The 57,671-nt window shown below is 40.8% G+C and carries 57 protein-coding genes, 1 tRNA gene and 1 pseudogene (2 of these 59 cut by a window edge); 36 read left to right on the top strand and 23 right to left on the bottom strand.

Features of this window, described 5'->3' with window-relative positions:
• The 3 genes in view from ABDV70_RS09200 to ptsP are tightly spaced (at most 4 nt apart) and all read right to left on the bottom strand, a layout consistent with a single transcriptional unit that may run on beyond the window.
• A protein-coding gene (locus ABDV70_RS09200; RefSeq protein WP_343597270.1) for a fructose-specific PTS transporter subunit EIIC crosses the window boundary here: on the bottom strand, positions 1–1,665 show its 5' portion. The gene continues 45 nt to the left of window position 1, outside the view; 1,665 of the gene's 1,710 nt are visible here — the first part of the coding sequence; it begins with the start codon at positions 1,663–1,665; the stop codon falls past the left edge of the window.
• A gap of 4 nt (positions 1,666–1,669) precedes the next feature.
• Positions 1,670–2,605, bottom strand: coding sequence for a 1-phosphofructokinase (gene pfkB / locus ABDV70_RS09195; protein WP_343597227.1), 936 nt, complete (start codon positions 2,603–2,605; stop codon positions 1,670–1,672).
• Positions 2,606–2,608: 3 nt separating this feature from the next.
• Positions 2,609–5,455, bottom strand: a complete 2,847-nt coding sequence (gene ptsP, locus ABDV70_RS09190) for a phosphoenolpyruvate--protein phosphotransferase (RefSeq protein ID WP_343597225.1) — start codon at positions 5,453–5,455, stop codon at positions 2,609–2,611.
• A 302-nt stretch (positions 5,456–5,757) separates the two neighbouring features.
• Here ptsP and ybaK point away from each other — a divergent pair, with 302 nt between their 5' ends.
• Positions 5,758–6,225, top strand: a complete 468-nt coding sequence (gene ybaK, locus ABDV70_RS09185) for a Cys-tRNA(Pro) deacylase (protein ID WP_343597223.1) — start codon at positions 5,758–5,760, stop codon at positions 6,223–6,225.
• Positions 6,226–6,268: 43 nt separating this feature from the next.
• Here the strand turns inward: ybaK and ABDV70_RS09180 are convergent, their stop codons facing one another.
• Positions 6,269–7,903, bottom strand: a complete 1,635-nt coding sequence (locus ABDV70_RS09180; RefSeq protein ID WP_343597221.1) for an inorganic phosphate transporter — start codon at positions 7,901–7,903, stop codon at positions 6,269–6,271.
• A gap of 839 nt (positions 7,904–8,742) precedes the next feature.
• Here ABDV70_RS09180 and ABDV70_RS09175 point away from each other — a divergent pair.
• Positions 8,743–9,693 (top strand): hypothetical protein, encoded by a 951-nt coding sequence (locus tag ABDV70_RS09175; protein WP_343597219.1) that lies wholly within the window; start codon positions 8,743–8,745, stop codon positions 9,691–9,693.
• A 312-nt stretch (positions 9,694–10,005) separates the two neighbouring features.
• Here ABDV70_RS09175 and ABDV70_RS09170 read toward each other — a convergent pair.
• Positions 10,006–10,095, bottom strand: a tRNA-Ser gene (locus tag ABDV70_RS09170).
• A gap of 119 nt (positions 10,096–10,214) precedes the next feature.
• Between ABDV70_RS09170 and ABDV70_RS09165 the strand changes: the two genes are divergently transcribed.
• On the top strand, positions 10,215–12,095 hold the full coding sequence (locus ABDV70_RS09165; protein ID WP_343597217.1) for a potassium transporter Kup: 1,881 nt from the start codon (positions 10,215–10,217) through the stop codon (positions 12,093–12,095).
• Positions 12,096–12,150: 55 nt separating this feature from the next.
• On the opposite strand, the gene ABDV70_RS09160 is transcribed toward ABDV70_RS09165, so the two are convergent.
• On the bottom strand, positions 12,151–12,417 hold the full coding sequence (locus ABDV70_RS09160) for a hypothetical protein (RefSeq protein WP_343597216.1): 267 nt from the start codon (positions 12,415–12,417) through the stop codon (positions 12,151–12,153).
• Between the two features lie 254 nt (positions 12,418–12,671).
• Between ABDV70_RS09160 and ABDV70_RS09155 the strand changes: the two genes are divergently transcribed.
• Together ABDV70_RS09155 and ABDV70_RS09150 are read left to right on the top strand one after the other, a co-directional pair.
• Complete coding sequence (locus tag ABDV70_RS09155; protein ID WP_343597214.1) at positions 12,672–13,766, top strand: DNA/RNA non-specific endonuclease; 1,095 nt, start codon at positions 12,672–12,674, stop codon at positions 13,764–13,766.
• 37 nt (positions 13,767–13,803) lie between these two features.
• Complete coding sequence (locus ABDV70_RS09150; protein WP_343597212.1) at positions 13,804–14,049, top strand: hypothetical protein; 246 nt, start codon at positions 13,804–13,806, stop codon at positions 14,047–14,049.
• 31 nt (positions 14,050–14,080) lie between these two features.
• Here ABDV70_RS09150 and znuB read toward each other — a convergent pair whose 3' ends face one another.
• Genes znuB through ABDV70_RS09135 form a run of 3 tightly spaced genes read right to left on the bottom strand, consistent with a single transcriptional unit; the run spans position 14,081 to position 16,143 of the window.
• The gene (gene znuB / locus ABDV70_RS09145; protein WP_343597210.1) at positions 14,081–14,881 is read right to left on the bottom strand and encodes a zinc ABC transporter permease subunit ZnuB; all 801 of its coding nucleotides are present in this window, start codon (positions 14,879–14,881) and stop codon (positions 14,081–14,083) included.
• Positions 14,882–14,884: 3 nt separating this feature from the next.
• A complete protein-coding gene (znuC, locus tag ABDV70_RS09140) occupies positions 14,885–15,673 on the bottom strand; it encodes a zinc ABC transporter ATP-binding protein ZnuC (RefSeq protein ID WP_343597268.1) in 789 nt (262 codons plus the stop codon).
• Entirely contained in the window at positions 15,649–16,143 is a 495-nt protein-coding gene (locus ABDV70_RS09135; RefSeq protein WP_343597208.1) for a transcriptional repressor, read from the bottom strand. Before ABDV70_RS09135 ends, znuC begins: the two co-directional genes overlap by 25 nt.
• Positions 16,144–16,266: 123 nt before the next feature.
• Between ABDV70_RS09135 and ABDV70_RS09130 the strand changes: the two genes are divergently transcribed.
• From ABDV70_RS09130 to adhP, 18 genes are all read left to right on the top strand, one after another.
• Positions 16,267–17,106 (top strand): zinc ABC transporter substrate-binding protein, encoded by an 840-nt coding sequence (locus tag ABDV70_RS09130; protein WP_343597267.1) that lies wholly within the window; start codon positions 16,267–16,269, stop codon positions 17,104–17,106.
• 171 nt (positions 17,107–17,277) lie between these two features.
• A complete protein-coding gene (locus tag ABDV70_RS09125; protein ID WP_343597207.1) occupies positions 17,278–17,676 on the top strand; it encodes an ATP synthase subunit I in 399 nt (132 codons plus the stop codon).
• A 96-nt stretch (positions 17,677–17,772) separates the two neighbouring features.
• Complete coding sequence (gene atpB / locus ABDV70_RS09120; RefSeq protein WP_343597205.1) at positions 17,773–18,648, top strand: F0F1 ATP synthase subunit A; 876 nt, start codon at positions 17,773–17,775, stop codon at positions 18,646–18,648.
• Positions 18,649–18,732: 84 nt separating this feature from the next.
• Positions 18,733–18,978 carry a F0F1 ATP synthase subunit C gene (gene atpE / locus ABDV70_RS09115; protein WP_004750052.1) on the top strand — a complete coding sequence of 82 codons (246 nt, stop codon included), beginning with the start codon at positions 18,733–18,735 and terminating at the stop codon, positions 18,976–18,978.
• Positions 18,979–19,016: 38 nt separating this feature from the next.
• The gene (locus ABDV70_RS09110; RefSeq protein WP_343597201.1) at positions 19,017–19,487 is read left to right on the top strand and encodes a F0F1 ATP synthase subunit B; all 471 of its coding nucleotides are present in this window, start codon (positions 19,017–19,019) and stop codon (positions 19,485–19,487) included.
• Between the two features lie 12 nt (positions 19,488–19,499).
• Positions 19,500–20,036: a F0F1 ATP synthase subunit delta gene (locus ABDV70_RS09105; protein ID WP_343597199.1), complete on the top strand. Its 537-nt coding sequence runs from the start codon at positions 19,500–19,502 to the stop codon at positions 20,034–20,036.
• A 43-nt stretch (positions 20,037–20,079) separates the two neighbouring features.
• Positions 20,080–21,624, top strand: coding sequence for a F0F1 ATP synthase subunit alpha (gene atpA, locus ABDV70_RS09100; protein ID WP_004902728.1), 1,545 nt, complete (start codon positions 20,080–20,082; stop codon positions 21,622–21,624).
• 77 nt (positions 21,625–21,701) lie between these two features.
• Complete coding sequence (atpG, locus tag ABDV70_RS09095) at positions 21,702–22,571, top strand: F0F1 ATP synthase subunit gamma (RefSeq protein WP_004902727.1); 870 nt, start codon at positions 21,702–21,704, stop codon at positions 22,569–22,571.
• A 29-nt stretch (positions 22,572–22,600) separates the two neighbouring features.
• Positions 22,601–23,995 carry a F0F1 ATP synthase subunit beta gene (gene atpD / locus ABDV70_RS09090; RefSeq protein ID WP_343597198.1) on the top strand — a complete coding sequence of 465 codons (1,395 nt, stop codon included), beginning with the start codon at positions 22,601–22,603 and terminating at the stop codon, positions 23,993–23,995.
• A gap of 17 nt (positions 23,996–24,012) precedes the next feature.
• Positions 24,013–24,432, top strand: coding sequence for a F0F1 ATP synthase subunit epsilon (locus tag ABDV70_RS09085; RefSeq protein WP_343597197.1), 420 nt, complete (start codon positions 24,013–24,015; stop codon positions 24,430–24,432).
• A 391-nt stretch (positions 24,433–24,823) separates the two neighbouring features.
• Complete coding sequence (locus ABDV70_RS09080) at positions 24,824–25,243, top strand: biopolymer transporter ExbD (RefSeq protein ID WP_343597195.1); 420 nt, start codon at positions 24,824–24,826, stop codon at positions 25,241–25,243.
• Between the two features lies 1 nt (position 25,244).
• A complete protein-coding gene (locus tag ABDV70_RS09075; RefSeq protein ID WP_343597194.1) occupies positions 25,245–26,057 on the top strand; it encodes an energy transducer TonB in 813 nt (270 codons plus the stop codon).
• 21 nt (positions 26,058–26,078) lie between these two features.
• Complete coding sequence (locus ABDV70_RS09070) at positions 26,079–28,355, top strand: TonB-dependent receptor (protein WP_343597193.1); 2,277 nt, start codon at positions 26,079–26,081, stop codon at positions 28,353–28,355.
• A 10-nt stretch (positions 28,356–28,365) separates the two neighbouring features.
• Complete coding sequence (locus tag ABDV70_RS09065; protein WP_343597192.1) at positions 28,366–28,986, top strand: MotA/TolQ/ExbB proton channel family protein; 621 nt, start codon at positions 28,366–28,368, stop codon at positions 28,984–28,986.
• Positions 28,979–30,223, top strand: a complete 1,245-nt coding sequence (locus tag ABDV70_RS09060; RefSeq protein WP_343597190.1) for a phospholipase D-like domain-containing protein — start codon at positions 28,979–28,981, stop codon at positions 30,221–30,223. The genes ABDV70_RS09065 and ABDV70_RS09060 overlap by 8 nt, the downstream gene beginning before the upstream one ends.
• Positions 30,216–30,968 carry a CDP-diacylglycerol diphosphatase gene (locus tag ABDV70_RS09055; RefSeq protein ID WP_343597188.1) on the top strand — a complete coding sequence of 251 codons (753 nt, stop codon included), beginning with the start codon at positions 30,216–30,218 and terminating at the stop codon, positions 30,966–30,968. The genes ABDV70_RS09060 and ABDV70_RS09055 overlap by 8 nt, the downstream gene beginning before the upstream one ends.
• Positions 30,969–31,030: 62 nt before the next feature.
• Positions 31,031–31,897: a D-hexose-6-phosphate mutarotase gene (locus ABDV70_RS09050; protein WP_343597187.1), complete on the top strand. Its 867-nt coding sequence runs from the start codon at positions 31,031–31,033 to the stop codon at positions 31,895–31,897.
• Between the two features lie 202 nt (positions 31,898–32,099).
• Positions 32,100–33,131, top strand: a complete 1,032-nt coding sequence (gene adhP, locus ABDV70_RS09045; protein ID WP_343597186.1) for an alcohol dehydrogenase AdhP — start codon at positions 32,100–32,102, stop codon at positions 33,129–33,131.
• Positions 33,132–33,186: 55 nt separating this feature from the next.
• Here the strand turns inward: adhP and ABDV70_RS09040 are convergent, their stop codons facing one another.
• From ABDV70_RS09040 to ABDV70_RS09025, 4 genes and pseudogenes are all read right to left on the bottom strand, one after another.
• On the bottom strand, positions 33,187–33,549 hold the full coding sequence (locus ABDV70_RS09040) for an RcnB family protein (protein ID WP_343597185.1): 363 nt from the start codon (positions 33,547–33,549) through the stop codon (positions 33,187–33,189).
• 218 nt (positions 33,550–33,767) lie between these two features.
• A complete protein-coding gene (locus tag ABDV70_RS09035; protein WP_343597183.1) occupies positions 33,768–34,313 on the bottom strand; it encodes a glutathione peroxidase in 546 nt (181 codons plus the stop codon).
• Positions 34,314–34,400: 87 nt separating this feature from the next.
• Positions 34,401–34,487: pseudogene (locus tag ABDV70_RS09030) on the bottom strand (AraC family transcriptional regulator); the annotation flags it as partial.
• Positions 34,488–34,536: 49 nt separating this feature from the next.
• Positions 34,537–35,745 (bottom strand): MFS transporter, encoded by a 1,209-nt coding sequence (locus tag ABDV70_RS09025; RefSeq protein ID WP_343597182.1) that lies wholly within the window; start codon positions 35,743–35,745, stop codon positions 34,537–34,539.
• A 136-nt stretch (positions 35,746–35,881) separates the two neighbouring features.
• Between ABDV70_RS09025 and ABDV70_RS09020 the strand changes: the two genes are divergently transcribed.
• From ABDV70_RS09020 to parE, 4 genes are all read left to right on the top strand, one after another.
• Positions 35,882–36,538 (top strand): TetR/AcrR family transcriptional regulator, encoded by a 657-nt coding sequence (locus ABDV70_RS09020; RefSeq protein WP_343597180.1) that lies wholly within the window; start codon positions 35,882–35,884, stop codon positions 36,536–36,538.
• Between the two features lie 104 nt (positions 36,539–36,642).
• Complete coding sequence (locus ABDV70_RS09015; protein WP_343597178.1) at positions 36,643–37,563, top strand: DMT family transporter; 921 nt, start codon at positions 36,643–36,645, stop codon at positions 37,561–37,563.
• 145 nt (positions 37,564–37,708) lie between these two features.
• Positions 37,709–38,293 carry a YqiA/YcfP family alpha/beta fold hydrolase gene (locus tag ABDV70_RS09010; RefSeq protein ID WP_343597177.1) on the top strand — a complete coding sequence of 195 codons (585 nt, stop codon included), beginning with the start codon at positions 37,709–37,711 and terminating at the stop codon, positions 38,291–38,293.
• Between the two features lie 19 nt (positions 38,294–38,312).
• Entirely contained in the window at positions 38,313–40,193 is a 1,881-nt protein-coding gene (parE, locus tag ABDV70_RS09005) for a DNA topoisomerase IV subunit B (RefSeq protein WP_343597176.1), read from the top strand.
• 43 nt (positions 40,194–40,236) lie between these two features.
• Here parE and ABDV70_RS09000 read toward each other — a convergent pair whose 3' ends face one another.
• From ABDV70_RS09000 to alc, 3 genes are all read right to left on the bottom strand, one after another.
• Positions 40,237–40,455, bottom strand: coding sequence for a DUF333 domain-containing protein (locus ABDV70_RS09000; RefSeq protein WP_343597174.1), 219 nt, complete (start codon positions 40,453–40,455; stop codon positions 40,237–40,239).
• Between the two features lie 153 nt (positions 40,456–40,608).
• Positions 40,609–41,112 (bottom strand): ureidoglycolate lyase, encoded by a 504-nt coding sequence (locus tag ABDV70_RS08995; RefSeq protein ID WP_343597172.1) that lies wholly within the window; start codon positions 41,110–41,112, stop codon positions 40,609–40,611.
• 21 nt (positions 41,113–41,133) lie between these two features.
• Positions 41,134–42,141 (bottom strand): allantoicase, encoded by a 1,008-nt coding sequence (gene alc, locus ABDV70_RS08990; RefSeq protein ID WP_343597170.1) that lies wholly within the window; start codon positions 42,139–42,141, stop codon positions 41,134–41,136.
• 254 nt (positions 42,142–42,395) lie between these two features.
• On the opposite strand from alc, the gene hpxO reads away from it, so the two are divergent.
• Positions 42,396–43,553 carry an FAD-dependent urate hydroxylase HpxO gene (hpxO, locus tag ABDV70_RS08985; protein WP_343597169.1) on the top strand — a complete coding sequence of 386 codons (1,158 nt, stop codon included), beginning with the start codon at positions 42,396–42,398 and terminating at the stop codon, positions 43,551–43,553.
• Between the two features lie 55 nt (positions 43,554–43,608).
• On the opposite strand, the gene ABDV70_RS08980 is transcribed toward hpxO, so the two are convergent.
• The 4 genes from ABDV70_RS08980 to puuE all read right to left on the bottom strand — a co-directional run bounded on the left by ABDV70_RS08980 (position 43,609) and on the right by puuE (position 46,650).
• On the bottom strand, positions 43,609–44,490 hold the full coding sequence (locus tag ABDV70_RS08980; protein WP_343597168.1) for an outer envelope protein: 882 nt from the start codon (positions 44,488–44,490) through the stop codon (positions 43,609–43,611).
• Between the two features lie 243 nt (positions 44,491–44,733).
• Positions 44,734–45,054, bottom strand: a complete 321-nt coding sequence (uraH, locus tag ABDV70_RS08975; protein WP_343597167.1) for a hydroxyisourate hydrolase — start codon at positions 45,052–45,054, stop codon at positions 44,734–44,736.
• The gene (uraD, locus tag ABDV70_RS08970) at positions 45,051–45,554 is read right to left on the bottom strand and encodes a 2-oxo-4-hydroxy-4-carboxy-5-ureidoimidazoline decarboxylase (protein ID WP_343597166.1); all 504 of its coding nucleotides are present in this window, start codon (positions 45,552–45,554) and stop codon (positions 45,051–45,053) included. Before uraD ends, uraH begins: the two co-directional genes overlap by 4 nt.
• A 136-nt stretch (positions 45,555–45,690) precedes the next feature.
• Positions 45,691–46,650, bottom strand: coding sequence for an allantoinase PuuE (puuE, locus tag ABDV70_RS08965; protein ID WP_343597165.1), 960 nt, complete (start codon positions 46,648–46,650; stop codon positions 45,691–45,693).
• A gap of 249 nt (positions 46,651–46,899) precedes the next feature.
• On the opposite strand from puuE, the gene ABDV70_RS08960 reads away from it, so the two are divergent.
• The 4 genes from ABDV70_RS08960 (at position 46,900) to dsbD (ending at position 50,554) form a co-directional block, all read left to right on the top strand.
• Complete coding sequence (locus ABDV70_RS08960; RefSeq protein WP_343597164.1) at positions 46,900–47,250, top strand: HPF/RaiA family ribosome-associated protein; 351 nt, start codon at positions 46,900–46,902, stop codon at positions 47,248–47,250.
• A 125-nt stretch (positions 47,251–47,375) separates the two neighbouring features.
• A complete protein-coding gene (locus ABDV70_RS08955) occupies positions 47,376–47,927 on the top strand; it encodes an ankyrin repeat domain-containing protein (RefSeq protein ID WP_343597162.1) in 552 nt (183 codons plus the stop codon).
• Positions 47,928–47,942: 15 nt separating this feature from the next.
• On the top strand, positions 47,943–48,710 hold the full coding sequence (locus tag ABDV70_RS08950) for a transporter (protein ID WP_343597161.1): 768 nt from the start codon (positions 47,943–47,945) through the stop codon (positions 48,708–48,710).
• A 53-nt stretch (positions 48,711–48,763) separates the two neighbouring features.
• Positions 48,764–50,554, top strand: coding sequence for a protein-disulfide reductase DsbD (gene dsbD, locus ABDV70_RS08945; protein ID WP_343597265.1), 1,791 nt, complete (start codon positions 48,764–48,766; stop codon positions 50,552–50,554).
• On the opposite strand, the gene ABDV70_RS08940 is transcribed toward dsbD, so the two are convergent.
• Positions 50,549–51,133 carry a GGDEF domain-containing protein gene (locus ABDV70_RS08940; RefSeq protein WP_343597160.1) on the bottom strand — a complete coding sequence of 195 codons (585 nt, stop codon included), beginning with the start codon at positions 51,131–51,133 and terminating at the stop codon, positions 50,549–50,551. The two genes, dsbD and ABDV70_RS08940, sit on opposite strands and share 6 nt — an antisense overlap.
• 1,046 nt (positions 51,134–52,179) lie before the next feature.
• Here ABDV70_RS08940 and ABDV70_RS08935 point away from each other — a divergent pair.
• Positions 52,180–52,611, top strand: coding sequence for a DUF2147 domain-containing protein (locus ABDV70_RS08935; RefSeq protein ID WP_343597158.1), 432 nt, complete (start codon positions 52,180–52,182; stop codon positions 52,609–52,611).
• Positions 52,612–52,682: 71 nt separating this feature from the next.
• On the opposite strand, the gene ABDV70_RS08930 is transcribed toward ABDV70_RS08935, so the two are convergent.
• The gene (locus tag ABDV70_RS08930; RefSeq protein ID WP_343597156.1) at positions 52,683–53,036 is read right to left on the bottom strand and encodes a Spx/MgsR family RNA polymerase-binding regulatory protein; all 354 of its coding nucleotides are present in this window, start codon (positions 53,034–53,036) and stop codon (positions 52,683–52,685) included.
• Positions 53,037–53,400: 364 nt separating this feature from the next.
• Entirely contained in the window at positions 53,401–54,228 is an 828-nt protein-coding gene (locus tag ABDV70_RS08925) for an exodeoxyribonuclease III (protein WP_343597154.1), read from the bottom strand.
• A gap of 41 nt (positions 54,229–54,269) precedes the next feature.
• On the opposite strand from ABDV70_RS08925, the gene pyrE reads away from it, so the two are divergent.
• The 3 genes from pyrE to ABDV70_RS08910 all read left to right on the top strand — a co-directional run.
• Positions 54,270–54,920, top strand: a complete 651-nt coding sequence (pyrE, locus tag ABDV70_RS08920) for an orotate phosphoribosyltransferase (protein WP_343597152.1) — start codon at positions 54,270–54,272, stop codon at positions 54,918–54,920.
• Between the two features lie 592 nt (positions 54,921–55,512).
• Positions 55,513–56,886, top strand: a complete 1,374-nt coding sequence (locus tag ABDV70_RS08915; protein ID WP_343597150.1) for a TolC family protein — start codon at positions 55,513–55,515, stop codon at positions 56,884–56,886.
• On the top strand, positions 56,883–57,671 hold the 5' portion of the coding sequence (locus ABDV70_RS08910) for an efflux RND transporter periplasmic adaptor subunit (protein WP_343597148.1). It continues 297 nt past the right edge of the window; 789 of the gene's 1,086 nt are visible here — the first part of the coding sequence; it begins with the start codon at positions 56,883–56,885; its stop codon lies beyond the right edge, outside the window. Before ABDV70_RS08915 ends, ABDV70_RS08910 begins: the two co-directional genes overlap by 4 nt.

Here is a 57,671-nt window from a genome sequence, read left to right as displayed (position 1 = left end):
CAAGGCATATGCCACACCCGTGACCAAACTTCCTACCGCAATAGCCAATAAGTATTTCACAGGGTAGTTAATGGCATTTGGAATAACCAATGCAATAATTCCGCCGTGTGGTGTAACCAACTGACATTTAAACATGGCAACCAAAGCACCTGTAACCGCACCACCTGCGATGGTACAAGGAATTACACGGATCGGATCTTTAGCCGCAAACGGAATAGCACCTTCAGAAATGAAACATAGACCTAGAACCACAGCTGCTTTACCCGCATCTTGTTCAGGTTTAGCAAACTTATTTTTTGCAAGGAAAGTTGCAATTGCCATCCCTAATGGTGGCACCATGCCTGCTGCCATGGTAATCGCCATTGGCTCGTAGGTTTGCGAGGTTAATAAGCCAACAGTAAACGCATACGCTGCTTTGTTGATTGGGCCACCAAGGTCGATACACATCATTGAACCCAACACAATACCCATAATCATGGCATTGGCTGTACCCATGTGTGCAAGGAAGTCTTTGAGGAGTTCAAACAAGTGTGCAACAGGCTGCCCGACCACATAAATCATGATTAAACCGACAGCAAGGCTTGCAAGAAGTGGAATAATCAAAATCGGTTTTAAGGCTTCAAGGCTAGACGGAAGCTGGACTTTTTTCGCTAAGAATAATGCAATGTATCCCGCAAGAAAGCCTGCGACCAAACCGCCCAAGAAACCTGCTTGTAGCTGTGCGGCAAGCAATCCCCCAATTAAACCTGGCGTTAATCCAGGACGGTCGGCAATTGAGTAAGCAATATAGCCTGCAAGCATTGGAACCATCAGCGTAAATGCAGCAACACCAATTTGTTTTAAGGCTGCGGCAAAACTGCCATCGACTGGATTTAGACCAAAAATAAAAGAAATCGCAATGATCAGACCACCAGCAACTACCATCGGTAGCATGTAAGACACGCCTGTAAGTAAGTGTTTATATACACCGACTTTTTCTTTTTTCTCAGCCGTTTCAGAAGAAGCACTTTGTTTGCCTGATTCAAGAACTTGTGCTTCTTGAATGGCATTGGCAAAGGCTTTGTCAGTTTGTTTTAAGGCAAAACCAGTACCACAGCGGTAAACACGTTTCCCGACAAAGCGGTCTGTGTTGACTTCAATATCTGTTGCAAGAATAACCACATCGGCCTGAGCAATACTTTCTGCTGAAAGAATATTTTTTGCCCCTACCGAACCTTGGGTTTCAACATCAATTTGATAACCGAGTTTGGCAGCGCCTTGTTGCAGTGCTTCGGCTGCCATAAAGGTGTGTGCAACCCCTGTAGGACATGCAGTGATGGCAACAAAACGTGTTGCAGCAGTCGTTTGCGGTTGTGCTGCGAGTTCTTCAGCAGAGCGGGCTTGGCTAAGTGCTTGCTGAAGTGTCGTTTCAATAGGGTCATTAGCTTGGTCAAGTGTAATGACGGCTGCTTTTTGAGCATCATTGAGTTTTAAACTTGGCAGCGCCTGACCGACAACCATAATTGTTGTCGCAGTTGCAGTCTCTATATTTTCGGCAGAGGGTGCAACATTTGCTTGGTAACCTAAAATAGATGCAGCTTGAGCAAGTTTTCTCGCCAAAATCAATGCATTGACAGGTTGTTCAGGGCAATGGGGGACAAATAAAATGTTCTGATTCTCTGACATCATATTAACTCAATGGATTGATGACGATTTGTTGCTTCAAATCTTCAATAACGTCTAAATTGGGTACATGGAAACCAATTTGGGTGACAGCATGGCTGGCAATTGCGGTTGCAGTTTTTAATGTTTCTTCAGCCGAAGTTTGGTTGACTAGACCGTGAATCATTCCTGCAACCAGTGAATCACCTGCACCTACCGTACTTTGAACCTGTACCCGTGGTGCAGAGGCATGCAGGGGATGTTCTGGACGTAACCAGTTCACACCATGTTCACCCATAGACACCACAATATGTTCAATTTTCATATTCGGTAGAGCGTTAAACAACTGTTGTTGTTGTTCGACACTCTCGGCAGCACGTTGGTAAGTTTCAGCCAGTTCATCGGTGTTGGGTTTAATCAGCCACGGATTTGCTGAGATAGCCGCATGTAATGCTGCGCCACTGGTGTCTACCGCAACTTTTTTACCTTGCTGCTGTAGCCATTCAATTAGTTGTTGCAATTCATCAGGGCTAAATCCTTGCGGTAAACTGCCTGCAACGACAATCACATCAACTTGACCAAGTACACTTTGTAATTTGTCTTGTAATTGCTGTTTTGCAGCTGCATCTACCCAAAAACCTTTGCCGTTGATGTCAGTCATGCGACCCGACTGTTCTGCAATTTTAATGTTTTGGCGAGTTTCACCTGCAACATAAACAAATTGGTTGTCAAAGTGTTGATCTTGGAAATGATGTTCAAAAACTTGACGGTTGGCTTCGCCTAAGAAACCACTGACGATGAGCTCATGTCCTAAATCTTTAAGCACTTGTGCTACATTCAGACCCTTACCTGCGGCATGACTTTGTGCAGCCTGTTGGCGATTGACTTCGCCAACACGGAGTGTGTCTAACTGCAAGGTGATATCGATTGCAGGGTTAAGGGTAATCGTAAGAATTTTTGCCATAACTTATTCAACCAACTCACGTACAGCCGTTGCACTTTCACAGCGTAAAGCTTGTTGCGCCAATTGTTGGCAGTGTGCAAAGTTCAAATTGCGGATTTGGGCTTTTACCAATGGAATGCTGGCACTCGACATACTCAGTTCATCCACACCTAGACCCATTAAAACAGGGACTGCTTTTGGATCTGCTGCCAATTCACCACAAATTCCGACCCATTTGCCGTATTGGTGTGCTGAGCGTACCGCTTGGTCGATGAGTAACAACACGCTTGGGTGTAAACCATCAGCTTCGGCTGAAAGCAGTGGGTGACCACGGTCAATTGCCATGGTGTATTGGGTTAAGTCGTTAGTACCAATACTAAAGAAGTCAACTTCTTGCGCTAAAATTGGAGTCAGTAACGCAGCAGCAGGGACTTCAATCATGATGCCCACTTGCAAGTTATCACATGGATATTCAGCACGAACTTCATCCAAGATCGCTTTCGCTGCACGCCATTCTTCAACACGCCCGATCATTGGGAACATAATACGAAGAGGACGATTATCCGCAGCTTTAAGCAACGCTGCCAATTGTTGACGCAACAATTCAGGTTTGCGAAGCGTTAAGCGAATACCACGTAAACCTAGGAATGGATTTTCTTCTGGCGAAATTGGTAAATATGGCAGTGGTTTATCCCCACCAACATCTAGGGTACGAACCACTAAAGGACGACCAGCCAATGCATCGAGTACCACACGGTAGTCGGCTTCTTGTGCTTCTTCGTTTGGCGCGCTGTTGTGCGACATAAACACCAGTTCGGTACGCAATAAGCCAATTGCTTCTGCACCATGTTTTACAGCTTGAGCCGTTGCATGGACTTTACCAATATTGGCTGCAACTTCGACATGATGCTGGTCAAGCGTAACTGCTGGTTCCAAACAATGCCGTTCAGCTTCTTCACGAAGTTGTTGGTGTCTTGCACGTTCAGCAATGGCATGGTCAATCAGACTTTGCTCAGGTTCAACAACAAATTCGCCGTTATCACCATTAATTAAAACAGTAGTGTTGCTTTCGATATTTAGAACATCAGCGCCAGCACCCACGACAGCAGGAATACTCAAGGCACGGGCAACAATGGCACTATGCGCACTTGCACCACCAACAGCAGTTAAAATGCCTGCTACGCGATCTTTGTTAAGGCGTGCGACATCACTTGGACCAACATCGTGCATGATGAGAATATAAGGTTGTTCAGGTTCAGAAACCTCGGGTACACCACATAAGACTGCTAAAACACGTTCACCAATATCACGTAAATCGGCAGCACGTTCAGCTAAAAGACGATCTTTTAACGCTTCTTGCGCTTTTGCCGCAGACTCAATATGGTCATGCCATGCCGCAGGTGCAGACAAGTTTTGTTTTAAACCACGTTGCACGTTCTGGATTAAATCTGGGTCATCCAGCATTTCTAGATGCGCCATAAAGATTTGTTTGATGGCACTAGACTGGGTTTGCGCAATAAATTGGCGAATGCTGTTTTTCACTTGGCGAATGGCAATATCCAAACGCTCGCTTTCTTGTTTTAAGCTATGTCCAAAACGGTCATATTGAAATTTACGTGGTTTTACAACATGCGCTGGGCCAAAGGCCAAACCTGCTGATGCCGCAATCCCTTTACTATTTCCGTCATTTGGCTGATCAAAACTAAGAACTTCGGGAACCTCTTGTGGCTGAGCCGTATATTCATCAATCGGTTCAACTTCTTCACCCAAGCCATCTTTAACCGCTTGAATAACCTCATCCAAGCCTGCAACGGCATCGGTGTTAGGTTCGGCGATGAACGTCAGTGTCTGACCACGACGACAACCCACAGACAATAATTTAGTTAAACTTTTTGCTGAAACAAATGCGCCATCATTTACTGCAACCCGAATATCGCCTTGGAAGTTTTTGGTGATATTGACCAATTGTGTTGCAGGACGCGCATGTAGACCATGTGCATTGGCTAAAATAATGGAACGGGCAGGCCAATCAGGAATGACTTCAGCACCAATTAACTGCGCGATTTGGTGGCTGTTTTGTTCTTGTTGAATCAAACTCAGTTGTGCAGGGTCAAACAGAATATCCATCAAGCGGTTAAACTGAGGCATATCTAACTGATCGTTACTGGCGATACAGAGCAACGTATTCAGTTCTTGATCTTGGTGTGCGATCGCCTGCTCAGATTTTACAATACTGACTGCGGGGCTAAGCACATGCTGATTTGCCGTAATTGACCAAATCCCTTCACCAAGATGAATCATGCGTTTTGGATTGAGTGAAGACAGAAAACCACATTCAATCAGCTTTTGTTGTTTTAATAACTGTGTACCGTGCCAAATCAAGTCTTCTACATCGTGTGCCGCCACTTGGGTTGCAATCAGATTTTCATGTAAAGACAAAGAAGGTGGTTGAGCTTGTAATAACTCAATAATCTGTTCAGCAGACTTTGCATGTTTAACTTGTTCTGAAACATCGTGAATTAAGGCACGTGTCAGAATTTGTAAGACTTGCAAATGTTCATCCGATTTTGCTGCAATTACGACAGCCAAATAAATTTTATTTTCTCCATCCCATACGACACCTTCTGGAAAATGAGCTAAGCGCACCCCAGTTTCTAGAATATATTGGCGAGATTGAGGTGTGCCATGAGGAATCGCAATTCCTTGACCCAAGTAGGTTGCACTTTGCTGCTCACGAGCCGTTAGGCCTTGTATATATTCGGGTGTGACCAGTTGATCTTCAACCAAAATATTCACTAGACATTGCAACGCCTGTGCTTTATCTACAGCATGTTGATTCATGCGAACATGTTGTATATCTAGCGCTATCATAAAAATTCCTTGAAAAACATCATAATTTGAACTGAGGCGGTGCCTTTCTGGAGAGAAATAAAAGCCGAATTTTACTCGGGTTTTCAGTGAAAATCAGTCTTTTTTTGGTCATCATTTTAGTTTTTTGTGAAGATCGTTGTAAGCGTATTTTTTGTGATCATTGTAGAACTGAAAAAATAACAGGCTGAATATCATAAAAAATTTTTATAATTTATAGGTTTATGTTGGGGCGAGAGGGAATCATTTTATTCACAAAGCAAAGAAGTTTTATAATAAAAAAATTGTAAAAAGAGATCATCCTGATGACGCCTGCATGTCGATTATTAAAATCAAAAAAAATTGAGTTTAGTGTTCATGAATATGAACATGATCCGCAAGCCAAAAGCTTCGGTTTAGAGGCCGCGGAAAAACTGAATTTGGACGTTGCTGAAGTTTTTAAAACACTCTTAGTGACGGATGATAAAAATCATTATGTTGCTATTTTGCCTGTTCAACATCAGCTTAACTTAAAAAAAGTTGCAGCAGCACTAGGCTGTAAGAAGTTACACATGGCTGACCCGAAAGATGCCGAGCGATTAACGGGTTATCTGGTTGGAGGAATTAGCCCATTAGGGCAGAAAAAACGCTTAAAAACAGTTGTAGATCGCACGGCTCAAAGCTTAACAAAAATGTATGTGAGTGGTGGCAAGCGTGGTTTGGATATAGGTTTAAATCCAAATGATCTGGCACAAATTTTAGATGCCAAATTTGCAGATGTGGTAGATGAATAAAAAAACGGGATCAAAAGGTCCCGTTTTTAAACAATTTTTTATTTTAGATGAATTGTAGGAATAACCAGTAAAGAGCTGCGGATAAAACCATTGCACATGGAAGGGTCAGTACCCATGCCATCAAGATGCTTTTTACGGTTGCCCACTGTAAGCCTGATTTGTTGGCTGTCATGGTTCCTGCAACTGCACTGTTGAGCACGTGAGTAGTACTTACAGGTAAACCAAATTTATCTGCCGCAATAATTGTTCCCATTGCAACCAGTTCAGCTGACATTCCTTGACCATAAGTAAGGTGTGTTTTACCAATACGTTCACCAACAGTCACCACAATACGTTTCCAACCGACCATTGTGCCTAGACCTAAGGCCAACGCAACCGCAACTTTTACCCAAGTTGGAATGTATTGTGTTGCTTTATCTAGGTTTTTACGATAATCAGAAATCGTTGCTTTTTGTGAATCGTTCAGACGATCAAGTTGATGATCTTTATCAAGATGTTTTAAGGTTGTGCTGCTTAAATACATATCGTTACGCAGATTCACAGTTGCTTGTTCAGGTACTTTTGCCATGCTGCCATAACTTGCAACAGCTTGACCTAAATGATCTGATAATGATGCAACCGCAGGAACAACCTGTTCGTTCATTTGGTGTGTTTGAATGTATCGTGTTAACACAGCACGTGCTTGAGCACTCTGCATATTTTCTGGATTTACGATCAGTGTATGGGCTGCTTTTTCAGACAATGCAGCAAAAGACTGAACTTGGCTAGTATCCATAGTTTTATTGAGCGAATATGCCAATGGCACAATCCCGATCAGAATAAGCATAATTAAGCCCATTCCTTTTTGCCCATCGTTTGAACCATGTGCGAAACTGACACCCGTACAGGTTAAAATCAATAAGATTCTGACCACAAAAGAAGGTGGTTGAGTGCCTGTTGGCGCCTCAAATACTTCAGTTTTACGTTTCTTTAAAACCAATTTTAATAATAAGAATGCAGCAGCCGCTAAACCAAAACCAATCAATGGAGAGAAAAATAAGGCTTTGGCAACTTTTAACACTTGCTCCATATCTACGCCACTTACGCCATCTGTAGCGGAATGTAGAACCTGATTCATAATTCCCACACCAATAATTGAACCAATCATGGTATGTGAGCTAGAAGCAGGGATTCCGAAGAACCATGTGCCTAAATTCCAGATGATTGCTGCAAGTAATAATGCGAAGACCATCGCAAAACCTGCACCACTGTTGACGTGTAGAATTAGTTCAACAGGGAGGAGAGCAATAATCCCGTAAGCAACCGCACCACTTGCTGTGAGTACACCGAGGAAGTTAAAAAAACCTGACCACATCACCGCCATAGGGGCTGGCATGGCATTGGTATAAATGACGGTTGCGACGGCATTGGCAGTATCGTGAAAGCCATTTACAAATTCGAAGCCTAGCGCAATAACCAGAGCAACACCGAGCATGATGAATGAAAATGCACTGAGCGGTGGTACATGTGACAAGTCAAATGTAAGTTGCATTCCGATATAGACCAGCGAGCTGATAATCACCGTAGCAAAAATATACTTAAACCACGATGGTGTCGGTGCATTGACGTTAGAAGAAGAGTAGGAAATATATGCTTGTTTTGAAGCAGAAGTCGAAACAGCAGATGCCTGATGATTCATACTATTGGGTTACGAAATTAAATTGGCTAAAGTCTGAAACTTTAATATGACAGTTAGATGACACCTTAAGACAAGATTAAGAGAATTATGTGATGTATAAATCAGTTTATAGTAATAATTTGATTTAATTTACGAATTTTTGGGTGTGTTTTGTCATATTTCTATCATAAAATTGAAATATTTCTTCTGATTTATATCCTTGTGGTGCTGGTTATTTTAGCGTAAAAAGTTTCTCAGACAGTAAAATAACGAACATAACGCTCATCTTTAGAAGTGCCAAAGTATAGAAAAATGAGTGATGTTTTTTGAACCAAATTTTCACAATCTATTCGTCCGTGTAGAGGTGATTGTAGGATCAATTTTGGCTAATTTTAAAGCATTTTTTCTAAATGCGCTGACCTAATGTGTAATCTAAAGTCATTTTATTGCATATTTAATGTACAGATTTTGCTTTTTAAAATTAGGTATTAGTTAGTGTTTTGGATAATATTTATACAAATTAAGAAGAGGTGGCTTAGAAAATTGCGTTTCTTAATTATTTCTTAATCAACAGACTCCTTCATTGTATCCAGTTGAACGAATAGCCAACGTTTATGCCGATTTTGCAAAAAATTAGCTCAGACTGAACCTGATTTTGAACAAATATCGGTAACTGCCAGATTAGGTTTGAACCAACACATCAGTATGGAATACTTATTGTAGAACTGGTTTAAGTCATTATTAATTATAGCTAAAATACATTTAACTGGTGTCTTAATTTGATATGATAATTCTGAATGTAGAGGACACTGAATAATAAGTTATTTAAATAGCATTATACAAATGGGGTTTAATAAATTATGAATGGTTTAATAGCAAGATTTTTAAATAATTTTAGTCAGTGGCATGAAGTAGGGTTAACAATAATAAAAACTATTACTGCGATTGGAATATTGTGTTTAGTGGCCTATCTTTTGACAATTGGTTATATCCCTTCAGAGATTAGCTTTGGTGATACACTTATTTTCTTATTGATTTTTGTCGCGTGCTCTATTGTCTACTCTGGATTAAGCACAATGCTTTTTTGCTTTGGTATCTCCTTAATGCCTCTAGTGTACTTAATCTTTAGTACGGTGGATAAGTATTTACCACCACATATAAGGATAGGCAAAAAACTTCCCTTTCCAAAGATGAGTATTCTCACATTAGGAGTATCCCTTTATCTTTTATATATCATTCGTGGTTTATTATTATTGCATTGGAAAATCAGCCTTTATGTAGCCCTTACTTCAGCTTTTATATCTCTGTTTTATTATGCTTTTTACATCAATCGACAGAAGATTAAAGAGTTCAATAACAAGTTTGAGAACTTAAAAGATATTATTGATGATCCTGATACGAGTGAAAATTTTAAAAAATTTGCTAGTACTAAATTAAAGAGATTAGAAACGCATATTAAAGATAGTATACAGATCTCTTTGTTTCTTATTCTTATTCCGCTTGTTCCTATGTTCTTTATTGGAGATATTGGTGAACTGTTCTTGGATTTTACTATGCAAAAAACAGGTGTGCGTATAGACAAAGCAACACTTTATATTAAAGCGCCTTATGCCAATTTAATTAATTTACCCAAAACGACAAATAAAGAACTAAGCCAATATCAAACCTTTATTTTTAAGAATATAACAGTTTTATTTCAAGGGATTGGTAAAAGTACTTTAATTTCTTATAAAGTTAAAAATATTGAAAAACAGATTATAATTCCAAATGAATATATTATTGTAGAAAAAGTTCATAAAGTTGATGAGTAATAGACTTCAATCAACTTTATTCCTATTAAAAATGACTTTTTAATTTATAGATTTTTGAAATTATAATTTTCATTAGCATATTTTCTTTTCAGCAGGTTTGATCTTTCTGACCTGAACATCTGTAAGCATTGCAACGCTTCCCGCAGAAATCTGCGGGTATAAAAATAAGGGTAATTACATATACCCCCAATTATCCCCCTCGGTGTGGGGGATTACAAGAGAGTGCTTGATACTATATGAATAATAAAAAAGGCTTAAACCCTTTAGATCTAAGCCTTTTAAGATGACACTAGATGTTATAAGAATAGAAAATGGCGGTGAGAGAGGGATTCGAACCCTCGATACGCGCAAACGTATACACACTTTCCAGGCGTGCTCCTTCAGCCACTCGGACACCTCACCAAGTCGCGCGATAATACAGAAAAAAAAGACTTCTGCCAAGTTACAATTATAGATTTTGAGCAAAACTGCTCACACAGTGTTAAGATTGCAAAATAATAATTGATGATAGTCGTCTTTTTATGCAACACACCGCAAAAAAAGCTCCATTACCTGCAATCACGCTTGCGGCACTAGGGGTTGTATTTGGTGATATCGGAACCAGTCCGTTATATGCGTTTGCTCAGACATTCTCTAGTGCACACGTGACAATTTCGGAAGCCACAGTCTTTGGGATTCTGTCGCTTATTTTCTGGTGCATCACCTTATCGATTAGCTTTAAATATGTATCTATCATTATGCGTGCAGATAACAATGGTGAAGGGGGGATTATGTCCCTTTTGGCATTATTGTTAAGAACCAAACGCATTGCAGGTAAAAACAAAATCCATTTAATTGCATTGGGTTTTGTAGGGGCATCACTCTTTTTTGGTGATGGTATTATTACACCAGCCATCTCGGTGCTATCTGCGATTGAAGGCTTGAGTCTTGCGACCCCCGCATTTGACCGATGGTTAATGCCCATTGGGTTGGGGATTTTGACCGCATTGTTTATGATCCAGCGCCACGGTACAGGGGCTATGGGCAAGTTCTTTGGTCCGATTACCCTAACATGGTTTATTTCTATCGGATTGTTGGGGTTGTGGAGCATTATTCAGACTCCCCATATTCTGCTTTTTATAAATCCATATTGGGCCATTGAGTTTGCAATTCATCAACCTTTCGTGGCTTTTATTGCGATGGGTTCAGTGGTTTTGACGCTTACAGGTGGTGAAGCACTCTATGCGGATATGGGACATTTTGGACGGTTACCGATTCGTTTAGCTTGGTTTATCGTGGTTTGTCCATGTCTGTTGCTGAACTATGCAGGACAGGGTGCCTTATTGCTTCGCAATGCAGCAGCAGTATCCAATCCATTTTATTTGATGGTTCCAGATTGGGCCTTATATCCGATGATTGGTCTGGCGACAGCCGCTGCGGTGATTGCATCACAAGCTGTGATCACAGGCGTATTTTCAATGGTGAATCAGGCTATTCAATTACGCTATTTGCCTCGATTGACCGTCAACCATACTTCAGATGTCGAACAGGGACAAATCTACGTCCCTTTTATTAACTGGGTCTTGTATATCTCGGTTTTTATTCTGATTATTCTTTTCAAAAGCAGTAGTAATCTGGCAAGTGCCTATGGTGTTGCTGTGACAATGACTATGCTGTGTGTCACTATCCTGATTTCAGTTTTGGCATACGGTTCATGGCGTTGGCCGTGGTGGAAAGTTGCATTGTTTGCGATACCATTTTTAGCACTGGATGGTGTATTTGTGTCGTCTACTGCATTAAAGATTGTTTCTGGCGGATGGGTTCCTATCGTTATTGGTGCAATTGCATTTACACTATTAATGACATGGAAACGTGGTCGTGAAATTGTTTTTTCCCGTCTTGAAAAAGATGCCCTGCCATTAGATTTGTTCATTAAAAGTATTGGCATGGGTGATGAAACCAAGTACGTACCAGGTGAAGCAATTTTCTTAACGAGTACACCAAATATTGTTCCACATGCCATGTTACACAATATCAAGCACAACAAAGTATTGCATGAACGCAATGTGTTGGTGACTGTGATTACACAAGATATTCCTTATGTCGGTGATGAAGAACGCTTATTTATAGAAAAACTGGATGATCGTTTCTACCGGATCTTTGTTTATTATGGATTTAAAGATCAGCCCAATATACCGAAGGCATTAGAACAGGCCTATGCATCGTTAGATTTTGAATTTGATATGATGCGCATGAGTTTCTTTATTTCACGAGATCGTTTGATTCACACCGTCGGAGATGGAATGTCACCTTGGCGAGAAAAACTGTTTATTTCAATGTATCGAAATACCAGTCCTGTCAGTGATTACTATCAAATACCAACCAATCGTGTTGTTGAATTGGGTAGTCAGATTGAAATTTAGGTTTCAAGCTACAAAAAAAGCAAGGATACTGATCCTTGCTTTTTTTATATAAAAATTAAGGCGCTGGTGGAGGCGTAGGCTGAGCATTGCTTGCTGGTTGCGGCGCATCAGTCGGTGGAGTCGTTTCTGGTGTTACAGGTTGAAACTTGCCACTACTCAATAAATCCTGTAAAGAACCAGGTTGACCATTGACCGTTGTACTTACTTTAACTTGAGCTAAACTTTCAAGTGTTTGACCAGGTTGTACCGCAGGTTCAGCAAAAGCAGATGTTGCGCCAAGCAAACCTATTGTTAACCCCATTGATATCCATAAATTACGCATGATTCACTCCAAGGGAAAATGAAGCTAAAACTAGCCGATTAAATTAATTTTACATTCCCATAAATTACATAAATGATCAATGTTTATGTACTGAAGATCAACAAAATATTACTGAATTAAAGATGAATTCGATATTCCGCATAAGGATTAATCGTTTGATTTATTAAAAATATACTTTCTAAAAGGGGCTTGATAAGCTCGTTACTGGTGCATCAACAATGATGTCTGCATGATATAAGGATACCTGATTCAACATGCCTGCAAAACGACAATACGATTATAAAGCTCAGACTTTACTTGTGACTTTGCTGACATTGGGGGCAGTACAACATGTATCTGCACAAACGTCAGGATTATCTTCACTTTTTTCAAGTAGTAGCTTTCAGTGTCTGGGGCAGTTTTATCAGGATGCACCGCCATTTTTAAATAAAGACAGTTTAAATAAAAATAGTTATCCGCTGTGTTTTAATGGCTTTAATGTGATGTATTCAGGCGTTTCAAAAACACCTTTATGGAGTGCAGAGCATTTGACCGTTCAACGGTTGAGTCAGAAAATTAAACGTCAAGATAGCTTCCATGAAGAAAGCCAGATACCTAGTGAATACCGTGCGACTTTGTCTGACTATCGTGCGTCAGGGTATGACCGTGGTCACATGTCTCCTAATGCAGATATGCCAGATACTGCATCGCAATATGACAGTTTCACGTTAGCGAATATTGTGCCGCAAGCGCCTAAAAATAATCAGGAAGTATGGCGTAAATTAGAAGAAGCAACGCGCTCAATGGTAAAAAAGAATAAACAGGATGCCTATGTCGTGACAGGCCCTATTTTTTCAGGGAAGCGTTTAAAAACCATTGGAAATGGTGTCTTGGTTCCAACTGCTGTGTTTAAAGCCGTCTACTATCCAAAAACGGGTGTAATCGGTGCGTACTATGCGCCAAACAATAACTCGCAACAGGTTTATGTAGTGAGTGTGTGTGAAATTGAAGATCTGACAGGTTTAAATATTTTTCCACGTTTAAACGAAGAAACAAAACGTAAAGTCTACCATTTACCGTTGGTGTCAACAGAGATCAAAGCCAATCAAAAGGTTGAATATCTAAATTGGGATGCCAAAAGCCAATGTGCTGTGGATGTGACGGATCAATCTTTACAGGCGTTACAAAAACAATTTCAACCCGGCCCAAACCATACTGAAGCCACAACTTCTACACAAGATGCCGATCCATCTGCAACAAAGCAGGATGATAATATCAGTGCGATCCCAGAAGGGTTGATTCAAAAATTTGCAAAAGAATTGATTGAGTCCTTATTAGAGTTTATTTTAAAACTGATAAAAACATCATGATAAGAACCCAATAGAATGCGTTCTTGAGGAAAAAATTATGTTTAAACCATTTGAAGATGATCATGCTTCATCTGCAATTTATGATTTAACGCTGGAAAATCAACTCGATTGCATCAATATCTATGGTAATTTGCAGGTCACAAAAGATAAAAAAGGGTTGGAAACTGCCAAAGCATTGCAAAATTTTGTCAACGCGATGGTCGAAGCCTTGGAGAAAGATGAACATTTGCCTGAACAAATTACATTACAACAACCACAAGAAGTAGAAAATCCATTTCTATAAACAAAAAGTGGTCGATGTAATAGTAAGCTTGTTATCTGGAATATTTAAGTTTTTGTAAACAAAAGGTTGCTGCAAATAAAATAGACATGGTCAGTACAATGCTGAGACCGCTGGCAATATTGAGTAAAGCACTTGACCATAACCCAACAGCGAGTGCAATTTGCCCCAAAATAAAAGCAAAAATAACCATTTGTTTTGGGGAGTCTGATAACAAACGTGCCGTCAGGGCAGGAATGACCAGTAGCGCACCCATTAGTAATGAACCCACAGCACGTAAAGCCAGTACGGTGAATAAAGCCAGCAACAACATAAATATCAGACGTTGCAGTTGTGCGTTGATTCCTTCACTCATCGCCATGTCTGGGTCGATGGCAATGCGTAACTGAGCTGTCCATGAACGCCAGAGTAGTGCAACCGACACTAAAATAATCACAGCAAAAATAGGGAGTTCTGCCCAGCTAATTGTTAGCAAATCACCAAAGAGATAACTCATTAATTCGGGACGAAGCGTTGGTAAATGCTGGATTAATAATAATCCTGAACAAAGCAATGTGGCTGAACATAAGGCCAGTAAAGCATCGTTAGGTAAGCGACGATCATGCAATGCCCATAAAATAGCCACCAGTAACAGTGCCAGAAACCCAACGCCTAACCACATCGGAAGTTGTAGCACGGCTGCCAGAGCAACACCGAGTAAAGTGCCATGTGACATGGTGTCGGCAAAAAAGGACATTCTGCGCCAAAGCATCAGACAGCCTAAAGGTGCAGTCAAAATAATTAAACAGGCACCCATCACCCAAGCGGGAAGTAATAATTGTAACCATTCCATCATGCGTTAGGTGTCCATTTCAGGGTGAATATGAGGATGATCGCCATGCGAGCAAGGTTCTGCATGGTCACCATGCGCACAGTGATCATGATGATGTTGATAAAACACCCGTTGTTGCCCGAATATCGCTTGATATTCAGGATGATGCTGAATATTTTCAGGTAGTCCACTACAACAGATATGTTTGTTTAAACATACGACTCGTTGTGTTCCCTGCATTACCCATTGTAAATCATGTGAAACCATAACAATGGCGCAACCATAACGCTCGGGAAGGCTACGAACATAGTCATAGAGTTCAGCTTCAGATTGAATATCCAGACCTTGCATCGGTTCATCTAAAACCAGAACATTGGGTTTGCGTAAAAGCGCACGTGCTAAAAGAACACGTTGCCGTTCACCACCAGACAGTTGTTGAACCTTGGCATCTTGTAGTTTGAAGATCCCCGTTTCTTCAATAATGTGTTGTTTGTGTGCAGCATCACATTGTTCAAGTGCTAAAAGATCTTTGACACGCAAAGGGAGGCTATGTGAAGGATTAAATTTTTGTGGGACGTAAGCAAACTTGAGCTTTGAACTTTTTTTGATCTGACCTGAGTTTGGTTTGACGATACCAAGTAAAACCTTAATTAACGTCGATTTTCCAGCGCCATTGGGGCCAATAATCGTCACAATTTCATTGGGTTCAAGCTCAAAATCAACCTGTTTTAAAATCTCACGGTCATCTATACGCACATTAATTTGTTGTAAAGAGATCAGCGGGGCAGGGGCTATGGACGTTGACACTGCTGACAGATTCCTGAAATTTCAATAATAGTATGATGAATATTAAATTGGTCAGATTCAGCCAATTGATTTAATTGGGTTAATAAACCTTCGGCAGAAGCTTCTTTGACTGCTTTACATTGGGAGCAAATCAAAAATGCAGCCTGATGCCCTTCACGTGGGTGACAACATGGAATAAAGGCATTAATGGAACTTAGACGATGAATGAGACCTTTATCGAGCAAGAAATCTAAACTGCGATAAACAGTGGGTGGTGCGGCTGGTTTATCAGAGGTATTTTTAATTTGTGCTAAAATATCGTAAGCACCAATTGGTCCTGTTGCATTTAAAATTAATGCTAAAACTTCTTTGCGCAATGGAGTCAGGCGCGCGCCAGTTGCCGAGCATAAGGTTTCGGCCTGTAATAAGCGTGCATTGACATCACCATGATCATGCACCTCATGTAGAGCATTAACATGTGAATGCGAACATGAACTCATAATTTTCTCACTTGTCACACATCAAATAAATACGAATTTAATTATAAAATATCACTATTTTTACTGTTATAGTGTAACATTGTTGCTTGAGCATTGATAATAAAGTTGATGGAGCCCCCCATGATGAAGCGCTTTTTGGCAATCTGGACATTACTTTTATGTAGTAGTCAGTTATGGGCACAAGGTCTTGTGGTATCGATACATCCATTATTTCTGATCGCACAGGAAATCACCAAGGGCGTGGAGCGGCCTCAGCTCTTATTGGGAAATCAATCTGGGCATGATGTTCAATTAACACCAGCCAACCGAAAAGCCATTCAGGATGCAGAACTGGTATTGTGGCTAGGGAAAGCACATGAAGCACCGTTAGAAAAACTACTGGGTCAAAATCCTAAAGCCATCTCATTGTTGAATATGAACATTTTGGCAACATTGCCTTTGCGTGATATTCGTGGAAATGCGATTGCCAATAGCGTGGATACACATGTCTGGCTTGATCCAAATAATGCTGTGCGTATCGGTTTCTTTATTGCTGCGTTACGTTCCAAGCAACATCCAGAAAGTAAGGCCATTTATTGGGCCAATGCGCAAAAATTTGCCAAACAAATGCTGCAACAGAGCCAAAAATTTGGACATCATAAAAAACCAGTGGCCTATTGGTCATATCATGATGCCTATCAATATATGGAACGCTCATTAAATTTAAAACTCGCTGGAGCTTTGAGTGAAGACCCGCATTTAGCACCAACAGTTGCACAAATTAAATATTTAAGCGATACACGACCTTATCCAAAAATGTGTTTATTGGCAGAAGGGCAGGCTGCAAGTAGTCAATATCAAAAACTGCAACCATTCCAATTTGAGGCTGTAGACGAAAGTATGAGTGGCGAGTCGAATTTCATTAAGGCATGGGATGATTTAGCTCAGACAATACAGAAATGTACAGTAAATACACAAAATTAGACGAATCAATGAAAGCTTAACATTAAATTAAAAAAGCACAGCTTTTTGCGAAAATCATACGACTTAGATCGGGAAATGATTGCATGTTTAGGGGGGTGACTCTATAATGCCTGCGATTAAAAACGATCATCAGCTAAACTTGTCAAGCATTGTTGCTGTGAGTAGAGAATAATGAGCCTTAAGAGTCGTTTGATTGACCGACGATTGGCGAAAGCTTTGGTCTTCTTACAAGCATTTATGATTCCTGTTTCAGCCTTGATGGCATGGATCGTGAAAGATCTCACTGCTGCTAAAAGTGCTGCACTTGGTGCATTACTTTGTTGGTTAGCAACGAGTTACTTTTCTTGGCAATCTTTTCGGGTTGCTGGTGCACGAGCCTCCAAACAAGTGCTGTCCAACATGTATCGAGGCATGATGGGAAAATTTGCGATTGTGATCGTTGGACTTGTTTTGATTTTAAGCAATGTCAAACCGTTATCTCCGGTCGCATTGTTTTGTGGTTTTATTCTCGTTCAAACCATGTCGTGGGTTGCTCCATTTTGGGTGTCACGTCTACAAAAACGAGTATAAGCGCATAAAAATTGAATATTAGAGTAGGAACGGGATATCTAGCAGCGTGCGATATACGTTTCTCTTTTTGTGATTGACATTGACCAGGTGTGATTTATGGCTGCTGAAGAACATGCCCTTACTTCGACAGAGTATATCAAGCATCACTTGACCAATTTAACCTATGGCAAAATGCCAGATGGTACTTGGAAATTGGCTGAGAATGCGAAAGAAGCTCACGATATGGGGTTTTCTGCTATTCACTTGGACTCAATGGGTTGGTCAATTGGCCTTGGTTTCATTTTTTGCTTGATTTTTTGGTGTGTTGCTAAAGCTGCAAATGCTGGCGTACCAACAAAATTTCAATCTGCAATTGAAATGATTATCGAGTTCGTTGACTCAAGTGTCCGCGATACCTTCCATGGTAAATCACGTTTAATCGCTCCACTTTCATTAACGATTTTCGTGTGGATTTTCCTCATGAACTTAATGGATTTGATCCCTGTTGACTGGATTCCACATCTAGCACAAATCGTGGGTACAAACGTATTTGGTATGGATCCTCACCACGTATTCTTCAAGATTGTTCCATCTACAGATCCAAACATTACCCTAGGTATGTCTTTATCTGTATTTGTTCTTATCTTGTTCTACAGCATCCGTGAAAAGGGTGTTGGTGGTTTCGTTGGCGAGTTGGCATTAAACCCATTTAACCCAAGTAACCCAGTTGCAAAAGCGTTACTTATTCCAGTTAACCTTATTCTGGAACTTGTAACTTTCCTTGCACGTCCAATTTCATTGGCACTCCGACTATTCGGGAACATGTATGCGGGTGAGTTGATCTTCATCTTGATCGCATTATTGCCGTTCTGGATCCAATGGGCGTTGTCTGTGCCTTGGGCTATCTTCCACATTCTTGTTATCACGTTACAAGCATTTATCTTCATGATGCTGACTATCGTATACTTGAGCATGGCAAGCGAAAAACATTAATGGTAACGCCTAACTATCACAGGGTGGTTAGGCACAAAATTTTTTAATTTAATTGGTATAAACCTAACCTCTGAGGAATTTTTCATGTCTATCGTTCCAGGTTTAGTTGCAATTGCTGCTGCTATCTTAATCGCTTTCGGTGCTTTGGGTACGGCAATTGGTTTTGGTCTTTTAGGTGGTCGCTTCTTGGAAGCTGTTGCTCGTCAACCAGAATTGGCTCCACAACTTCAAACTCGTATGTTCTTAATCGCGGGTCTTCTTGATGCTGTGCCTATGATCGGTGTTGGTATTGGCTTGTTCTTCATCTTCGCTAATCCATTTGTAGGTTAATCAGCTTAATTCCTAAATTAAACTATTGAGGAATAGCAATGAATATCAACCTCACATTGATTGGCCAAGCAATTGCATTTGCGATTTTTGTCGCATTTTGCATGAAATTTGTATGGCCACCACTAATCAATGCGATTAGTGAGCGTCAGCGTAAAATCGCTGATGGCTTAAATGCTGCAGAAAAAGCGAAAGCTGACCTTGCTGATGCGCAAGCACAAGTAAAGCAAGAGTTAGATGCAGCAAAAGCACAAGCGGCTCAATTGATCGAACAAGCGAACCGTCGTGCAGCACAATTGGTCGAAGAAGCGCGTATTCAAGCATCTGCTGAAGGTGAGCGTATCCGTCAACAAGCGAAAGAAGCTGTTGATACAGAAATCAATTCTGCGCGCGAAGAATTACGTCAACAAGTTGCTGCTCTTGCAGTTACTGGTGCAGAAAAAATCCTGAACCAGCAAGTTGACGCAGAAGCTCACAATGCCATGCTGACTCAGCTGGCTGCTAAACTTTAAGAGAGGCAGATTATGGCTGAATTCTTGACGTTAGCACGCCCATACGCTAAAGCAGCATTTGCTTACGCTTCTGAGCAAAGTGCAACTGACAATTGGTCAAATGCATTAAACCTGCTCAGTGCTGCGGTGCAAGATGAAGCATTTTCAGCTTACTTAAATCGCCCTGAGCTTACACCTGCTGAGCAGGTTAGTCTTTTTGCAAAAGTTTTAGGCGAAGACCAAACTGCGGCAGTGTCAAACTTTTTGACATTGCTGGCTGAAAACAGTCGTTTGGCTTTGCTTCCTGAGATTACTGCAGAATACGAACAACTCAAATCACAGAATAACAATACTGTGGATGTTGTGATTGAATCAGCATTCCCGTTGACTTCTGTACAAGAACAATTACTGGCTCGTGCGTTAGAAAAACGCTTTGAAGCTGCAGTAAATGTAACTGTAGAAGTTAATCCTGCATTAATTGCAGGTGTGGTTATTCGTGCAGGCGACCAAGTGATAGATGATTCTGCGCTTAACAAGCTTGAAAAAATGCGGACACGTCTTCTTGCTTAATTGCATAGAAGACTGAACTAATTAAAGATTGAGGTATAGCGCAATGCAACAACTGAATCCATCCGAGATCAGTGCGCTCATTAAACAGCGTATCGGCGATCTGGACACCAGCGCGACCGCTAAAAACGAAGGTACCATTGTTATGGTATCCGACGGTATTGTGCGTATTCACGGCCTTGCTGATGCAATGTACGGTGAAATGATCGAATTCGACGGCGGCTTATTTGGTATGGCACTGAACCTAGAACAGGATTCAGTGGGCGTCGTTGTTTTAGGTAACTACTTAGGCCTTCAAGAAGGTCAAAAAGCTCGTTGCACAGGCCGTGTATTAGAAGTTCCGGTTGGTCCAGAACTTTTAGGTCGTGTCGTAGATGCTTTAGGTAACCCAATTGATGGCAAAGGCCCAATTGATGCAAAATTAACTGATGCTGTTGAAAAAGTAGCACCAGGTGTAATTTGGCGTCAATCAGTGGATCAACCTGTACAAACTGGTTATAAATCAGTAGATACAATGATCCCTGTAGGTCGTGGTCAACGTGAGTTGATCATTGGTGACCGTCAAACTGGTAAAACAGCAATGGCGATTGATGCGATCATCGCTCAGAAAAATTCTGGCATTAAATGTGTATACGTAGCTATCGGTCAAAAACAATCGACTATCGCTAACGTAGTGCGCAAGCTTGAAGAAACTGGTGCTATGGCGTATACCACTGTTGTCGCAGCTGCGGCAGCTGATCCAGCAGCAATGTTGTATTTGGCTCCATATTCTGGCTGTACAATGGGTGAATATTTCCGTGACCGCGGTGAAGATGCGTTAATCATTTATGATGACTTGTCTAAACAAGCTGTTGCGTATCGTCAAATTTCATTGCTTTTACGCCGCCCACCAGGTCGTGAAGCATATCCTGGTGACGTATTCTATTTACACTCACGTCTTCTTGAACGTGCTTCTCGTGTATCTGCTGACTACGTTGAGCAATTCACTAAAGGTGAAGTTAAAGGCCAAACTGGTTCATTAACTGCATTGCCAATTATTGAAACTCAAGCCGGTGACGTATCTGCATTCGTACCAACGAACGTAATTTCTATTACAGATGGTCAGATCTTCTTAGAAACTTCATTATTCAACGCGGGTATTCGTCCTGCGGTGAACGCGGGTATTTCGGTATCGCGTGTTGGTGGTTCTGCTCAAACTAAGATCATCAAAAAATTGTCTGGTGGTATCCGTACTGCTTTGGCGCAATACCGTGAATTGGCAGCATTTGCTCAGTTCGCTTCTGATCTTGATGAAGCAACTCGTAAGCAACTTGAACATGGTCAACGTGTAACTGAGTTAATGAAGCAAAAACAATATGCTCCTTACTCAATTGCTGACCAAGCTGTTTCAATTTATGCATCTAACGAAGGCTACATGGCTGACGTTGAAGTGAAGAAAATCGTTGCATTTGATGCTGCGCTTATTGCTTACTTCCGTTCAGAACATGCTGCGTTAATGCAAAAAATCGATGAAACTGGTGATTACAACAAAGACATCGAAGCTGCAATCAAAGCAGGTATTGAAAGCTTTAAAGCGACTCAAACTTACTAAGTTCTGTCTTAGTTAGGTTTGGTTCACGGATCAACCTTCGGAAGCTCGAAAGAGCTTTCGAATACTAGGTTAAGCGTATGGCAAATTTAAAAGAAATTCGCGCCAAAGTAGCTAGTATCAAGAGCACGCAAAAGATTACTCGCGCGATGCAAATGGTAGCAGCTTCTAAGATGCGTCGTGCGCAAGAGCGCATGGCTCAAGGCCGTCCGTATGCCGAAAATATGCACCGTGTAATTGCTCATTTGGTACAAGCGAATCCTGAATATAAACACCGTTATATGGTTGAACGTCCAGTAAAACGCGTTGGCTATATCATTGTGTCTTCAGATCGTGGTTTGGCAGGTGGTTTGAACATTAACTTGTTCAAAAAAGTTGTTAAACACGTACAACAACAACAAGAGCAGTCAATTGAAGTTCAATTTGCTTTAATTGGTCAAAAAGCGGTTTCGTTTTTTAAAAACTACGGCGGTAAAGTGCTTGGTGCAACTACGAACGTGGGTGATGCGCCAAGTCTTGAACAGTTATCTGGTTCTGTACAGGTGATGTTAGATGCGTTTGATAAAGGCGAATTAGATCGTATTTATCTTGTATCCAACGGCTTTGTCAATGCCATGACTCAAAATCAAAAAGTTGAACAACTTGTTCCTTTAGCTGCGGCTGATACGGATGAGAGCCTGAACCGTCAATACGGTTGGGATTATATCTATGAACCAGAAGCTGAAGAGCTATTAAATGGTTTATTGGTTCGCTATATCGAGTCTATGGTTTATCAAGGTGTGATTGAAAACATCGCTTGTGAGCAATCTGCACGTATGGTCGCAATGAAAGCTGCAACCGACAACGCAGGTGAGCTGATCAAGAGCCTACAACTTATTTATAACAAGCTGCGTCAAGCCGCGATTACTCAGGAAATTTCTGAGATCGTTGGTGGTGCCGCTGCCGTTTAACATTATTAGTTTGAATTGAGGAGACAGCAATGAGTAGCGGTCGTATCATTCAGATCATCGGCGCGGTTATCGACGTCGAGTTTGAACGTAACAGCGTTCCTAAGATCTATGACGCTCTCCAAGTTGACGGTACTGAAACTACTTTGGAAGTTCAGCAACAACTTGGTGATGGTGTAGTTCGTACCATCGCAATGGGTTCTACCGAAGGCCTTAAACGTGGTCTTAACGTAACTAACTCTGGTGCGCCAATTTCTGTACCAGTGGGTACTGCCACTCTTGGCCGTATCATGGACGTTTTAGGTCGCCCAATTGATGAAGCTGGTCCTGTAGCGACTGAAGAACGTTTGCCGATTCACCGTCAAGCGCCTTCTTATGCTGAACAAGCAGCGTCTACTGATCTTTTAGAAACTGGTATTAAAGTCATCGACTTACTTTGCCCGTTTGCAAAAGGTGGTAAAGTTGGTCTGTTCGGTGGTGCCGGTGTTGGTAAAACCGTAAACATGATGGAATTGATCAACAACATCGCGAAAGCTCACTCAGGTTTATCTGTGTTTGCTGGTGTTGGTGAGCGTACTCGTGAAGGTAACGACTTCTATCACGAAATGAAAGATTCTAACGTTCTTGACAAAGTAGCAATGGTCTACGGTCAGATGAACGAGCCACCAGGTAACCGTTTACGCGTAGCGTTGACTGGTTTGACTATGGCTGAATACTTCCGTGATCAAAAAGATGAAAACGGTAAAGGCCGTGACGTATTGTTGTTCGTTGACAACATTTACCGTTACACATTGGCAGGTACCGAAGTGTCTGCACTTCTAGGTCGTATGCCATCTGCGGTAGGTTACCAACCTACACTTGCAGAAGAAATGGGTGTTCTTCAAGAGCGTATTACGTCTACTAAATCTGGTTCGATCACATCGATCCAAGCAGTATACGTACCTGCCGATGACTTAACAGATCCATCGCCTGCAACTACATTTGCTCACTTAGACGCAACTGTAGTATTGAGCCGTGACATCGCATCTTCTGGTATTTATCCAGCGATTGATCCACTTGACTCAACTTCACGTCAGTTAGACCCATTGGTTGTTGGTACTGAGCATTATGAAATTGCACGTTCTGTACAGAACGTATTGCAACGTTATAAAGAGCTTAAAGACATCATCGCAATCTTGGGTATGGATGAATTGGCAGAAGAAGATAAATTGGTTGTTTACCGTGCGCGTAAAATCCAACGTTTCTTCTCTCAACCGTTCCACGTAGCTGAAGTGTTTACTGGTGCTCCTGGTAAACTTGTACCGCTTAAAGAAACAATTCGTGGCTTTAAAGGTCTATTAGCTGGTGAATACGACCACATTCCAGAACAAGCGTTCTATATGGTTGGTGGTATTGACGAAGTGATTGCGAAAGCCGAGAAACTCTAATTTAAGGAGATCATCTCATGGCGACTATGCAATGTGATGTCGTAAGTGTTAAAGAGTCTATTTACTCTGGCGCTGTGACTATGCTTATCGCAAAAGGTGCAGGTGGTGAATTGGGTATTATGCCTGGTCATGCTCCACTTGTAACTTTGCTTCAACCAGGACCGATTCGTGTTCAGTTGGAAAATGGTACAGAAGAAATCGTCTATGTATCAGGTGGTGTTTTAGAAGTTCAACCGCATGTTGTAACGGTACTTGCAGATACTGCAATCCGTGCTGACAATTTGGATGAAGCTGCAATTATGGAAGCACGTAAAAATGCTGAGCAATTGTTAGCAAACCAAAAGAGCGATTTGGACAGTGCTGCTGCTTTGGCTGCTTTGGCAGAAACTGCTGCACAGTTGGAAACCCTCCGCAAAATCAAGAATCGTGCAGTGTAATTGTCGATTTGAGATTGAGAAGCCACCGAAAGGTGGCTTTTTTTATTGGGGGAAACACGCTATATTATTATTTTGTGAATTAAGGCACTTAAATAATAAATATATAGCACTGGTTATTAATTTATCTGGTTAAAAATATATTTATTTAATTTCATAATATAATGAATATTTTATATGTGGAATATTATAACAATAATTATCATCAAGATAAAAACAAATAATAATAAAAATGACATTTATTTTACAGAAATATGAATCTTTTATTTCAAAATGCTATTTTAAATAATAAGAATAATATCGATTTATAATGAAGTTTTATTATTTAAATAATGAAGATTTATTAACCAAAGTGTAACATGTCCTCCTTATTATCTTCCGATCAGTATATTTTATGTCGGAAATATCTATGCGTTATTGGGAAAGTGAAAAGAGGAATAAACCACATATTGAATTAATCCCCATGATTGATGTCATGATGTTTTTATTGGTATTTTTTGTGTTGATTAGTTTGAATGTTATTCCTTCACAGGGGTTAAAAACACAGCTACCTTCAGCGACAACTGCCCAATTATTAAAGCCACAAAATAAAGCTATTGTGACATTAACTAAAGATCATATTCAGTTAGATGGTAAAGAAGTTAGCCTTGACCAGATGATCCAGCAATTGCTTGCACAGAAAAAGAAAGAGACGCAAACAGCCGTGATTATTAACAGTGACAAAGCAGTTGAAGTTGAGCAGTTAGTGAAGGTGATGGATCGATTACGCGCTGATGGGTTTACGTCTGTTTCACTGGCAGCACGGAAGCAATGATATGAACCTTATTTATCGAAATAGGCATGTGATTAGCTGGTTGCCTGCATTATTGATCGGGGCATATTTGCTGCTGTTAAGTTCGGTAGATATTTTAAAAGTAAAACCAAAATATGAAGATAAAGCCATAGAAATTAGCTTGGCCGAACCTTTGCCAGAACCGACACCACCACAGCCAGAGCCGCAACCAGAACCTAGACCACAGCCTGTACCTGTAGCGACACCAGAACCTCCACCCGTTGAACCTGAGGCTGCAATTGAGCAGGTCAAACCAAAGCCAAAAGTGGTGGAGAAGAAAGTCGAAGCGAAAAAGGTTGAGGAGCCGAAACCAGCCCCTGTCAAAGAAACAAAAAAGACAGACGTGAAAGCTGAACCGAAAGCAGAACGTAAAGCTGAAGCGAGAGCAGAGCCGAAACAGGAACCAAAACCTGTCCAAAAACCTGCGCCTGAAGTGAAAAAAGTCGAACCGAAACCTGAACCAAAGCCCGAGTCTAAGCCTGTGAGTAATGCTTCTGCTGAGGCGGCTTATGTCGCAAAAATCCGTGCAGCAATTGAGGCACAAAAGCGCTACCCAACAGGGCGAGAGGCTTCTTTGGAGCGTCCAGAAGGCAATGTAGAAGTCTGGTTGGAAATAGATCGTTCAGGGCGAGTTTTAGACTCAGGCATTTCGAGCAAATCAAAAAGTATGTTGTTAAATCGCTCAGCCACACAAAGTCTACAAAGTATTAAGCATGTCGCGCCATTTCCTGATGACGCATTTGCAGGTCAGAGCAGTAAAAAAGTTTTAGCTACATTGAATTATCAAGCACCTTAATAATTGTATTGGAAGATCACAATGAAATTTTTTGAAAAGAAACATTTATGTATTTCGATATTGTCAGTGATGTCTGCAATGACAGTACATGCAGCAGATGAAGCCATCAATGTCGGGACAATTAATGTCAAGGGGCAGTCATTGGGCGGTGGGAAGATGGTGGTGGAAGACACACCAAAAGCCCGCTCAACAGTGACCAAAGAAGCATTGGAAAAAGACCCTGGAATTGGTAACGCACTCGATAAAATCAAGAACGTGCCGGGTTTTCAGGTGACTAGTACCGACTCTTCAGGGATTTCTGGTTTAAGTTATACCATGCGTGGGATGGATGCGAGTCAGATCGGATTATCTGCCGATGGTATTCCTGTTAATGATTCGGGGAACTATGCGGTTTATCCAAACCTTTTAGGCGATTCGGAAAATATTGATTCTGTATTTGTAACCCAAGGTTCTTCTGAAAATGATGGCCCGCATATTGGTTCGAGTGGTGGTAATATTGGTTTGACCACCAAACGACCTGATAAAAAAGCAGGTGGATATGTTGAACAGACATTTGGTTCAAATAGCCTGCAAAAAACATTTATTCGTTTAGAAACAGGGAAAATTGGAAACTTTAGTGCATGGGTTTCTGCATCAAATACCGAAGCCGATAAATGGAAAGGTCTTGGTAATTTAAAAAACAAAAAGTTTGAAATGGATACATTATATGAGGCAGATAATGGAAACAGTAGTAATTTAATTGTTAAATATAATGTACAGAATAATTATAACTATAATACGATTTCTAAAAAGGATTATGACACACCTGAAAATGCAGATGGGACAACAGGGCATCAGGCAGATTATTCAACCAATCCAGCCAATAGTAAATCTTATCGATTGGCACGTAACCCATTTGAAAACTTAACGATTAGTTTTACTCAAAAGTTGATTTTATCAGATAATATTAACTTAATGATTCAACCTTATTATTACTACGGTAATGGTGGTTCTGGAAATGGTCAGTCTTATGTTCTTGCAGGGGATGATAAGAAAGCCAATAATTATAATTTAAGTGGTTTCCCAACTTCATCTTCAGCGGCAGCAAAATACTGGCGCCCATCTTGGACACAAACTTGGCGTCCGGGGATAACAACAAAACTGAATTGGAATATTAATGACCAACATAGTGCTACATTCGGTTATTGGTATGAAAAAGCGCGTCAACGTCAAACTCAGCCGTACATTCCTTTAAATGCAGATAATAGCCCAAGTACAATATGGGCCAACGATGCCTCAGGTAAGTTAACGGACAATAATGGCAACATTATTCAGGGTCGTAATCAGTTCACCACCACACCTGCACAACGTGTTTGGGCGCAAGACACTTGGACAGTGAATCCGAACTTAACCTTTATTGGTGGTGTGTCGTATGAATATGTACAACGTAAAGGTGACAACCGTGGTGCTTTAGCAGTTGCCCCAGAAAAACGTGAAGCGACATATCGCGAGTGGTTACCAAACTTCAGCGCACAGTATAAATTCAATGACTCAAATCAGGTGTTCTATAACCTGTCAAAAAATATGCGTACCCCGCAAAACTATGTTTTGTATAACTCAGGCGATTCGATCAATTTAGACCCTGAAATTACATGGAACAACGAATTGGGTTATCGCTTCCAAACCAAAGACATGCTGTTTAGTGCTACAGCGTTTTATATGAACTATAAGAACCGTCAATTGTCTAGCCGTACCGTAGATGGCGACTATGAAATGATTAACGTCGGGAAAGTCGATACCAAAGGCTTAGAGTTTGAATGGAGTGGTAATTTACCGTATCACTTTAACTACTATTTGTCTTATAGCTATACCGATGCAGAGCAAAAAGACAATATCCGTGCCTATGGTGTATCGCTACCAACAGAAGGCAAACAGGTTCCTGGATCTTCTAAGAATGCTTTGACAGCAACATTAGGCTATGACGATGGTCGTTTCTATAGCAACTTTACAGGTCGTTATCTCAGCTCGTTCTATGGTGATATGACCAATAAAGAAGAAATTGGCGGTCGTACCGTATTTGATTTGGCAGCAGGTTACCGCTTCCCGATCAACAGCAAATCGGTGAGTGATGTGACACTTCGATTTGGTGTGAATAACATCTTCAATAAAGAATACATTGCTGCAATTAGTTCGCCGATTACATCGGGCACCATTAACTATGCCAATAGCTCAGGTGCTGCAAAAACCCAAAACACAACGGCTTATTACACGATTGGTGAAGAGCGTACTTACGTCGCTTCACTTTCTGCGAAATTCTAAGGAGGCGATCATGAACGCTGAACTGATTCATAATATTATTTTCTATGTCATGTATGCTTCTATGGTTTTACTCTGTATCGTTTTTGTTGAGCGAGCCATTTACTTTGCATATACGTTAAAACAAGGCCGCGTTATCAATGACGCATTAGAAAAAAATGCCACATTGCCAGCCAACCAGCAGGCAAATAATCCAGTGTATAAAATGGTTGAACCATTTTTGAAAACATCACTACGCTCTGAAACTGAACGTGCAGATTTATTGGAAAAACAATATATTCAAACCAAAGGCTTGCTTAATCGTGGCATCTGGATTTTAGAAACGATTGTGACGGCTGCACCGCTATTAGGATTGTTGGGTACCATTTTAGGGATTATTGATACCTTTAGTGCATTGGCGACATCTGGCGTGTCTGACCCAAGTAAAGTATCAGCAGGGATGGGAACCGCACTGTATGCAACAGGTCTAGGGATTGCAATTGCACTGGTGGCATTGGTTGCCAACAACTTTTTAAGCAGTCGTATGGAAAAAATTACTGAATTGTTGAAAGTGTTGTTGATCAATGTTGATAAAGGCTCAAAAGCAATGCATAACACCAATGCAAAGATTGTGGATGAAAAGCAATATGCTTAAGTCTACTGTATCTAGACGGACTTCGGTTCGTCTTGCTGTTTCTTGCCTATTGGGGCTGAGCATTAGCTCGGCCTTTGCCAAAGTTGAATCGCAAGGTTTTGAACTGGTCTATAACGCACCTGTTGAAACATCATTGCAAAATCCAGATTTACGCAGCGCTGCACCTGTGTGGCGCGAAATGTTCCAACATGCCAAACAGCGTATCGATATTGCCCAGTTTTATGTTTATAGTCAGCCTAACTCCAGTCTGGAAGAGGTGATTGAGGCACTGACACAGGCAGGAAAACGAGGGGTGAAGATTCGTTTTCTGGTGGATAAAAAAGGCATGGGCATGTCGAACCCCGAAACGATTGCCAAAATCAAAGCGATTCCAAATTTGGAATTTCGTGTCATGGATTTTGCCAAAATCCAAAATGGTATTATCCATGCCAAATATATCGTGGTAGATCAAAAGACTGCATTTGTGGGCAGCCAAAACTTTGACTGGCGCGCATTGACCCATATTCATGAAACAGGGCTACGCATAGATGATGCCGCAACGGTAAAACAAATAGACGATATTTTTGCGTTGGATTGGCAAAATCAACAGCGTATTGAAAATCATCAGGCTTTGATTCAGATTCAGCAACATGCTGAATTACAGCAGCCATTATCGGGGCATTATTTACTGGCAAGCCCTGCAAGTGTAACGCCTGCTGAAATTTTTGATACTGAAAAAGAATTTCCAAAACTCATCGCTCAGGCGAAAAAGAATATTGAAATTCAGGTGATGCAATACGCACCATTACAATATAGCGATACAGGTTCACGACTGTTCTATGGCACAATTGATAATAGCTTACGCGCGGCAGCAGCCCGTGGTGTAAAAATTAAATTATTGGTGTCGAACTGGAATTTAAAACAGCCTGATCTTTCGTGGTTAAAAAGTTTGGCGCTTGTACCCAATATTGAAATCAAGGTTGTGACCATTCCCAAAAGTAAAGATGGGTTTATTCCGTTTGCCCGAGTGGTGCATAGTAAATATATGGTGATTGACCAAAAAACCGCATGGGTCGGAACATCGAACTGGCAGGGTGGGTATTTTGATCATTCACGAAATTTGGAAATGGTGCTGAATGATGGCAAATTGGCACAGCGTTTAGAGCAATTGCATCAGCAGCTTTGGGACAGCCAGTACGCCGAAACACTTGATATCAAAAAACAATATCATGCAGTGAATCCGGGGAAAGATGAATAAATTTTTAGAGGTGAATCGAAGAAAAGCAGTGCTTGCCTCCCTACTTGGGGCAAGCATTTTGGTGGGCGGTTGTCATACGTTCAATGAGCATCGTGATGTTTTATGGGAAATTGTTCATAAGCGCTGTGGAACTTCGAAAGACTCCAAAAAAGATTGTTTGGTGATACAACCTGACTATGTTGTGCTACGAGACATAAAAGGGCCTGTGCAAACTTTAATTATTCCAACGCAACGGGTCAGTGGCATTGAAGATAAAGCGTTGTTAAGCAAAAATCAGCCGAATTATTTTGAAAAAGCTTGGCAGCAGCGAAGCATTTTAAATCAGCAAAATCAAAAAGATATTGATCCTGCTTATCTGTCATTTACGGTCAATTCACGATTTGGTCGGACACAGGATCAGCTCCATATTCATTCATCGTGTTTACGTCCCGATGTTTATCAGACTTTGCAACGCTATCGTCCTCAAATTGGTGAGCAATGGCAGACGTTGCCTGAAACAATTCTGGGACATCACTACGTTGCGAAACGAATTTCATTGCAACAGTTATCAGAGCAAAGTCCATTTTTAACTTTGTGGTCGTATGCACAAAAGCAACCGCAAGCAAAAATGGGTAGATATGGCTTAGGGCTGGTCTCGATTTCGCATGGCGAAGCGATTTTATTGGCGACCCGATTTAATGTGAACGAGTTGAATAGAGGCTCGATAGAAGAAATTCAGGATACCCAGTGTACGCTTAGCCATTAAATATTTTAAGTAAAATCAGTTATAAAGATGAAATTGTAAAAGAAACAAGGTAATAAAAATTGATGTTAAAGACAGCAGGTGTGACCGTTGAAAATTTGGGACAACATTCATTGCAGGCATTACGGGTCGAAAATGAATTTTGTTCTGCACTGATTGCGTTACAAGGCGCACAGGTTGTTGAATTTACGCAAAAACAAATGCAGAAACCACTATTATGGTGTTCTGAATTAAATTCATATCAACAAGGGAAAGCCATTCGTGGCGGTATACCACTTTGTTTTCCGTGGTTCGGAGCGAACCCTGTACATGCAGATCACCCTTCACACGGGTTTGCCCGCAACTTGCCGTGGCAATGGGTGGGTGCCGATGTCAATGAATCTGGACATCATTTGGTTTTTGAATTACGTGACAGTGCTGAAACCAGAAAATACTGGGATTTTGCATTTTGCTTACAGATGACAATTCATTGTGGGGCTGAACTACAATTAGAATTGAACCTAAACAATTTAGACCCGCACGATTTTGAATTTGGTTTTGCATGGCACAGTTATTTCCCAACGGACATTCGTACCACTCAGATTTCAGGTTTGATGGGGGAATCTTATATTGACCAACTGGATCATAATGCAATTAAGCAGCAGGATGCAGAATGGATTCAATTTACGGCAGAAACAGACCGAATTTATGCCACGACACAAGGTCAATTTGTTTTACAACAAAATCCACAGCAGCATATTTTGATTCAGAGTAATGCAAAAAGTGCGGTGATTTGGAATCCGTGGATTGAAAAAGCAGCTCGATTAAACGATGTACGAGATGACGCATGGCAAGATTTTGTCTGTATTGAATGCGGGCAGATTGCGACGCAAACCCAAAAACTACAAAGTGGTCAGCACATCAAATTTCAAATGAAAATTGCAAAAAAATAGAACAATATATAAACAAGCTATTTTTACAAAGTCAGCAATTTCAAGCACTTAAAATAGAATTGTTATCTCACTGTAAAAATAGCTAAAAAATGATCAAATACCTACCAAAGACCAACCTTGCGTCCTTTATTTTATAAAAATGAGAATGGTTCTTAAAAAATAAAAACCATGACTCAGGTAAAAAAAATAAGGAGAATATGGAATGGGAAGCACAATGAAAGCCGCTGTCGTCACAGCATTTAATCAACCTCTAGAAATCAAAGAAGTCGAAATTCCAAAGGTCAGCGCTGGCAAAGTCTTGGTCAAAGTCATTGCAACAGGCGTATGTCATACCGATTTACATGCCATGCATGGCGATTGGCCAATTAAACCAACCGTACCTTTTATTCCGGGTCACGAAGGCGTGGGTGAAGTGATTGAAGTGGGTGAGGGAATCACACACTTAAAAGTCGGCGATAAAGTCGGTATTCCTTGGTTATATTCTGCTTGTGGTCATTGTGATCATTGTTATGCAGGGTGGGAAACGCTGTGCAAGGAACAACAAAATTCGGGTTATTCTGTTAACGGTAGTTTTGCCGAATATTGCCTTGCCGATGGCGATTATGTCGGAGTCATTCCTGAAGGTGTCGACTTACTTGAAATTGCCCCGATTTTATGTGCAGGCGTAACCGTGTACAAAGGTCTGAAAATGACTGAAGCCAAAACAGGCGATTGGGTTGCGGTTTCTGGGATTGGTGGTTTAGGTCATGTTGCTATTCAATATGCAAAAACCATGGGTTTTAATGTGATTGCGATTGATGTTGATGATTCAAAAACTGATCTAGCGAAAAAACTCGGTGCTGATGTAGCGATTAATGCCTTAAAAAGCAATGTAAAAGAAGAAGTCTTAAAAGCAACAGGTGATGGTTGTCATGGTGTGTTGGTGACGGCTGTTTCTCCAAAAGCGTTTGAGCAGGCGGTATCGATTGTTCGCCGTGGTGGAACGATGGTACTCAATGGTTTACCACCAGGTAAATTTGACTTGTCCATTTTTGATATGGTACTTGATGGTATTACTGTCCGTGGTTCTATCGTGGGTACACGTTTGGATTTGAAAGAAGCCTTGGATATTGCAGCACGTGGTAAAGTTAAAGCACATATTGCCGTTGAGCCACTAGAAAATATCAATGATATTTTTGAGCGTATGGAACATGGAAAAATTGATGGTCGTATCGTGATTGATATGCGGCTTTAAGCAATTCTTAAAAAGAAAAGAGGGTACATATGACCCTCTTTTTCTTATTTATGGATTATCGAACGACTCGAATGACGTGATGTGTTTTGGTGTTCATAAGAACATATTGGCCGTGGACTTTATACCATTGTTGATAACGTCCTGGGCGGGGTAACTGTTTATAGTGGCGGTAATCCACAACAGAAGCTTGGCGGAAATGTTCATCTGCCATTCGGTCACCCACACGCCAGTGGTCGGTTGGGCGGGCATCATGATGGGGCTGCATCATTGGTCCATTTGGACGGGCATCATGATGAGGTTGCATCATCGGCGCATTCGGCTGGTGCTGTTCATGACGGTCATTGGGTTCAGCGAAAACAGATGCGCTTGCAATTGCGGTTGATACTGCAAATAGAATGGTTTTTACGATGGGTTTCATGTTGAATTCCTTTTGTTCATTTTTTTAAATTTAGTAGGACTATTAAACCAATTAAACATTCAGGAAACATGTAGTCTTTGTAATATTTATTTTGTGATCTGTAGTCATGATTTACATCAAATAGATAAAGTATGAAGAAAAGCGCTGACCGTGTAAGCGTATTTTATCTATAGTCATTTCTTGTAATGATGTGAGGGATTGCTCCCTCACAAGCGTGATTATTTTGCTAATTCAGCTTCAATCGCTGCAACAATTTCAGGATTATCTGCTGTCATGTCTGGCGCAAAACGTGCGACAACTTCACCTTTTTTATTAATCAGGAATTTTTCAAAGTTCCAAAGTACTTCAGGTTTTGGATTTGGTGTTAAACCATAATCCACAAGGTCTTTCCACCACGGACCTTCACCGATACGTTCAGGTTGCGCCTGAATCAATGTTTGATAAAGTGGATGTTTGTCTTCGCCTGCAACCGAAATTTTGGCAAACAATGGGAAATGTACGTCATAAGTCAGTGAACAGAACTGTTGGATTTCTTCTTCACTGCCCGGTTCTTGGGCTAAAAAGTTATTTGCAGGGAAACCTAAAATTTCTAGACCTTGCGTATGTTTTGCCTGATACAGTTTTTCAAGCCCTTCGTACTGTGGGGTAAGGCCACATTTTGATGCCACATTGACGATTAAAAGCACTTTACCTTGATACTGATTTAAAGTGGTTTCGTCGCCCTTGATTGTTTTCACGGGAATATTATAAACAGAGTTGCTCATGTCCTTGCTCTTTCAATAAAGTTGTTCAAGCTGTTGTAAGGGGATTTGGACGAAATTACAAGACGTGTTTGTTGATCTGTATTGTAATTAGGCAGACTGCCGTAATTGTTGCGGGGTTTGCCCTGTATAGCGTTTAAAAAATTCAATAAAACTAGAGCTATGGCGATATGCCAAACTTCATCGTCGACATATTGCTTTTAACATAAAGTTATTGTTTAGCACATCAATCACAGCATGCTTTAGGGTTATTCAGCCCACGTGCCAAAGTGAATAAACTCATCAGTGCCAATAAAATAAAGCTCAACACGCCATAGATCAGCGTGGTTTCATTAAAATGATCGACCACCATGCCACCAAAGAGTGAGCCTGCGGCAATCATGACTTGGAACATGCCAACAAATAAAGGCATTCCTTTTTCAACAGCTTGAGGTGCATGAAGGAACATCCAGATATTGCCAGAGGTTGGAAATGCGCCAAAAGCAAAGCCCCATAAGGCTGTTAGGATGAAAGCCCCAAATTCATGAATGGCAAAAATAGGAAAACCTAAAAATACGATGGCAAAACATAATCCGACAAATGCAAGGGTGTAACGAATATTCAGATTACCGCTATATCCAGCAAAAGCATTTCCAAAAATGCCTGCAACGCCATAAAGCAGTAGTAAAGTGCTAATGGTTGATGGACTAAAACCCGCAATATGTTTAAAGAATGGTGCAAGGTAGCTGTAAGCACAGAAATGTGCCAAAGCAATGAGCAGCACAATAAGCATGCCAAGACGCGCCTTTTTGACACGCAAAAGTGCAGGTAAGTCACGTAAGTGAATTGCAGATTCGGGAATCAGTTTTGGTAAGCTAAAAATTTGGATGAATAAAACGAGTGTACCAATGGCGGCGGTAATTCCAAACGCACTGCGCCATCCATAAAAAGAACTAAGCCATGTTCCGATTGGTACGCCAAGTACGGTGGCAAAAGTAACCCCTGCCATCACAATAGCTGTTGCTTTGGCAATCGGTAAATGAGCAGGAGCGAGTTTTCCACTCAGCGCAATGGCTGTTGCCCAAAAACCGCCAATCGCAACCCCTAAGATCAGGCGACTGAACAGTAAAAACTGAAAATTATTGGCAAAGGCAGTACAGGTATTGGCAATCACCATAATCGCGGTGAGGAGAATAAGAACGTAACGCCGATCCAGTTGTTTAAATGAAACTGACAGTAGCGGGGCAGCAAGTGCTGCGGCAACACCTGGCAAGGTAATGACCAATCCTGCTGTACCTGTGGAAATACCGAGGTCACTCGAAACATTATTGAGAACACCAACAGGGAGAAATTCGCTCGTCACTAAAGCAAATGCCGCAATTGCAACGGCCAATAGCGCAAACCAACTTCCCTGAGTGGGGGCAGGTTGAGCGTCAGACAAAGGCGTATGTTCCATCAGAAAGATCCTGTGAAAAGTTTATGATGAAGAGAAGAAATAATTTAATAGTGATCGCTATAAAATAAAAATAGTTGAATAAAACTGATTCGTCAATTAATTTATTAGTGATCGTTAAAAAATAGATGTAGTTTTCATGACAGATAAACCCGTAGATGAAGCTGTTGCCTGTTCGATGGATGCTCCGAAAAAAAAACGAGGGCGACCGAAGTGCTTTAGTGAACAACAGGCACTAGAAAAAGCAATGTTGCTGTTTTGGGAATATGGCTATGAAGCAACATCGATTAGCGATTTAACACACGCATTAGAGATTACAGCACCAAGTTTATATAGTTGCTTTGGTGATAAAGCGTCGCTGTTTTACCGTTGTATTGATTACTATCTGGAACATGAAGCCTGTCCCATTGTGCCAATTTTTGAGCAGGCAAAAACAGCAAAAGTCGCCTTTGAAATCTACTTATATAACAGCATTCAACGCCTGATTCAGCCCAATAAACCCTCTGGGTGCATGTTGATTGTTGCGACAGTCAATTGTTCAGAACAGACCCAACAGGTACAGCAAAAGATATTAGAAAAACGCTTACAGGAAAAAGAAAAACTACGGCAACGCTTGAAGCAAGGTATTTTGGATGGTGATTTAGTACCAGATGCCCCAATTGAAGAGATGACCGATTTTTATGCCACGGTCATTCAGGGATTGACCTTGCAGGCGCGTGATGGCGCTACGCAAACACAGTTACATAAAGTCGTTGAGCATGCGATGCGATTATGGAATTTATTTTCAGCGAAATGAATGGATGTCGAAAAATCGGTATAAATGTCTGAAAAGCGATATTTTCATTAAATGCGACATTTTGCACAATATATCAAGGTTCTGTAAAAATAGAGATGACCGCTATGTCGCAATTTTTAAAAAATAAAGGCTGGGGCTTTTTGTTGCCTTTACTGGCTGTTTTTATCTGGTCGCTGAATATTGCGGTTACGCGTTATGTTTCTGATTATATTCAACCTGTCAGTATTAGCTTTTATCGTTGGTTTATCGCATTTCTGGTGTTAACTCCGTTTATTGCACCGCGTGTCTGGCGACAGCGGCAGCAGGTTTACCCTCATTTTAAACAACTGGCTGTGTTGTCTGCTTTTGGCATGGTGTTGTATCAGGGGTTGGCCTACATCGCAGCGCACCATACCACCGCGACCAATATGGGGATTATTAATGCTTTTATTCCTGTATTTACCATTTTTGTGTCGATGCTGATTTTAAAAGAAATACCCAACCGCTTTGCCATCGTTGGCAGTATTTTGTCTTTTGCAGGGCTGCTGTATGTGATGGGGCAAGGGAATATCTGGGCTGCATTGTATCAATTAGGACAGCACTGGAGCGGTGATGTGCTGATGATATTGGCGGTATTCTTTTATGCGTTTTACGGTGTTTTTCTGAAAAAATGGCAATTGGGATTGCCGCTTTTGGTGAGTGCCTATGTGCAAATCGGTTTTGCGCTGATTTACCATTTACCTTTTATTTTATATGTAGGTTTAGATACGCTCAATGTACAAAATGTTGCAAGTGTTTTGTATGCAGGGCTTTTCCCGTCTTTGGTTGCACCAGTATTATGGATGTTGGCCATTCAGCAACTTGGCCCAAATCGAACCAGTATTTTTATGAATTTAATGCCTGTGTTTACCGCAATCATTGCATGTTGGTGGTTAGGTGAAACATGGACGATTTATCATACGATTGGGGGCGGGGTGATTTTATTTGGGGTGTTATTGGCACAGAAAAAAACACCTCAGAAGCAGCCTGAAATGGTACAGGATTAAGCCGTAAAACATTCCTAGACTTGAAATTATGTCATGTGTTGTAACATCTCAACTTATATGTAGATGTCAACATAGACGAAAGCTCAACAGACGTTATAATCAAGTCGCTATATTTTTTCTGTATCGAATCCTGAGTGCGGACAACATGAATATCGTTTATTTACATGGTTTTCAAAGTGGCCCGCTTTCCATTAAAGGACAGCAGTTAAAACAATATTGTCAACAGCATCATCCCGACATTACTGTACATTTACCCGATTTAAATTTACCGCCATTGCAAGTGATGCAGCGCATAGATGAATATTTTCACACACTGGAAAATGTGGTCTTGGTCGGTAGTAGCTTAGGTGGTTTTTATGCGACTTGTGCCGCTTTAAAATATCGTTGCCCAACCGTGCTGATTAATCCTGTTGTGCAGCCGTGGCGGCTGTTTCAAGAACGCTTTTCTGATATTCAATTACCATATCAAGTCCATGAAAACTGGCGACTAGATCAGCAGCATTTGACCGAGCTAGAGCAATTGCATCAGCCTAGTGTGCAAGATCTAGACAATTTCTTAGTGTTATTGCAACAAGGTGATGAAGTTTTGGATTATCGTGAAGCAGAACGCTATTATAGGCAGGGAAAGCATTGCGGTTTGGTGATAACCGAAACAAGCGGTAGCCATGCAATGACTAATTTTGTTGAAAAAATTCCCATGTTGCTGACCTTTCTGTCACACAGCTTGTAACTTAAGGAACATAGATCACGTGTCACAATATACGGCTCAATCGCTCGAAGTATTATCAGGTTTAGACCCCGTTCGCCGTCGTCCGGGGATGTATACCGATACTTCACGTCCAAATCATTTAGCACAAGAAGTCATTGATAATGCAGTCGATGAGGCATTGGCAGGTCATGCCAATAAAATTTGTGTCACAGTGCATGAGGACGGTTCATTGTCGGTACTGGACAATGGTCGAGGAATGCCTGTCGATATTCACCCCGAATATGGTCAAAGTGGGATTGAAATTATTTTGACCAAACTGCATGCAGGTGGCAAATTCAGCACCGATAACTACCAGTTTTCAGGTGGTTTGCATGGGGTGGGGATTTCGGTTGTAAATGCGTTATCGACCCGTGTCGAAGTGGAGGTTCAGCGTCAGGGCAATCTGTACCGCATGGCCTTTGAACATGGCGAAGTTGTGTCTGGACTAGACATATTAGAAGGAAAAGCACCAAAACGTGCCACGGGAACGCGGGTTCGTTTCTGGCCAGATCCTCAATATTTTGACAGTCCAAAATTTGCTTTAAAAGCTTTAAAACATAACTTAAAAGCCAAAGCTGTTTTAGCGGCAGGGCTGCATATTAGTTATGTCGATGAAATAAATAATGAAAAGATCGATTGGCAATTTGAAAATGGCTTAGTTGATTATTTGATGGATGAGTTGCAGGATCGGGAAATTATTCCTAACCCTGCCTTTGTTGCACAAGGTAATGCAGAACGTGCCAGTTGTGAATTCGCCATTTGCTGGAATGCGGAATCTGGCGAGCATATTCAAGAAAGTTATGTCAATTTGATTCCAACAGCACAAGGCGGAACACACGTTAACGGGTTGCGTTCAGGAATCACAGAAGCATTACGAGAATTTTGTGAAATGCGCAATTTATTGCCACGAAACTTAAAACTCTCTGCCGAAGATGTTTGGGATGGCGTGAACTATATTTTGTCGTTGAAATTTCAAGAGCCACAATTTTCAGGGCAAACCAAAGAACGCCTTTCAAGCCGTGAAGCTTCGGCAGTGGTGCTCAACATTGCCAAAGACGCGTTTACTCTATGGCTGAATCAAAATACCGATACTGCCATGTTGTTAGCAGAAATGGCCATTAACAAAGCGGGGCGCCGTTTAAAAGCTGCAAAAAAAGTTGAACGTAAACGTATTGTAGCAGGGCCTGCTTTACCGGGTAAATTGGCGGACTGTGTCGGGCAAACCCGTGAAGAAAGTGAACTGTTTATTGTCGAAGGTGACTCTGCGGGCGGTAGTGCCAAACAGGCACGAGATAAAAACTTCCAAGCGATTATGCCAATTCGAGGTAAAATTTTAAATACATGGGAAGTTGCTTCCGATGAAGTATTAGCTTCACAAGAAGTACATGACATTGCCATTGCGATTGGGGTTGATCCGGGTAGTGATGATTTATCTGAATTGCGCTACGGCAAAATCTGTATTTTGGCCGATGCCGACTCGGATGGTTTGCATATCGCTACATTGTTGTGTGCTTTATTTGTGAAACATTTCCCTGCATTGGTGGAAGATGGACATTTGTTTGTGGCAATGCCACCGTTGTTCAGGATTGACGCGGGTAAAGATGTTCATTACGCACTCGATGAGCAAGAGCTTGAAGATACGTTAGCAAAAGTGAAAACCAAAAATCCGCAAATTACCCGATTTAAAGGACTGGGTGAAATGAATGCGGGACAACTGCGTGAAACCACGATGGATCCGAACACACGCCGTTTAGTTCAGCTTGATTTGGATGATATGCATTTAACTGCGGGATTGTTGGATAAATTACTTGCCAAAAAACGCTCGGCAGACCGTAAGCAATGGCTGGAGCAAAAAGGCAATTTGGCAGATCTGGCTGTTTAAGTGCAAGCGTGAAGGGGAGTCTCTCCTTCACGCCAGTTCAACATTACAGTGTGTTTGGGTCTTGGTGGGTTTGACGATATAAATCCCACTCGTTTTGTTCCTGTCCATTTGGCAATTTGCAGTTATTAAATTCATTGCCAAAAGCATCTTTTAAATGACGCAATTTACCGCCTTGCTGAATACAATATTCGCTTGCGGGGTTTGGCATACCAATTTTTTTCTCTTTATGGTGTACAAATGGAATATGTGAACATGCTGTCATAGCAAGGCTACAACAGAATATAGAGATAAAACTAACTTTTTTCATAACCAACTAAACAATCAAAGCATTTAGAGCGACTATAAAACAGATTGACCCAGCAAAGATTTATGTTTTTGCAAATTTTCCGTAGAAAAATGTAGCGTACGCTTCATTTTAACCATGAATTTCTACTGCCTGTTTAAACGAAAAAACATCACAATTGGCATCGCCACCAACGCGGTCAATGACTGCAAAATCACTTGGGCTTTCGAGTGTTAAAAGGGGATGGTGCCATGTTCCTTGCCGATAATTCACCCCTTGCATGCCATTGGAAAGAAAGGCGTGAATTTGGGTCACATCAGGTTCAAGTGAGTTTAAGGCAGGTGCAACCACAATCAGAAACTTTTGCCCCTGCATGGGAATAAATGCCTGAGAACCTTTGGGATGGCGCTCGAGCATGTTAATTGCCAATGGAAGAGACGTTGTCTTGATATTGCGAAAAATACTAATGCCGACTTTGGCTTCGCCCTGAACTTCGGTTTCAGCCAATGCGTGATAGCGTTCGGTATGGGCATCGTTAATATGGAAAAAAGCATTTCCTTCACAACTGATGACCTCACCAAAGGGTGCAAATGCTTCGGCAGTTAAGGCGTGTACAGGCACTTGGATTATCGACATGACATCATCTCTTTAATAAGGTTATGCAATTTTTCCCCATAAACGTATCCGGCTAATTCCACCATCAGGAATCATATTGACACGGATATGACTGATTTTTTCATGACTTAAAAGTTCATCAAGATAACTGTGAATATGATCCATTTGCATATCTTGCGCTTCGAGTAAGAATGGCCAGAACATACTTTGAGGAATCAATTGTTCATCGGTTGCATCTTCGATATAAATTGCCTGAATCGAGACTTGTGCAGGGTAATTCCCTTTAAAGTGAGCCGTATCAATTTCTAGTTTTTCGACTTTACCAGCCTGACCTAATGCCAGAATACACCAGTCAAAACCTGGGGCGCGACGACGTTTAGTTTCCCAGCCGTCCCCCATATTTACCCCACGTCCAGGGTTAATCAAGTTTTGTGGATGCCCATAGTGCGCATCGCTAAAAGCAACGACTCGTCCACCATTTTTTAGGGCAACCAAGTCAAGCGTTGCATTTGCCTGCTGTTTTGGCAATGCAACCTGACCATAAACACGGAAACGTGCCACGCCACCGTCGGGGAAAATATTGAGGCGGATATGGGTAAATACTTGGTCAGATGCTGAGGTTTCAAAGATATGATGTTGACTTGAACCCAACACGTGGTTGTCTAGCACGGTTTGCCACTCGGCCTGTTCAAGCTGATCATCGGGTGCATAACAAGCTTCGACAGATGCCGATGCAGGGTAGTTCCCTGTAAAAAAAGTTGTATCAATATCAAATGCCTGAAGCGTTCCTGCAACACCCAGTTTGATAATGCACCAGTCAAAACCTGCATGACGCTTGCGACGGGTTTCCCATCCATCCATCCATTTTCCGTGATCATCGAACTCACCTTCAATAAAAACAGGCGGTTCAAATTGCAGCATACGTTTTGCATCAGCAAAAAACTGATCTGAACAGCTGACAATTTCGGCACCGATACGGGCATCGGCTAAATTGGTGAATGAAGCGAGGTGAGATGGGAGTTCAAAAAGCGGAGCAAGTAATGTTGCCATGAAGATTCCTGTGTGTTTGTCACTGTTCTTTTCAATGAAATACCAATCATATATATCATAATCTGTGATATTTATATTGTTAGATTCGGGGCTTTGCCCTCGGCATCGAAAGTCGAGATAAAGTGTCAACACATCCAAGCATGATTTATGCCAAAAAGATGCAAAGTGAACCACAAGATGCGACATATTGGGCAAAATGGCATAGTTTTGGCATGAAATTGGACAAATAATGTATAAGCATAGGGGATGAATAGATGGAAATCGTCATTATTGGTGCAGGCATGGGCGGATTGACCACGGGCATTGCACTAAAAAGATTCGGGCACAAAGTTTCTATCTATGAACAGACAGTGGAAATTCGACCTGTAGGTGCTGCTATCTCGCTGTGGTCAAATGGGGTGAAATGCCTGAACTATTTGGGTTTAACTGAACAGATTGCCCAACTGGGCGGGCAGATGGATGCTATGGCCTATGTCGATGGACTTACAGGTGAAACCATGACCCAATTTGGTTTACAGCCGTTGATTGAAGAAGTCGGGCAGCGTCCATATCCTGTTTCACGTGCAGAACTGCAAAATATGTTGATGGATGAATTTGGACGAGAAAATATTCATCTGGGTAAGCGTATGGTGTCTTTGCAAGAAACCAATGGCAAAGTCAAAGTTGAATTTCTGGATGGCTCTACTTTAGAAACAGAATTACTGATTGGGGCAGATGGAACACATTCGATTACACGTGCATATGTATTAGGTGAACAGGTTCAACGTCGTTATGCTGGGTATGTTAACTGGAATGGTCTGATTGACATGTCTGAAGAAATTGCTCCCGCAGACCATTGGACGACTTATGTCGGTCAGGGCAAAAGGGCATCTCTTATGCCGATTGCGAAGCATCGGTTTTACTTTTTTCTAGATGTGCCGTTACCTGTCGGGCTTGAAAATGATCGAAGCCAATATAAAACTCAATTAAAAGAGTATTTTGCTGGCTGGTGTCCGCAGGTTCAAACCTTAATCGACCATTTAGACCCTGAAACAACCAATCGGGTTGAAATTCATGACATTGAACCGTTTTTAAAGTTTTATAAAGGGCGGGTAGTATTGGTGGGCGATGCAGCACACAGCACTACACCAGATATCGGACAAGGCGGTTGTCAGGCAATGGAAGATGCCATTTATTTAGCACGTGCCTTGCAAATCAATACCTTGGGTATTGAAGATGCTTTGTGTCGTTATCAGAATAAACGCAATGAACGAACCAAAGAACTAGTATTACGGGCGCGAAAACGCTGTGATGTGACTCATATGCAAGATCCAGCAGTGACAACCCAGTGGTATAACGAATTACGTCAGGAAGAAGGGCCACATATTATGAAAGGCATTGTCAGTAATATTATTGGGAATGTTTTAGATTAGGCATGTTGGGTTGGTTGAAGCTGCTGATTTCCTCAACAACTTCAACCATTTATTCTTAGAAATGGAAATCAACACGAACCATTGGTGTGCTGGCAGTTGCGCCTTTATCACCATTGGTTGGGTTCCCAAATTTGTTACGCCAATATTGGTATTCAGCACCTACACGTAAGGTTTTATCATTTTTGCCCCAAATCAGTGGGCTTAAGTCATACATTAACATGGCATCAATGTTGGTTTCAGGTGCAGTTTTACCGCCAAACTCATTTTTGCCTTTAGAGTCAATCCATAACGCATAACCTTCAAAGGACAAAGGTGTTTTTGCAATCGGGATTCCCCATGTTAACTGAACGGCAGCGTGTGGGTCGTAGTTATAACGTGAGTCGATGCCTCTTGGTTTGTTACTTTCAAAAAATGCCAAAGCACTTAAGCTTAAGAAACCAGGCACATCAAAGTTAATGGTTGGCCCCACAACCCACATCTGTTTTCTAGATGCGTAAGAATCATTTTTGGTATTCCAGTCGAAACCTGCTGTTAACGCATAGCCACGAATTCCCGGAGATGAGAGATCTTTGTGGATGACTTTACCAATATCGATATTGTTACGATAAACGACATAGACTTCTCGAGATCCTTTTTTGTCTGAACCATCGCCGTAGACTTCATTATCTGACTGTAAAAAATCAATATTTAAAAAGTTGGTTCCGTATGTGTAACCACTGCTATGCGTAAATGAATAGATCTTTTTGGTGATATGTTTCTTTGAGCCATCGTCATTATTTTTATATGGTTCTGAAAAGTCACCACCATAGCGCAAACCCAAAGCATTATCGCTCCATGTCAGGGCTGAGGCTTGCTGTGCTGTTAAAAGTAAGCTAGATGCACTGAGTAGACCCAACATTACATTTTTGTTTCGAAGGAACATTTTTTTTAAAAACATAAAGGGCAATCCCCCAATGACTGATGATAACGATGCTATCTGTTGAAAAAGGTTAGCTATGTTGGTTCTTTCATTTGAAATAAATCAAGCAACATAGATCATGCATGGATTGACACGCAAAAACTGAGCCAATTTAAACGGAAATACATCAAAAATACATTAGAAAATATCAAAAATTTCAAATAATGGAGAAATATTATTCTTATAAAAGCCAAAACATCATGATGCTTTGGCTTTTAGCGGTTAACTGCCGCGATAGGTTGAATAGGCGTAAGGGCTAATTAATAGGGGAATGTGATAGTGCTCGTTTTCCTGAGCAATGAAAAAACAAATACAGACTTTGGGAAAGAATGTCGAAATATTCTGTGCTGCAAAATAAGCTGCGATTTCAAATTCAAGCTGATATTCCCCAACAGAGAGTGACTGAAGCCCAAAATCTGACACACGACCATCCTGATTGGTCAGCGCATGCCCCAACAGGTTGTGTTGAGCATCATAAAGTTTAATCACAACATCGCCGGCAGGTTTGCCCAAATGCGTATCGAGAATATGCGAACTGATCATGATTCAATTTCCTGATCTAGCCGAAGGATTGCAATTTCAGCCAACTGCTGTTTGACAATATCCTTTTCAGTTTCGAAATCATTTTGTAGTCGTTGTTGCATTTTTTCTAAAATATCCTCGCTAGTTAATCCTGCGGCTTTAATCAGGAAAATAAAACCAAACTTTGCTTCATAGCTTAAATTCGCTTCGTGAAGGGCATCTAACGTGGTTTGATCCTGAGAAACCCCTGCCTGTTCCCGATCTGACAAGCTTTGTTCCTTGGCTGAAAGCTTTTGTCGCGCTTGTTTTTCTCCAATTCTAGGATGTGAATTGAGTGATGTTTTAACCTCTTGCCATGTCCATGAACTGGTTTGCTGCTGTGCAAGCTGAATCAGGGAATGCTTACTTTCATAAGGACGATGTTCACTTAAAAGCATCATCCACGATGGAATATTGACGCATTGTTTTAATATGGTTTGTGCTTGAACCAGTGGGATTTGGTTAAATTCAGAAATATGCACAGTGAAGTCCCCTAAGTTATTTATTCTCTAATAGAAAATGTGCAATAAATAGGCTAAATGCAAGCGAAATGATGTAAAGAAACGCAAAAGCATCGAGAGGGAAATTTTCCCTCCTGTGCATTAAACATTTCATTTCTTATAGATGATATTTATACCAGTGTTCTGCAATATCATGACGACGGCAAATCCAGACCCGTTCATGCGACTGAACATAATCTAAAAAGCGTTGTAAGGCTCTAAAACGTCCCGGTTTTCCTAAAATACGGCAATGCATGCCGATTGAGAGCATTTTAGGTGCCGTGTCTCCTTCGGCATACAAAACATCGAAAGCATCTTTTAGATATTGGTAAAACTGCTCGCCACTATTAAAGCCACCCGGAGAACTAAACTTCATATCATTGGTTTCAAGGGTGTAGGGAATGATCAGATGTGGACGTGTTTGACCAGCCTGATTGGTGAGTGTGGTCCAGAACGGAAGATCATCACCATAGTTGTCGCAGTCATATTTAATTTGAGGAAATTCAGCTAAAAGCTGACGAGTGTTGGGGCTGTCACGACCTGTATACCACCCGATTGGGGCTTGACCAAATAAGGCTTCCAAAACAGATAAGGCCTGATCCATATACTGCCGTTCAGTTTCAATATCCATATCCTGATAATGAATCCAGCGCTGACCATGCGAAACAATATCGTAGTTGGCAGTTTTAATTGCTTCGACAATATAAGGATTACGAATCAGAGCCATCCCCACCCCAAAAATGGTCATTGGCAAATTACGTTTTTGGAACTCTTCATGAATGCGCCAAAAACCTGCACGTGCCCCATATTCGTACATTGAATCCATCGACATGTGTTTTGCGGGGAAACTCGCTGCACCAATAATATCTGAAAGGAATTGTTCCGATCCAAAATCGCCATGTTCGATATGGTTTTCACCACCTTCTTCATAATTGAGTACAAATTGCACGGCAATTTTGGCTTGGTGAGGCCATTTTGCATGAGGTGGCTGTCCATGATAGCCAATTAAATCACGCGAATACGGTGCAGATTGGATTGCATGTATCAAATCCTGACCACGCAAGTAAGATGTTGTCACGATTGGTTTCCTTTTGATCATTTTTTGAAAATTGTACTTGCATATTTTCAAGTATAGCCTGATATTGAAAATATAAGGACACTAAAACATATGCAAAAATGGTGACAGATCTTTCATAAATGTTAGATAAAATCACGACATATAATTGAAAGAATACGTCAACAAAAGCCTATGTTTAAAGGTGCTAAAACAAGGATGGTTGTGAGTTTTTGCAGTTTGCAAATAGATGAGAAGAGCAGAGGATGATTTATGAACATTGAAATCCGTACAGATAAAAATATTCAAAATAGTGATCGTTTAATTAGTTACATTCGTACTGAACTAACCAACGAATTTCAACGTCATAGCGAAAAAGTTACCCATATTTCAGTCCATTTGAGCGATGAAAATGGGGCAAAAGGGGGCGATGAAGACCTACGTTGTCTGATCGAAGCCCGTCCTGCAGGATTAAAAACAGTCGTCGTGAGTCATAAAGCGGGTAATATTGATGCTGCTGTACATGGTGCAATTGACCGCCTGAAACGAGGTCTTGAACATGTATTTGAGAAAAAAGACCATACCAGAACCAAACCGCTAGAATTCACAGAAGATGAAGCGTAAAGCAGACTTATAGAATTTGTTTCAAAAAAAGCTCCGTAAGGAGCTTTTTTTGTCTCTAGATCAAAAAATATTGTTAAACTGCTAAAAGTACAGCACTTCCATTTGAATAGGTTATTGAGAACTATATGCTAACAACATTACAACAAGCATTCATTCAAGCTATTGAGCAATTAGACCTTGAAAAAGTCAAAGGTTTGTTAGCAGATGGTCTTGATCCGAACTTTATAGAGCCAGAAAAAGGCCCCCCGATTTCAATCATTTGTGATGCTTTATTCCAATGGTGGCAGCCAATTTATGATGGCTATGAAGAAGGGCAACCACTTTCTGAGGAAGAAAAACAACAAGGCCTTGCGATTTATCTCGACATTATGGATGTCCTTATTGCGGCAAAAGCCAATGTTCATTTATGGGATAGCGAAGAGTTTTTTGGCCCGCTTTGGGATGCAGCAAGTGCTGCTTGTGTTCCTGCCGTGAAGCGCTTACTTGATGAAAAAGTGAACCCAAACACTTTGGACGATGAGGGCTTAACGATTCTTTCCTCAATTAGCCAGTTGATGTATGAATGTGATTTTGATGAAATTGAATGGGAGCAGACATGGCCAGAAGAGAAGCAAACGTTACAATTGCTTCGTGAGCATGGTGCTAAAATGACCAAAGAAATGAATCTAACAAAATAACGATTTGGATAATTTATGAAAATATGGAAAACAACCGCATTGGGGCTTGCGCTTGCCTATAGCATGCCAAGTCTTGCAGCAGATTTCTCTTTTGATCGCCCTGGTTCTGGGTTTGGAACAGGCATTACCCCTGTTGGACATTTGGCTTGGGAACAGAGCCTACCGACAGTGACATATAACAAAGAGTCGACCTCATCAGGCTTTGAAAAAACCACTACGGTTCAAGGCGATATGCTGTTGCGAACAGGTCTGGCAAAAGACTGGGAACTTCAGGTTGGATGGGATGGTCCAGCATGGATGAAAGTTAAAAGCCCAGCAGGCAAATTTGAAGATCATGGTTTAGGTGATGTTTCCGTTGGCGTGAAAAAAGCCATTGATTTACAAGATGACAAAATGACTATGGCTGTGTTGGGTCGCGTGTCTTTTGCAACGGGTAATCAGAATTTCACAGAAAACCATGATGTCTATACTTTAGGTTCAACAGTTGCTTACCAACAAAATGACATCTTGAATACCAGTATTACCATGTACTATGAAGTAGAAGATGGTGACTGGTCGGTGACGGCTGTTCCAACGATTAACTATAAATTATCGAATAAATGGTCAGGCTATTCTGAATTTGTATATCGCAAAAAAGAAAGTCAGGCTGACCACACCTCATTGGCAACAGGTTTAATTTACGCATTGAATGCACGTACTCAGCTAGATGCCAGTGTCGGTTTTGGTTTGTCAGGTGATGCACCTGATTACTTCGGTGGTCTTGGCGTTGCTTTCTTATTTTAAATTAGCATCTTATGTTTGATAGAACTGTTTTAAATCAGGCAATGTTGTGGCGAATGCTGCAATATTGCTTTTATTTCTTTTGTTATTTATGCAGTTTCTCTACACATGCTGACAGTAACGCCTTTTTGAGTGCTGATCAGGCATTTGTGTTTTCTGCTGAATCAGAAAATGAACACAAGGCTGCACTTTCATGGAAAATTCAGCCGCATTTTTATTTGTATCAACAAAAAATTACGGTGACGCAGGGCAGTCAGCCGCTGACATTAAAGTATCCCGAAGCCGTTGAGCAGCATGATGACAACTTTGGGAAAACACTGGTTTATTTTAATCAGGTTAAAGTCACTATTCCGACTGTACCGAACCAAAAATATACGGTGACATGGCAAGGTTGTGAGCAAGGGCGAATTTGTTATCCTCCTCAAAATATTGAAATACAGACTGATGCAAGCGGTCTTATCAGTATGCAGGATCAAGCAAGGAACAATCAGCCAAGTTTAATGAGCCTTTCACAACAGGCACAGGCCGCTTTGCCATCATCAAGTCAAAGTACCAGTTTGGCAGCACCACAACAGACAGCAACGGATCAGGGTTTAAGTGAACAAGATCAAACATGGTTTACTCGTTTAAATCAGCATTCGTTTGGCTATAGTTTATTGTTATTTCTTGGTTTAGGTTGTCTTCTAGCCTTTACCCCATGTTCATTGCCAATGCTCCCTATCGTGAGCACGTTGCTCATCCGAGAACAGCGTGGTGTAAAAGCATGGCTCATTGCCTTGGTTTTTGTCTGTAGCATGGCTGTGGTTTATGCCGCTTTAGGGATGATGGCTGCTTCGGTAGGATTGAATTTTCAGCGTTGGTTACAACAGCCTGCCATTTTATTTGCATTTAGTGGCTTATTTGTGTTGTTTGCTCTGAATCTATTTGGTCTTTTTGAGCTAAAACTTCCTCATGGAATGACTCACCATCTAGGTCGATTACACGCCATGCAGCAAGGTGGTTCCTTGCTTGGCGCAATGGCGATGGGCATCCTTTCTGCGCTGTTGGTTGGGCCATGTATGACAGCACCACTGGCTGGTGCGTTATTGTTTATTGCTCAGACTCAACAACAATGGCAGGGAGCAGTTTTACTCTTTGTACTGGGTTTTGGAATGGGAATTCCATTACTTCTTGTCAGTGTTTTAGGTACGCGTATATTACCGAGAGCAGGGCAATGGATGCAGTACATCAAGGTTGTTTTTGCTTTCGTTATGCTCGGACTGGCTTTATATTTTGTACGCTCTCTGCTGCCATTTGTTTTATTACAAGTGCTACAAATTGTGCTTTTGCTGAGTTTTACGGCATATCTGATTTATGGTTTGCTCAAACATGTGCGGGGCTTAAAGGTTCTCTATTTAATCCTGCTGTGTAGTCTAATTCCGATATTAGGATATCAACAATATCAAAGCATAGAGAATCAGATTTTCGCTGCAAAAATGGAAAAGCTAAATTGGCACCGTGCCAAAACGGCAGATGAGTTTCAGCAGCTTTTGGCTCAGGCACCTTCAGACCAAGAGATAGTTATTGATGTATACGCCGACTGGTGTACAGCCTGCCAGCCAATTGAACATCAAATTCTGATAAAGCCGGAAGTTCAGCAGGTATTAAAGCCATTTTATTTGATTAAACTGGATTTAAGTGCTTATGATGCCTCACATCAGCACTTGCTCACGCAATGGAATATTTTGGGGCCGCCAACCTATTTATTCTTGGACAAACAACATCAAGAAGTCCGATTTTTACGCTTAACAGGTGCATTTAATACGCAGACCTTAATTGAACAGGCACAAAAACTCGCAAAATTATAAGTCAGACTGAAAAACTTTGACCTGATTACGTCCAGAAAACTTTGCCTGATACAGTGCCTGATCTGCCTGACTTAAAATTTGCTGTGGTGGAAGATCTCCTTCTGCCATGGCAACACCAAGGCTAGCGGTAATAAAAAAATATTGTTGAGTGTCTTGGCTATACATATGCATATGCTCAATTGCATTTTTACATTGCATGGCGGTTTCTTTCGCTACAGCCAAACTGGTGTCTTTTAAAATAAGAATAAATTCTTCTCCACCAAAACGCCCAACCAAGTCATAAGGTTGAGTATGTTCCTTTAATATTTTGGCGACATGAATCAGGACTTGATCCCCTGTGTGATGACCATACCGATCATTCACCTCTTTAAAATGGTCGAGGTCGAGAAGAATGATGCTGTAGTCAGCCAATTCAGACTGATTGAGTTGTTGCAAACAGGTATTAATCGTACGTCGATTTGCAATATTGGTGAGTGGGTCTAGATAACTTAATTTATAGATTAATTGTTCTTGTAAATGTTGCTGTTGGAGCAAAATTTCAAAAATAGCCAGTGAAGTACACAGAATGGGAATAATCAAATAAATAATGATAGAAAGCCAAAATAAATTGGTATATCGAAATTTTTCAATATTAAAAATTGGCCCATAAGGGAGTTCCTGAATAAAAATAAAATAACAACAAATAATAATAAAAATGGTGACTGGAATAAAAAACAAATAAATAAATTTTCGTGGAAGTATGATTCGTCCAATATAAAATAAACAGATATAAATAATCATAGTCGATGGATTTAAAATACCTACAAGATAAATTTCACGACAAAGACTAACTGTTAATAATGCTCCTGATAGAAAAGGAATAATATTTCTAATTCTTTCATTGGTTTGAAATCTAAATGAAATTATAATTAAAGTAATAAAAGTTAAAATAAAGAAAATATTGATTTTAATTTGTTGTTGTAATAAAACTTGATTAGTTAAATAGTCTATTTCTAGAAATTTTGAAAATAGTTTCCAAGATAACCATTGTAAATTTAGAAAAAAACCACAAATTAGAATAAGGATCGATTTTTTAAAAAGACTCCAATTGGATACAGTGTTTTGTGGATTATTTAGAATAAGATTTTTTAAAGATTTATAATAAAAGTTATTCGAAAAAATAGTCATTTGAGTTAAATATCCCCTAAACTCAAAAATAAGAACTTATCCCAAAATGCTTAAAAAATGGATAAAAATTAAGATTGGCTTAATTATAGCCGATTTTAGATAAGCTTTAAAAACTTTAACTGTCGTATCCTATGCTTTTTTCGCATATCAAAGACTGAATTGATAATTTTTTCTTAAAAATCATTTCAATATAAACGAAGAAAGGAGAGATTCCCTTCTAAACTATAAACTTAATCAGATGTTGCTATTTAGATAAGGTTGATCAAAAATAACCGAAATAACATTGTAACATGTTAAGAATTTTAACTTTCTTGTTCTATTCAATCATTTTTTAAATATGAATAGAATATTGTTAATCTTTTACAAGCTTACACTAAGTGGTCACATACCAAAATTGCAAATTTAGTTTGTCTTACGGATACTGGGTATTCGAGAACAAAGTAGATTAGGGAAAATAGATGAAAAAAGTACTCTTAACCTTAGGCCTGTTCGGCGCAGTCATGTGTGCGCATGCTGCTGATCCATTGAATGGTACTGTTTGGAAGACGATTGATGATGAAACAAAACAGCCAAAAGCACTGGTTATGTTTACAGAGCAAAAAAATGGGACGCTTTCAGCATCTATTCAAAAGATTTTGACACCAGATGAAGAACAGGTTTGCACGCACTGTGACGGACCTTATAAAAATAAATCGTTAAAAGGCGTTACGATTGTACATGGCTTAAAAAATGTAGGTGGTAACAAATATGAAAATGGCTCGATTTTAGACCCTAAAAATGGCAAAACATATAGCCTCAAAGGTGAGCTTGCGGGCAATCAGTTAAAACTTCGTGGTTATATCGGGATTGCTGCTTTAGGACGTAACCAGACATGGATACGTGCAAAATAAGCGCTGCTGAACGGTGTGAAGCCCAGTGTGTACTGGGCCTTTTTGTTTTTAGATGCTGAGTTTTTAGATGATTATTGGGTTGATAATGCCTGATATGTAGCTTCGTCAAACCCTGCAATATAACCTGTCGCTGTTTTTAAAATAGGGCGTTTAATCATGCTGGTATTTTGAGTCAATGTTTCAATGAGATTGTCTTCATTTGCAAGCGCATGTTGCTGTTCTGCCTCTGAAAGTTTGCGCCATGTGGTTCCTTTTTTATTGAGCACAACATCTGCACCTAAGGCATCAATCCAGAGTTTTAAGGTTTGTGCATCAATGCCTTGTTTTTTATAGTCATGGAACTGATACGTTAAACCCTGTTGTGTTAGTGCATCAAAGGCTTTTTTCATGGAGTTACAGTTTTTAATGCCATAAATGGTGAACATATCGCATACTCTTATATAGATATCAAAAATGAAATAAACGGCTGAATAAAGATTCAGATATATTGTGATTATAAGAAAGCAAATGAGTTCAGGTAAAATATTTTTGAGGCTTAAAATAGAGAAAACCCGCATTGTATCATCCTGATTATGCGGGTCTCACGTTACAACGTCCACTGTCACATCCTTGAAATAAACTAAAAAACTAGTCTACTTAATTCCATCCTACGGCTTCCAGTCCCTGTGCTGTCATCCTGACATCATCCTTGTGCCGTGGCGCTATAATGCAGCAATTAGATAGGATAAAAAAGCTGTATAAGCGACAATGAATGTAAGATATTGCTACTAATTTAAGAACAAGTGTTCTCTAATTTTCGTTGATTTGATAATCGATAATGACAGGTGCATGGTCGCTAAACCATTGATCTTTGTAGACCCAAGCATTGCGTGTACGCTGTTTCCAGTCTGGTGAACAGGCTTGATAATCAATCCGCCAACCGACATTTTTTGCTCGGGCTTGTCCTCGGTTTGACCACCAAGAGTACAATTCTGCTTCTGGACGTACTTCTCGGAACGTGTCGACATAACCTAAGTCGTTGTAAATATGGTCAAGCCATGCCCGTTCATGAGGCAGACAACCTGACGATTTTTGATTACCCGACCAGTTTTTAATATCGATACGTTTATGTACGATGTTGTAGTCGCCACAGACAATGATGGATTTATTTTCTTCACGCCATTTCTGCAAAATCTTGGCATATTCAGCTAAAAATAAATCTTTACGTGTCTGTGCTTCTTCGCCCGAAGAACCTGATGGCAAGTATAAAGAGGCAATATGAACAGGGTGTGACAGCCCTAAGTCAAATTCGGCACAAATAAAACGTCCTTGTACATCGGCAAGTTCAAACCCTAAACCTTCTTTAACGCTGATGAAGGGTAAACGGCTATAGATTGCAGTGCCTGCATAACCTGCACGTTCTGCCGGGAATAAATGGGTGTACCAGCCTTCAGGTTTAAATTTTTCTGTCCACTGACTATGGGTAATTCTACTTTCCTGCATACAAACTACATCCGCATCGGACTGTTCTAGCCATTCAAGTAGCCCTTTGGTCACAGATGAACGTAAGCCATTTACGTTAATCGAAACGACACGTAGAATTTTTACATCACTTGGATAGTGATCCTTTGGTATCATGCTCAAGTCTTTACCTTAATATCAAAAATCTGGAGCACCTGATGACAACGCCTTCTCAATTTAACCCGCAGGCTTTTATTGAACTTGCCTTATCACGTGGTGTACTTAAATTTGGTGAGTTTACTTTAAAATCGGGGCGCGTGAGTCCTTATTTTTTTAATGCAGGCTTGTTAAACGATGGCGAAGCCTTATCTTTACTGGCTCAGGGGTATGCTGATCAACTTACAAAATGTAACAATGTGGAAGTGATCTTTGGACCTGCCTATAAAGGGATTCCTTTTGTTGCTGCAACGGCTGTGGCACTTTCTCAACTTCACAAGCAAAGTGTACCTTGGGGATTTAACCGTAAAGAAGCCAAAGATCATGGCGAAGGCGGTGTATTGGTGGGTGCATCGGTTCAAGGCAAAAAAGTTTGGATCATTGATGATGTGATTACCGCAGGTACTGCCATTCGTGAAGTGGTTACCATTTTGAAAAATGCAGGCGCAAGTATCGCAGGTGTTTTGGTGGCACTAGACCGTCAGGAACGTGGTCAAGGTGAATTGTCTGCGATTCAGGAAGTGCAAAAAGAACTGGAAATTCCAGTCCATGCACTCATTACCATGAAAGACTTGATGGATTATTTGGATGCTAAAGGCGAAAAAGAAGCTTTAGCCAATATGCAGGCGTATCGTGAAAAATACGGTATCTAAGCGTTAGATGTAGAAAAGGAAGCGGAAAGCTTCCTTTTTTATAATTTAATCAAATGATTGGATTGATCTAATGGCAGCACTGGTAACGTGTGGGTCGAATGATAGTCGTGGGGTGTGAGGATCACGGAAAAACTGTTCCAGTACGCTGAATACTGGAATTTATTATATAAGATTTTGATATAAAATAGAAAAATTAAGTTTTAATTCACCAATTAAGTGGTCTCAATGTTGATTCGTCTTGTTGCTCAAGCCATTCATTAAACAGATTTGTCGTAATGACTGTCCAAATTATTGAGGCAGTTCATTATGTGGGGTTTTTTTTATTGTCTAAAGGTTAGATTTAGTGAGCAGTTCCCATGATTCCAGAGGGCGTCTTGATACGCCAAGAATCTTGGCGAACTGATCTTGTATTTCTTAAGAAATTTCTAATAAGTCGCTTCAAATTTAAGAAAGAGATCATCAATGGCACAGAATAATTCGGTACTATTGAGCATAATGACTAGGGCTGTGAGTTTGGTGTGGTAACTCAACTGATGGCTCTAGTCCTTATGTTTTTCAAGCCAAATTCTTATCCGCGATTCGGGTTACTTTTATGTATAAGAAAAACTCATCTGTCAGCTTGAATATCTGGCTGCTTTTTACACTTTGCCTATCTGGGTGTGTGAGTTATCAAGCTTCGCCACTACCAAATACTACGCAATATCGTGATCTGACGGTTGATCGTGCTTTGCTTAATCCTTTTCCAGTTCTAGCGGCACATCGATTTAATCCAGCCCAAGGTCTGGATGTATTGGACGTTGCAATGTTGGCAGTGAGCAATAATCCTGAACTTCAGCTTGCCCGAAAAGATACAGGCGTTGCTGAAGCTCAAGTATATTCCGCAGGATTACTGCCAGATCCACAATTGAGTTTAGCCCACGATATCCATGTGGCGGCTGGGTCTCAAGCAGCATCTAGTGTCGGTCTGAGTTATGATTTTATTGGTTTATTGACGCATTCTTTAGCCAAAAAACAGGCCAAGGAAAGCTTGCATCAGTCTGAGTTGAAGCTGCTATGGCAAGAGTGGCAGGTGGTAGGTCAAGCACAGCTATTAATGACCCGATTACAAATGCAGCAAAAAACACTCTCAGTGCAGTTGCAAAATCAAGCAATCGCAAAAGATCGAGTGAATCGTATGATGAAAGCGATGCAAACGGCTGGTGTAACGCGTGATCAGGTAAATGCTGATGTAGTCGCTTTACAAGCGATAAGTAGTCGTATTGATGACTTAAAAACAGCACAGCAAGTAGCTCGTCATGATTTAAACGCATTACTAGGTTTAGCCGCAGACACACAACTCAATTTAAAATTTAATGATCAGGATATGACTCAAGAGCCGAAGGTTGTGGATCCTCAACTGATTCATATCGCACTGGATCGTATCAATACGCATCGACCTGACTTATTGGCTTTACGTGCAGGTTATGCCAGTGAGGATGCCAAGCTACGTCAGGCCATCTGGTCTCAATTTCCTTCACTGAATATTGGTTTAACGCAAGCAAAAGACTCATCGGGAATTTCTAGCCAAAGTCTGGGCATTTCACTCAATTTGCCAGTGTTTAACGGTAACCGAGGCAATATTGCTGTGGAAAAAGCCACCCGAGAACGTATGTATGAAGAATATCAGTCACGTTTAAATCAGACGGTATTTGAAGTACAGCGTTTGCAAGCAGAACAGCAGCAGAATGTGGCAATTTGGCAAGCGCGTTACCTTCGCTTAAAGCAGTTGCAGCACGATGTAGAGAAAGCTACTCCAGCACATAAACAACATTTAATTGACGATCAAATTTGGATGACCTTGCAGAACAATATGCTCAACCAAAAGCTGGACTTGCTTAATCTAGAGCAAACAATTCGTGAGCAAGCCGTTGGTTTAAATACTTTATTAGGACTACCCGTACAGCAATCTTCTGGAGTTGCACCATGATTAAACAGAATATTTTTATTTTTGCCATCTTGGTAACGAGTGCCTCGAGTAGTGGATTGGTATTTGCTGATAGTGACGATCAGCCTAAAAAGGCTGTGGAACCTATTGCTTTGGTACAAACTCAGTTTCCTGTTAAAAAATCATTAATGGATACACTGACTGCATATGGCAGTATTCAAAATCCTGTACAGGCTATTTATAACGTCAACTTGCCGCAGGCAGGTCAGATTACAGCGATTTATGTGAGTCCCGGGCAATATGTTCGTAAAGGACAAGCCTTATTGACCATTAAAACTGATCCACAACTCATTATGAACACAACGCAGGCACGATCTGCCGTAGTATTTGCCCAAGGCGAACGACAACGGGTTGCCAGTTTGGTTAATGCACGTCTAGCGACCCAGTCGCAACTTGCTGCTGCTGAGAAAGCTTTAACTGATGCTAAGGCAGCACTACATGCGTTACAACAACAGGGTGGAGCACGCAAAACACAAACTATTTATGCGACCGCTGATGCGCAGGTCAACAGCATGAGTAATCAGGTTGGAGATCATGTGGCTGCGGCAACTACCATTATGCAGTTGGGTAAAACTGCAATGCCACAAGCCGTGATTGGCGTTGCTCCAGATATGCTGAACCGTTTACGGGTAGGTATGCCAGTGAGTATCAGCCCGGCACTTGCTACAGGGCAGACAGAATCTTTGCAAGGGAAAATCCTACGGATTGATGGTGCAATCAACGCGCAGACGGGCCGAGTTGATATTCCTGTCCAACTCAAACATAGT

It is taken from the genome of Acinetobacter sp. (genome assembly GCF_039596015.1).
GTDB lineage: Bacteria > Pseudomonadota > Gammaproteobacteria > Pseudomonadales > Moraxellaceae > Acinetobacter.
Note: the sequence above shows the minus strand (reverse complement) of the source record. Positions and strands in the feature narration are given on the sequence as shown.

Coding starts and splice junctions, on each gene's coding strand:
- pfkB (WP_343597227.1), bottom strand. CDS start 2,605: ATGGCAAAAATTCTTACGATTACCCTTAACCCTGCAATCGATATCACC.
- ptsP (WP_343597225.1), bottom strand. CDS start 5,455: ATGATAGCGCTAGATATACAACATGTTCGCATGAATCAACATGCTGTA.
- ybaK (WP_343597223.1), top strand. CDS start 5,758: ATGACGCCTGCATGTCGATTATTAAAATCAAAAAAAATTGAGTTTAGT.
- ABDV70_RS09180 (WP_343597221.1), bottom strand. CDS start 7,903: ATGAATCATCAGGCATCTGCTGTTTCGACTTCTGCTTCAAAACAAGCA.
- ABDV70_RS09175 (WP_343597219.1), top strand. CDS start 8,743: ATGAATGGTTTAATAGCAAGATTTTTAAATAATTTTAGTCAGTGGCAT.
- ABDV70_RS09165 (WP_343597217.1), top strand. CDS start 10,215: ATGCAACACACCGCAAAAAAAGCTCCATTACCTGCAATCACGCTTGCG.
- ABDV70_RS09160 (WP_343597216.1), bottom strand. CDS start 12,417: ATGCGTAATTTATGGATATCAATGGGGTTAACAATAGGTTTGCTTGGC.
- ABDV70_RS09155 (WP_343597214.1), top strand. CDS start 12,672: ATGCCTGCAAAACGACAATACGATTATAAAGCTCAGACTTTACTTGTG.
- ABDV70_RS09150 (WP_343597212.1), top strand. CDS start 13,804: ATGTTTAAACCATTTGAAGATGATCATGCTTCATCTGCAATTTATGAT.
- znuB (WP_343597210.1), bottom strand. CDS start 14,881: ATGATGGAATGGTTACAATTATTACTTCCCGCTTGGGTGATGGGTGCC.
- ABDV70_RS09135 (WP_343597208.1), bottom strand. CDS start 16,143: ATGAGTTCATGTTCGCATTCACATGTTAATGCTCTACATGAGGTGCAT.
- ABDV70_RS09130 (WP_343597267.1), top strand. CDS start 16,267: ATGAAGCGCTTTTTGGCAATCTGGACATTACTTTTATGTAGTAGTCAG.
- ABDV70_RS09125 (WP_343597207.1), top strand. CDS start 17,278: ATGAGCCTTAAGAGTCGTTTGATTGACCGACGATTGGCGAAAGCTTTG.
- atpB (WP_343597205.1), top strand. CDS start 17,773: ATGGCTGCTGAAGAACATGCCCTTACTTCGACAGAGTATATCAAGCAT.
- atpE (WP_004750052.1), top strand. CDS start 18,733: ATGTCTATCGTTCCAGGTTTAGTTGCAATTGCTGCTGCTATCTTAATC.
- ABDV70_RS09110 (WP_343597201.1), top strand. CDS start 19,017: ATGAATATCAACCTCACATTGATTGGCCAAGCAATTGCATTTGCGATT.
- ABDV70_RS09105 (WP_343597199.1), top strand. CDS start 19,500: ATGGCTGAATTCTTGACGTTAGCACGCCCATACGCTAAAGCAGCATTT.
- atpA (WP_004902728.1), top strand. CDS start 20,080: ATGCAACAACTGAATCCATCCGAGATCAGTGCGCTCATTAAACAGCGT.
- atpG (WP_004902727.1), top strand. CDS start 21,702: ATGGCAAATTTAAAAGAAATTCGCGCCAAAGTAGCTAGTATCAAGAGC.
- atpD (WP_343597198.1), top strand. CDS start 22,601: ATGAGTAGCGGTCGTATCATTCAGATCATCGGCGCGGTTATCGACGTC.
- ABDV70_RS09085 (WP_343597197.1), top strand. CDS start 24,013: ATGGCGACTATGCAATGTGATGTCGTAAGTGTTAAAGAGTCTATTTAC.
- ABDV70_RS09080 (WP_343597195.1), top strand. CDS start 24,824: ATGTCGGAAATATCTATGCGTTATTGGGAAAGTGAAAAGAGGAATAAA.
- ABDV70_RS09075 (WP_343597194.1), top strand. CDS start 25,245: ATGAACCTTATTTATCGAAATAGGCATGTGATTAGCTGGTTGCCTGCA.
- ABDV70_RS09070 (WP_343597193.1), top strand. CDS start 26,079: ATGAAATTTTTTGAAAAGAAACATTTATGTATTTCGATATTGTCAGTG.
- ABDV70_RS09065 (WP_343597192.1), top strand. CDS start 28,366: ATGAACGCTGAACTGATTCATAATATTATTTTCTATGTCATGTATGCT.
- ABDV70_RS09060 (WP_343597190.1), top strand. CDS start 28,979: ATGCTTAAGTCTACTGTATCTAGACGGACTTCGGTTCGTCTTGCTGTT.
- ABDV70_RS09055 (WP_343597188.1), top strand. CDS start 30,216: ATGAATAAATTTTTAGAGGTGAATCGAAGAAAAGCAGTGCTTGCCTCC.
- ABDV70_RS09050 (WP_343597187.1), top strand. CDS start 31,031: ATGTTAAAGACAGCAGGTGTGACCGTTGAAAATTTGGGACAACATTCA.
- adhP (WP_343597186.1), top strand. CDS start 32,100: ATGGGAAGCACAATGAAAGCCGCTGTCGTCACAGCATTTAATCAACCT.
- ABDV70_RS09040 (WP_343597185.1), bottom strand. CDS start 33,549: ATGAAACCCATCGTAAAAACCATTCTATTTGCAGTATCAACCGCAATT.
- ABDV70_RS09035 (WP_343597183.1), bottom strand. CDS start 34,313: ATGAGCAACTCTGTTTATAATATTCCCGTGAAAACAATCAAGGGCGAC.
- ABDV70_RS09025 (WP_343597182.1), bottom strand. CDS start 35,745: ATGGAACATACGCCTTTGTCTGACGCTCAACCTGCCCCCACTCAGGGA.
- ABDV70_RS09020 (WP_343597180.1), top strand. CDS start 35,882: ATGACAGATAAACCCGTAGATGAAGCTGTTGCCTGTTCGATGGATGCT.
- ABDV70_RS09015 (WP_343597178.1), top strand. CDS start 36,643: ATGTCGCAATTTTTAAAAAATAAAGGCTGGGGCTTTTTGTTGCCTTTA.
- ABDV70_RS09010 (WP_343597177.1), top strand. CDS start 37,709: ATGAATATCGTTTATTTACATGGTTTTCAAAGTGGCCCGCTTTCCATT.
- ABDV70_RS09000 (WP_343597174.1), bottom strand. CDS start 40,455: ATGACAGCATGTTCACATATTCCATTTGTACACCATAAAGAGAAAAAA.
- ABDV70_RS08995 (WP_343597172.1), bottom strand. CDS start 41,112: ATGTCGATAATCCAAGTGCCTGTACACGCCTTAACTGCCGAAGCATTT.
- alc (WP_343597170.1), bottom strand. CDS start 42,141: ATGGCAACATTACTTGCTCCGCTTTTTGAACTCCCATCTCACCTCGCT.
- hpxO (WP_343597169.1), top strand. CDS start 42,396: ATGGAAATCGTCATTATTGGTGCAGGCATGGGCGGATTGACCACGGGC.
- ABDV70_RS08980 (WP_343597168.1), bottom strand. CDS start 44,490: ATGTTTTTAAAAAAAATGTTCCTTCGAAACAAAAATGTAATGTTGGGT.
- uraH (WP_343597167.1), bottom strand. CDS start 45,054: ATGATCAGTTCGCATATTCTCGATACGCATTTGGGCAAACCTGCCGGC.
- ABDV70_RS08960 (WP_343597164.1), top strand. CDS start 46,900: ATGAACATTGAAATCCGTACAGATAAAAATATTCAAAATAGTGATCGT.
- ABDV70_RS08955 (WP_343597162.1), top strand. CDS start 47,376: ATGCTAACAACATTACAACAAGCATTCATTCAAGCTATTGAGCAATTA.
- ABDV70_RS08950 (WP_343597161.1), top strand. CDS start 47,943: ATGAAAATATGGAAAACAACCGCATTGGGGCTTGCGCTTGCCTATAGC.
- dsbD (WP_343597265.1), top strand. CDS start 48,764: ATGCTGCAATATTGCTTTTATTTCTTTTGTTATTTATGCAGTTTCTCT.
- ABDV70_RS08935 (WP_343597158.1), top strand. CDS start 52,180: ATGAAAAAAGTACTCTTAACCTTAGGCCTGTTCGGCGCAGTCATGTGT.
- ABDV70_RS08930 (WP_343597156.1), bottom strand. CDS start 53,036: ATGTTCACCATTTATGGCATTAAAAACTGTAACTCCATGAAAAAAGCC.
- ABDV70_RS08925 (WP_343597154.1), bottom strand. CDS start 54,228: ATGATACCAAAGGATCACTATCCAAGTGATGTAAAAATTCTACGTGTC.
- pyrE (WP_343597152.1), top strand. CDS start 54,270: ATGACAACGCCTTCTCAATTTAACCCGCAGGCTTTTATTGAACTTGCC.
- ABDV70_RS08915 (WP_343597150.1), top strand. CDS start 55,513: ATGTATAAGAAAAACTCATCTGTCAGCTTGAATATCTGGCTGCTTTTT.